At 37.2% G+C, this 57671-nt stretch carries 46 protein-coding genes and 3 pseudogenes (1 of these 49 running past the window's edge); 42 read left to right on the plus strand and 7 right to left on the minus strand.

The annotated features are described in order from the left end of the window. A pseudogene (locus H8S01_RS06115) lies at positions 1-266 on the minus strand (hypothetical protein); the annotation flags it as partial. Between the two features lie 202 nt (positions 267-468). Between H8S01_RS06115 and H8S01_RS06120 the strand changes: the two are divergent. The 20 genes from H8S01_RS06120 (at position 469) to H8S01_RS06215 (ending at position 25189) form a co-directional block, all read left to right on the plus strand. Then, positions 469-696 carry a helix-turn-helix transcriptional regulator gene (locus tag H8S01_RS06120; protein ID WP_021865818.1) on the plus strand — a complete coding sequence of 76 codons (228 nt, stop codon included), beginning with the start codon at positions 469-471 and terminating at the stop codon, positions 694-696. Then, complete coding sequence (locus tag H8S01_RS06125; RefSeq protein WP_186836558.1) at positions 677-1477, plus strand: DUF3169 family protein; 801 nt, start codon at positions 677-679, stop codon at positions 1475-1477. Before H8S01_RS06120 ends, H8S01_RS06125 begins: the two co-directional genes overlap by 20 nt. Before the next feature lie 33 nt (positions 1478-1510). Continuing rightward, positions 1511-1804, plus strand: coding sequence for a hypothetical protein (locus tag H8S01_RS06130; RefSeq protein WP_186836559.1), 294 nt, complete (start codon positions 1511-1513; stop codon positions 1802-1804). A gap of 254 nt (positions 1805-2058) precedes the next feature. Then, the gene (locus H8S01_RS06135) at positions 2059-2355 is read left to right on the plus strand and encodes a metal-sensing transcriptional repressor (protein WP_021865821.1); all 297 of its coding nucleotides are present in this window, start codon (positions 2059-2061) and stop codon (positions 2353-2355) included. Between the two features lie 62 nt (positions 2356-2417). Beyond that, positions 2418-4994, plus strand: a complete 2577-nt coding sequence (locus tag H8S01_RS06140) for a heavy metal translocating P-type ATPase (protein ID WP_186836560.1) — start codon at positions 2418-2420, stop codon at positions 4992-4994. Between the two features lie 70 nt (positions 4995-5064). Further along, positions 5065-5592: a nitroreductase gene (locus tag H8S01_RS06145; RefSeq protein ID WP_021865823.1), complete on the plus strand. Its 528-nt coding sequence runs from the start codon at positions 5065-5067 to the stop codon at positions 5590-5592. Positions 5593-5754: 162 nt separating this feature from the next. Then, positions 5755-6939 carry a pyridoxal phosphate-dependent aminotransferase gene (locus H8S01_RS06150; protein WP_186836561.1) on the plus strand — a complete coding sequence of 395 codons (1185 nt, stop codon included), beginning with the start codon at positions 5755-5757 and terminating at the stop codon, positions 6937-6939. Positions 6940-7040: 101 nt separating this feature from the next. Continuing rightward, positions 7041-9170 carry an ABC transporter ATP-binding protein gene (locus H8S01_RS06155; protein WP_186836562.1) on the plus strand — a complete coding sequence of 710 codons (2130 nt, stop codon included), beginning with the start codon at positions 7041-7043 and terminating at the stop codon, positions 9168-9170. Between the two features lie 2 nt (positions 9171-9172). After that, positions 9173-11026, plus strand: coding sequence for an ABC transporter ATP-binding protein (locus H8S01_RS06160; RefSeq protein ID WP_021865826.1), 1854 nt, complete (start codon positions 9173-9175; stop codon positions 11024-11026). Positions 11027-11215: 189 nt separating this feature from the next. Continuing rightward, a complete protein-coding gene (locus H8S01_RS06165) occupies positions 11216-11479 on the plus strand; it encodes a PqqD family protein (protein WP_186836563.1) in 264 nt (87 codons plus the stop codon). A gap of 17 nt (positions 11480-11496) precedes the next feature. Further along, on the plus strand, positions 11497-13716 hold the full coding sequence (locus H8S01_RS06170) for an NAD-dependent epimerase/dehydratase family protein (protein WP_186836564.1): 2220 nt from the start codon (positions 11497-11499) through the stop codon (positions 13714-13716). Beyond that, on the plus strand, positions 13706-14521 hold the full coding sequence (locus H8S01_RS06175; protein WP_186836565.1) for a hypothetical protein: 816 nt from the start codon (positions 13706-13708) through the stop codon (positions 14519-14521). The genes H8S01_RS06170 and H8S01_RS06175 overlap by 11 nt, the downstream gene beginning before the upstream one ends. A 43-nt stretch (positions 14522-14564) precedes the next feature. After that, positions 14565-16940 carry a hypothetical protein gene (locus tag H8S01_RS06180; protein WP_186836566.1) on the plus strand — a complete coding sequence of 792 codons (2376 nt, stop codon included), beginning with the start codon at positions 14565-14567 and terminating at the stop codon, positions 16938-16940. A 16-nt stretch (positions 16941-16956) separates the two neighbouring features. Next, complete coding sequence (locus tag H8S01_RS06185; protein ID WP_186836567.1) at positions 16957-18780, plus strand: DUF2194 domain-containing protein; 1824 nt, start codon at positions 16957-16959, stop codon at positions 18778-18780. 22 nt (positions 18781-18802) lie between these two features. Beyond that, the gene (gene pelF / locus H8S01_RS06190; protein WP_021865832.1) at positions 18803-20230 is read left to right on the plus strand and encodes a GT4 family glycosyltransferase PelF; all 1428 of its coding nucleotides are present in this window, start codon (positions 18803-18805) and stop codon (positions 20228-20230) included. Positions 20231-20259: 29 nt separating this feature from the next. Then, positions 20260-21720 (plus strand): exopolysaccharide Pel transporter PelG, encoded by a 1461-nt coding sequence (gene pelG / locus H8S01_RS06195; RefSeq protein ID WP_186836568.1) that lies wholly within the window; start codon positions 20260-20262, stop codon positions 21718-21720. Continuing rightward, positions 21720-22100, plus strand: a complete 381-nt coding sequence (locus tag H8S01_RS06200; RefSeq protein ID WP_021865834.1) for a DUF2304 domain-containing protein — start codon at positions 21720-21722, stop codon at positions 22098-22100. Before pelG ends, H8S01_RS06200 begins: the two co-directional genes overlap by 1 nt. Beyond that, positions 22097-23302, plus strand: a complete 1206-nt coding sequence (locus H8S01_RS06205; protein WP_186836569.1) for a glycosyltransferase — start codon at positions 22097-22099, stop codon at positions 23300-23302. Before H8S01_RS06200 ends, H8S01_RS06205 begins: the two co-directional genes overlap by 4 nt. 5 nt (positions 23303-23307) lie before the next feature. Beyond that, on the plus strand, positions 23308-24072 hold the full coding sequence (locus H8S01_RS06210; protein ID WP_021865836.1) for a glycosyltransferase family 2 protein: 765 nt from the start codon (positions 23308-23310) through the stop codon (positions 24070-24072). Next, positions 24062-25189 (plus strand): DUF4874 domain-containing protein, encoded by a 1128-nt coding sequence (locus tag H8S01_RS06215; RefSeq protein ID WP_021865837.1) that lies wholly within the window; start codon positions 24062-24064, stop codon positions 25187-25189. Before H8S01_RS06210 ends, H8S01_RS06215 begins: the two co-directional genes overlap by 11 nt. Here the strand turns inward: H8S01_RS06215 and H8S01_RS06220 are convergent. Continuing rightward, the gene (locus tag H8S01_RS06220; protein ID WP_186836571.1) at positions 25165-26682 is read right to left on the minus strand and encodes a DUF4832 domain-containing protein; all 1518 of its coding nucleotides are present in this window, start codon (positions 26680-26682) and stop codon (positions 25165-25167) included. The two genes, H8S01_RS06215 and H8S01_RS06220, sit on opposite strands and share 25 nt — an antisense overlap. A gap of 85 nt (positions 26683-26767) precedes the next feature. Here H8S01_RS06220 and H8S01_RS06225 point away from each other — a divergent pair, with 85 nt between their 5' ends. The 11 genes from H8S01_RS06225 to H8S01_RS06275 all read left to right on the plus strand — a co-directional run bounded on the left by H8S01_RS06225 (position 26768) and on the right by H8S01_RS06275 (position 37819). Further along, positions 26768-28336, plus strand: coding sequence for a lipopolysaccharide biosynthesis protein (locus H8S01_RS06225; protein WP_021865839.1), 1569 nt, complete (start codon positions 26768-26770; stop codon positions 28334-28336). Next, positions 28333-29619 (plus strand): nucleotidyltransferase family protein, encoded by a 1287-nt coding sequence (locus H8S01_RS06230; protein WP_021865840.1) that lies wholly within the window; start codon positions 28333-28335, stop codon positions 29617-29619. The genes H8S01_RS06225 and H8S01_RS06230 overlap by 4 nt, the downstream gene beginning before the upstream one ends. Positions 29620-29729: 110 nt before the next feature. Next, entirely contained in the window at positions 29730-29963 is a 234-nt protein-coding gene (locus H8S01_RS06235; RefSeq protein WP_021865841.1) for a hypothetical protein, read from the plus strand. A 25-nt stretch (positions 29964-29988) separates the two neighbouring features. Further along, on the plus strand, positions 29989-30471 hold the full coding sequence (locus H8S01_RS06240) for a S26 family signal peptidase (protein ID WP_021865842.1): 483 nt from the start codon (positions 29989-29991) through the stop codon (positions 30469-30471). After that, positions 30455-32200 carry a GGDEF domain-containing protein gene (locus H8S01_RS06245; protein ID WP_186836572.1) on the plus strand — a complete coding sequence of 582 codons (1746 nt, stop codon included), beginning with the start codon at positions 30455-30457 and terminating at the stop codon, positions 32198-32200. Before H8S01_RS06240 ends, H8S01_RS06245 begins: the two co-directional genes overlap by 17 nt. Beyond that, the gene (locus H8S01_RS06250) at positions 32193-33122 is read left to right on the plus strand and encodes a ComEC/Rec2 family competence protein (RefSeq protein ID WP_243204244.1); all 930 of its coding nucleotides are present in this window, start codon (positions 32193-32195) and stop codon (positions 33120-33122) included. The genes H8S01_RS06245 and H8S01_RS06250 overlap by 8 nt, the downstream gene beginning before the upstream one ends. A gap of 38 nt (positions 33123-33160) precedes the next feature. After that, positions 33161-34171 (plus strand): energy-coupling factor ABC transporter permease, encoded by a 1011-nt coding sequence (locus H8S01_RS06255; protein WP_186836573.1) that lies wholly within the window; start codon positions 33161-33163, stop codon positions 34169-34171. Further along, positions 34164-34934: a cobalt ECF transporter T component CbiQ gene (gene cbiQ / locus H8S01_RS06260; RefSeq protein ID WP_186836574.1), complete on the plus strand. Its 771-nt coding sequence runs from the start codon at positions 34164-34166 to the stop codon at positions 34932-34934. Before H8S01_RS06255 ends, cbiQ begins: the two co-directional genes overlap by 8 nt. 72 nt (positions 34935-35006) lie before the next feature. After that, positions 35007-35768: an energy-coupling factor ABC transporter ATP-binding protein gene (locus H8S01_RS06265; protein WP_186836575.1), complete on the plus strand. Its 762-nt coding sequence runs from the start codon at positions 35007-35009 to the stop codon at positions 35766-35768. Between the two features lie 42 nt (positions 35769-35810). After that, positions 35811-36410, plus strand: a complete 600-nt coding sequence (locus H8S01_RS06270; protein WP_021865849.1) for an HD domain-containing protein — start codon at positions 35811-35813, stop codon at positions 36408-36410. 35 nt (positions 36411-36445) lie between these two features. Continuing rightward, entirely contained in the window at positions 36446-37819 is a 1374-nt protein-coding gene (locus H8S01_RS06275) for an MATE family efflux transporter (RefSeq protein ID WP_186836576.1), read from the plus strand. Between the two features lie 15 nt (positions 37820-37834). Here the strand turns inward: H8S01_RS06275 and H8S01_RS06280 are convergent, their stop codons facing one another. Beyond that, complete coding sequence (locus H8S01_RS06280) at positions 37835-40444, minus strand: translation factor GTPase family protein (protein ID WP_186836577.1); 2610 nt, start codon at positions 40442-40444, stop codon at positions 37835-37837. A gap of 12 nt (positions 40445-40456) precedes the next feature. Next, positions 40457-42232 carry a diguanylate cyclase domain-containing protein gene (locus tag H8S01_RS06285; protein WP_186836578.1) on the minus strand — a complete coding sequence of 592 codons (1776 nt, stop codon included), beginning with the start codon at positions 42230-42232 and terminating at the stop codon, positions 40457-40459. Positions 42233-42365: 133 nt separating this feature from the next. Here H8S01_RS06285 and H8S01_RS06290 point away from each other — a divergent pair, with 133 nt between their 5' ends. The 5 genes from H8S01_RS06290 to H8S01_RS06310 all read left to right on the plus strand — a co-directional run bounded on the left by H8S01_RS06290 (position 42366) and on the right by H8S01_RS06310 (position 48928). Continuing rightward, positions 42366-43817 (plus strand): family 43 glycosylhydrolase, encoded by a 1452-nt coding sequence (locus tag H8S01_RS06290; protein WP_186836579.1) that lies wholly within the window; start codon positions 42366-42368, stop codon positions 43815-43817. Positions 43818-43990: 173 nt separating this feature from the next. Next, the gene (locus H8S01_RS06295) at positions 43991-44674 is read left to right on the plus strand and encodes a helix-turn-helix transcriptional regulator (RefSeq protein WP_021865811.1); all 684 of its coding nucleotides are present in this window, start codon (positions 43991-43993) and stop codon (positions 44672-44674) included. Between the two features lie 209 nt (positions 44675-44883). Beyond that, positions 44884-46518, plus strand: a complete 1635-nt coding sequence (locus H8S01_RS06300) for a class I adenylate-forming enzyme family protein (RefSeq protein ID WP_021865812.1) — start codon at positions 44884-44886, stop codon at positions 46516-46518. Between the two features lie 95 nt (positions 46519-46613). After that, positions 46614-48341, plus strand: coding sequence for an indolepyruvate ferredoxin oxidoreductase subunit alpha (iorA, locus tag H8S01_RS06305; RefSeq protein ID WP_186836580.1), 1728 nt, complete (start codon positions 46614-46616; stop codon positions 48339-48341). Between the two features lie 11 nt (positions 48342-48352). Continuing rightward, positions 48353-48928, plus strand: a complete 576-nt coding sequence (locus H8S01_RS06310; protein WP_186836581.1) for an indolepyruvate oxidoreductase subunit beta — start codon at positions 48353-48355, stop codon at positions 48926-48928. A 139-nt stretch (positions 48929-49067) separates the two neighbouring features. On the opposite strand, the gene H8S01_RS06315 is transcribed toward H8S01_RS06310, so the two are convergent. Then, positions 49068-50606 carry a sodium:solute symporter family protein gene (locus tag H8S01_RS06315; RefSeq protein WP_186836754.1) on the minus strand — a complete coding sequence of 513 codons (1539 nt, stop codon included), beginning with the start codon at positions 50604-50606 and terminating at the stop codon, positions 49068-49070. 196 nt (positions 50607-50802) lie between these two features. Here H8S01_RS06315 and H8S01_RS06320 point away from each other — a divergent pair, with 196 nt between their 5' ends. From H8S01_RS06320 to pflB, 3 genes are all read left to right on the plus strand, one after another. Next, on the plus strand, positions 50803-52101 hold the full coding sequence (locus H8S01_RS06320; protein WP_243204246.1) for a DNA repair protein: 1299 nt from the start codon (positions 50803-50805) through the stop codon (positions 52099-52101). Beyond that, positions 52091-52285 carry a hypothetical protein gene (locus H8S01_RS06325; protein WP_186836770.1) on the plus strand — a complete coding sequence of 65 codons (195 nt, stop codon included), beginning with the start codon at positions 52091-52093 and terminating at the stop codon, positions 52283-52285. The genes H8S01_RS06320 and H8S01_RS06325 overlap by 11 nt, the downstream gene beginning before the upstream one ends. A 349-nt stretch (positions 52286-52634) precedes the next feature. Beyond that, positions 52635-54887, plus strand: coding sequence for a formate C-acetyltransferase (gene pflB / locus H8S01_RS06330; RefSeq protein ID WP_186836582.1), 2253 nt, complete (start codon positions 52635-52637; stop codon positions 54885-54887). 275 nt (positions 54888-55162) lie between these two features. Here pflB and H8S01_RS14435 read toward each other — a convergent pair. Further along, positions 55163-55354 (minus strand): annotated as a pseudogene (locus H8S01_RS14435) (type II toxin-antitoxin system RelE/ParE family toxin); the annotation flags it as partial. A gap of 70 nt (positions 55355-55424) precedes the next feature. Between H8S01_RS14435 and H8S01_RS14055 the strand changes: the two are divergent. Then, positions 55425-55685 (plus strand): hypothetical protein, encoded by a 261-nt coding sequence (locus H8S01_RS14055; RefSeq protein WP_243204248.1) that lies wholly within the window; start codon positions 55425-55427, stop codon positions 55683-55685. Positions 55686-55716: 31 nt separating this feature from the next. Further along, a pseudogene (locus H8S01_RS14440) lies at positions 55717-55815 on the plus strand (MmcQ/YjbR family DNA-binding protein); the annotation flags it as partial. A gap of 224 nt (positions 55816-56039) precedes the next feature. Here the strand turns inward: H8S01_RS14440 and H8S01_RS06345 are convergent. Further along, positions 56040-56897 carry a helix-turn-helix domain-containing protein gene (locus H8S01_RS06345; protein WP_186836583.1) on the minus strand — a complete coding sequence of 286 codons (858 nt, stop codon included), beginning with the start codon at positions 56895-56897 and terminating at the stop codon, positions 56040-56042. A gap of 217 nt (positions 56898-57114) precedes the next feature. Between H8S01_RS06345 and H8S01_RS06350 the strand changes: the two genes are divergently transcribed. After that, a protein-coding gene (locus H8S01_RS06350; RefSeq protein ID WP_186836584.1) for an MFS transporter crosses the window boundary here: on the plus strand, positions 57115-57671 show its 5' end (the start). 814 nt of this gene lie beyond the right edge of the window; only the first 557 of its 1371 coding nucleotides appear in the window; its start codon is at positions 57115-57117; its stop codon lies off the right edge, out of view.

The raw sequence follows: 57671 nt of genomic DNA on the forward strand, positions 1-57671 counted from the left end.
TAAAACAATCCACGGAGCGGCATGTTTGGATTGAACGTACTCTGATGCTCAAAAAGTGACATCTCACTTCCAAGAATAAAAGATATGTCATTCTTATAAGACATATAGACAATATCTTCAAGAGTAGTAACGGTTAAATCAGATACATCCGTATAGTCAGTACTATTCAACGCATTATACAAAGATAATAAATCCTTAGGATTTTTAAAGATAAACCGAAACAGGGCATCTTTGTGGTTCCGGTTTAGTAATGGTTCATTGGTCAATAAGCAGTCCTCCTTAAAATAATATTTAATATATATTAATAATATAGTAATATTTTAAATATGTCAATAGTATATTTTATAAAATAAAAATAATATGACTGACACTTACTTGACATTTATTGATGACAAGTATATAATACAAAATGACAAAGATAATTGTCAATATACATAAACTTTTTTTATAAAATTTTGGAGGTGTCTTATGATACTGCGAAATCGGTTAAAGGAACGCAGAGCGGCACTTAATGTTAATCAGCAGGAGATGGGTGCGTTGTGTGGCGTATCAAGGCAGACGATAAGCCTTATAGAAAGAGGAGATTATTCACCGTCGGTTACTCTTGCGTTGACAATTGCCAAAGTATGCGGCGTTACAGTTGAAGAGGTATTTTATCTGGAGGAGGAAGAAAATAATGGAGAATCAGGAAATTAAAGAAGCTAACAGGAAAGCTATGCCTATGTTTATATTATTGGTAATTGCAGGGGCGGCAGCCGGTGGTATAATGGGATTTGTAATTGCAAAATATGGATTGCATGGATTTTCAGAAAATATTGAACGTGTGGCAGACGTATTTTCAACATTTGTTGCACCATGGATGATGTTTACAATAGCGGTTTTTGTTCCGTTAATATTAAGCCCTTATTATATGAAAACTAAAAAAATGCTTTTGTCATGGGATGGTGAAGATGAAGAAATATCAGATGGCATAGAGAAAAGATTGTCGGTTATTATCTGGGTTACGAGTTGTGGACTTATTATTTCATATTTTCTTATTGGGGCAGTGTATTCAAAAGGTTTAGAAATATTTGATAATAATAAAGGCGGAATTTTACCGTTTAGCGTAGGTGTTGTAGCATTTATGGCTATTCTGGTTGAAGCTGTTATTTTTCAGCAGAAATGTGTGGATTTAGCTAAAATTATGAATCCCGAGAAAAAAGCATCTGTGTATGATATGAGATTTCAGAAAAAATGGATTGAAAGCTGTGATGAGGCCGAGAAAATTATAGTTGGAAAATGTGCATTTAAAGCATACAGCGTGACTAATAGCGTATGTTACGTATTGGAGATTGTTCTTGTTATTTGTGCACTTGCATTTGGAACGGGTTTTTTACCGGCACTCGTTGTATGTATAATATGGCTGGTAAATACATCTGTATATTGTAGGGAATCTATGAAATATTCAAAAGCAGGTAATAAGATAAATTATGTATAGTAAATCATAACAAAAGACAAGGAGAACAATAATATGACAGTATATCAGAGAGTTGTAATTATCGCAGCTGTCTGCCTTTGTATAGGTGGCATTATGATGTTATTGGATGTTCCGTTTATGACAAAAGGCATGAAACAAAAGTATACAGATGAATCTGTAAAATCATATTATAAAAAAGCCGGGGTATGTTACGTTATAATGGCAGTGGGTGCCGTTTTGGAATCTGTTGCAAAATCCGGAACAGTGCTGTATGATGCCGGCTGGGTATTATTTATAGCCGGTGTTATTATTCCTATGTTTTTATCAAAGGGTTTACAGAGTAAATAAAGGGTGATTTTATACATTACGTGCAGCATAATCTGTGTGCGACACAGGCAAAAATAAGAAAAGAATTAAAGCTTGATAAAAATACACCTTGACATATCTGATGCCGGGGGTGTATTATTTTGCTCACAAAGATACCATACAGGGGTATGCTATACCTGGCGTTGCTTGTATGATTTTCTATGAAGTGCATTATATACATTGTTATAAGATGTACGGTCACATAACAGAATTATATAGAAAGGCAGGTAAATGAATTGGAAGAATGTGAACATTGCAGACATAAAGAACGTTCTGATAAAGAATACAGGGATTTAATTAACAGATTAAGCAGAATAGAAGGACAGATAAGAGGAATTAAGGGAATGGTTGAAAAAGGTGCATATTGCCCGGATATTCTTATTCAGGTGTCGGCAGTTAATGCAGCACTTAACAGTTTTAACAAAGTTCTGCTTGCAAACCATATAAAATCCTGTGTTACTACAGATATTAGAGCCGGTAAGGAAGAGACTGTAGATGAACTTGTCACAGTGCTTCAGAAGCTTATGAAATAAGAAAATCAGCTTAGCATAATAATAATTTTGTTAACTAAAAAACAGGCAGGTGATATTTAATTATGAAACAGTATATAGTTACGGGAATGAGCTGTGCAGCGTGTAGCAGCCGTGTTGAGAAAGCTGTGTCAAAAGTAGAAGGAGTAGAGAACTGCTCGGTAAGCCTTCTTACCAATTCAATGGGAGTTGAAGGTACGGCAAGTGATGAAGCGGTAATAAAAGCTGTTGAAGATGCGGGATACGGAGCATCTTTAAAAACATCACATACGGCGTTGGATAAAAGTGGAACATCACAGAAGAGCGGTTCGCAGGGAATGTATGCGTCACAGGATGATATGTTAAAAGACAGGGTGACACCTGTATTGAAAAAGAGACTTATAACATCTGTAGGATTTCTTATAGTGCTTATGTATATTTCAATGGGACATATGATGTGGGGCTGGCCGCTTCCGTCGATTCTTGAAGGCAACCATGTTGCAATGGGACTTATACAGATGCTTCTTACAATAATTATTATGGTTATTAACCAGAAGTTTTTTATAAGCGGATTTAGGGGTCTTTTGCATAAAGCACCTAACATGGATACGCTTGTTGCACTAGGTTCGGGTGCGGCGTTTGTATACAGCACATATGCATTGTTTGCTATGACAGATGCACAAGTACGCATGGATATGGACGGCGTAATGCACTACATGCATGAATTTTATTTTGAATCAGCGGCTATGATTCTTACACTTATAACAGTCGGAAAGATGCTTGAAGCCCATTCAAAAGGAAAGACAACAGATGCGATAAAAAGCCTTATGAAGCTTGCACCCAAAACAGCTAATATAATACGTGACGGCAGTGAGTTAAATGTTCCCGTTGAAAATGTAAAAAAAGGTGATATATTTATTGTAAGACCAGGGGAAAATATACCTGTAGACGGTATTGTTGTCGAGGGAAGCAGTGCGGTAAACGAAGCAGCACTTACAGGTGAAAGCATACCTGTTGACAAGTCGGCGGGGGATAATGTTTCTGCGGCAACACTCAACCAGTCAGGATTTTTAAAGTGCGAAGCGTCAAGAGTCGGTGAAGATACAACACTTTCACAGATAATACAGATGGTAAGTGATGCAGCGGCAACAAAAGCTCCAATTGCGAAGATAGCCGACAGGGTATCAGGCGTATTTGTTCCTGCTGTAATAACGATAGCCTTGATAACAATAGCGGTATGGCTTATTGCAGGTCAGTCTGTCGGATTTGCACTTGCAAGAGGAATATCAGTTCTTGTAATAAGCTGTCCGTGTGCTCTTGGGCTTGCAACACCTGTTGCAATTATGGTCGGTAACGGAATGGGTGCAAAAAACGGCATGATGTTTAAGACTGCGTCATCTCTTGAGGAAACAGGAAAGATTGATATAGTCGCACTTGATAAGACAGGAACTATAACGAGCGGTGAGCCTAAGGTTACAGATATAATATGTGCCGATGGCTTTGGAAAAAATGATTTGCTTGAAAATGCCTACTCTATTGAAATGCTCTCAGAGCATCCGCTTGCAAAAGCAGTTACAGGATATGTAAAAGACAATAAGAGAGATATTTTTAACAAAAAATACAATATTACGGAATTTCAGGCACTTGCAGGTAACGGATTATCAGGCATAAACGGTGAAGATAAGATTACAGGCGGAAGTCTCAAATTTATGAGCAACACAGTAAATGTGCCTAAGGAAATGGATAAAAAAGCACAGGAACTTGCAGAGCAGGGAAAAACACCGCTTTTGTTTGCTAAGAATGATAAACTTCTCGGAATTATAGCTGTTGCCGATGTTATAAAAGAAGAAAGCGGTCAGGCTGTAAAAGAACTTCACGACATGGGCGTAAGAGTTGTGATGCTTACGGGAGATAATGAAAGAACCGCCAAAGCAATAGGAAGACAGGCTGGTGTCGATGAAGTTATAGCGGGAGTTCTTCCTGATGGAAAAGAAGCTGTTATAAGAAAACTTAAAGAAAGCGGCAAGGTTGCAATGGTTGGTGACGGAATCAACGATGCACCCGCTCTTACAAGAGCGGACATAGGTATTGCAATCGGTGCGGGAACTGACATAGCCATAGATGCGGCTGATATAGTTCTTATGAAGAGCCGTCTCACAGACGTTTCTGCGGCAATAAGATTAAGCCGTGCAACATTAAGAAATATCCACGAAAATTTATTCTGGGCATTCTTTTACAATATAATCGGAATACCGCTTGCGGCCGGTGTATGGATTCCATTATTCGGATGGACATTAAATCCGATGTTTGGTGCTGCAGCAATGAGTCTTTCAAGCTTCTGCGTTGTAACAAATGCATTGAGACTGAATCTTTTCAAGGTATATGATGCTTCACATGACAGAAAACGTGTAAAAAAGCATGATAATAATAAAAACAGTAAAGGAGAAAAAAATATGGAAAAGACACTTAATATCGAAGGAATGATGTGCGGACACTGCGAGGCAAGAGTAAAGAAAGCTCTTGAAGCACTTGCACAGGTAGATGAGGCTGTAGTAAGCCATGAGAGTGGTACGGCAGTAGTAAAGCTTAATGTTGATGTTGACAATGCTGTTCTTAAAGAAGCTGTTGAGGCACAGGACTACAAAGTTACAGGAATCAACTAAATCATAAATAATTATAAAATTGCAAAAATATCAGAAATCACAAAAAATATTGGAAGGCAGGTAAAGACAGATGAACGAAATCATAGAAAACATGAAGACAAGAAGAAGTATAAGAAAATTTAAGTCAGATGCACTTCCTCAAGATGTGCTTGACAGAATTCTTGAAGCCGGAACATATGCCCCGACAGGAATGGCAGCACAGTCCCCTGTTATAATTGCGGTTACAAACAAAGAGCTCAGGGATAAGTTATCTGCTATGAATGCAAAGATTATGGGAAAACCTGAAGATTTTGACCCGTTTTACAATGCACCAGTTGTTCTTGTTGTGCTTGCGGATAAAAGCAGGCCGACACACGTTTATGACGGAAGCCTTGTGATGGGAAATCTTATGCTTGCGGCACATTCAGAGGGAATCGGAAGCTGCTGGATTCATCGTGCAAAGGAAACATTTGAAAGCGAAGAGGGAAAGAATATCCTTAAAGAGCTTGGAATTACAGGTGATTATGAGGGCATAGGAAACTGTGTACTCGGTTATGCGGATGGTGATGAACCTAAGGCTCACCCGATTAAGGACAATTATGTATACTATGTAAAGTAAATATTGATAGAAATATCAAAAAAGTAAATATTGAATCTTTCCCCAAATGTAGTAATATAAGATTGAATTTTATGGAAAGGGGCTGCCGCTATAATGATTAATTTTGAACGATTAATTTACATACGGCAGCCCTTTTTAAGAAAGGTATTAACAGGTATATTAATGAGAGAATTAAGTCAGAGAACATCACAATTTACGGATTCAGTAATAAGAAGAATGACAAGAGTTGCCAATAAGTACGGTGCAGTTAATTTATCACAGGGATTTCCTGATTTCGACCCGCCAGAAGCCATTACAGACAGGCTGGCAGAGGTTGCAGGCGAAGGTCCTCACCAGTATGCACTCACATGGGGAGCAAAGAATTTCAGGGATGCACTTGCGGCAAAACAGGAGCATTTTTCGGGAATGAAAATAGATGCAGAAAGTGAAATAGTAGTTACATGTGGAAGCACAGAAGCTATGATGGCAGCAATGATGTCGGTTGTAAATCCGGGAGATAAAGTTATCATTTTTTCGCCTTTTTATGAAAATTATGGTGCTGATACAATACTTTCGGGAGCAGAGCCGGTTTACGTTCCTTTAGTACCGCCTGAATTTAAGTTTGATGCTAATGTACTTGAAGATGCATTTAAAACAGGAGCAAAAGCACTTATTTTGTGTAACCCTTCAAATCCCTGCGGCAAAGTATTTACAGAGGAAGAACTTAAAATTATATCAGAACTTGCAATAAAATATGATACATATGTTATAACAGATGAAGTATATGAGCATATTATTTATGAACCGAATAAACATACATATATTTCAACGCTTCCGGGAATGAGAGAGAGAACAATTATATGTAATTCGCTTTCAAAAACCTATTCAATTACGGGCTGGAGGCTTGGATATGTTATTGCAAATCCACAGATTGCAGACAGAGTAAAGAAAGTGCATGATTTCCTTACAGTAGGAGCTGCAGCACCGCTTATGGAGGCGGCAGTTACTGGTTTGAAATTCGGTGATGACTATTATAAAGAACTTCAGAACCATTATACACATATGAAAAATCTGTTCTGTGACGGTTTAAAAACTCTCGGACTTACATTTAGTGAGCCGCAGGGAGCTTATTACGTACTTATGGATGTTTCAGAATTTGGTGTAAAGGATGATGTGAAATTCTGTGAGTGGATGACACAGCATGTCGGAGTTGCGGCAGTTCCGGGTTCTAGCTTTTTCAGGGAAGATATCCATTCACTTGTAAGATTTCATTTTGCAAAGAAAGACAATACGTTAAATGCGGCTCTTGATAATCTTTCATCATTAAGAAAAAAATGTGCTGATGCACAAAATGTCATTTGGAGATAATAATTTTTATATTTTTTTAAGAAAAACTCATATTAATTTTCTTTATATTCGTACCCCATAGTGGTAATATCTAGAAATGCAATTGGAAAAGGAGAGAGACTATGGGCAGAATATTTAAAAATCTTGTACCATACTGGAAGTCTGTAATTATGATACTGGTACTTCTTGTACTGCAGGCGTTTTGTGATTTGTCACTTCCACAGTACACATCGGATATTATTGATGTAGGAATCCAGAATAAAGGTGTCGGACATGTTATGCCGGAGGCCGTAACAGAGAATGAATATAATCTGGCACAGCTTTTTATGACAGACAGTGAAAAGACAATCTGGCAGGAAAGTTATGACAGTGATAATGGTATTTACAGATGCAATGTAAAGAGCGAAAAGAAACTGTCATCTTATGATGATGAACTTGTTTTACCGCTTATAATTAATAATCAGATGGCAGATGAAGAAAAACAGAAGCTTCTTGCTATGTCACAGGCAGGAATGTTAAGCGATGAAATGGTTTCACAGATCAGGGAAAAAGCTGAAGAAACAGTTGATACGATGGGTTCTACACTTGTAAAGTCAATGGGAATCGCATATGCAGTAAAGCAGGATACTAATGCTGGAATTGATATGGATGCATTGCAGACAAAGTATCTGTTGGGTTCAGGAGCCAAGATGATAGCGATGGCACTTCTTGTTGCACTTACTACAGTTCTTGTTGGACTTGTAGCTTCAAGAGTAGCAGCCGGAATCGGACGTGATTTGCGTGGCAGTGTATACAAGAATGTAATGAATTTTTCAAATGCAGAGATGGATAAATTCTCGACAGCATCTCTTATAACGCGAACAACTAATGATATACAGCAGGTACAGCTTGTGACTGTTCTTATGCTTCGTATGGTTTTATATGCACCTATACTCGGTGTAGGCGGTATTTTTAAGGTGATGCAGACAGGTGCAGGCATGGAATGGATTATAGCACTTGCGGTGCTTATAATAATCGGAATTGTAATGGTACTTATGGTAGTTGCAATGCCTAAATTCAAACTTATGCAGAAGCTTGTTGATAATGTCAATCTCGTATCAAGAGAAATTCTTACAGGTCTTTCTGTAATACGTGCATTCGGACGTGAAAAGAAAGAAGAGGAGCGTTTTGATGATGCTAATAAGGCACTCACTAAGACAATGCTTTTTACAAACCGTGTAATGACATTTATGATGCCTCTTATGACATTTATCATGTACGGAATTAATGTACTTATCATATGGGTAGCTGCACACAAGATTGACAGCGGAAGCATGCAGGTGGGTGCCATGACAGCATTTATCACATATGCAATGCAGATTGTAATGTCTTTCCTGATGCTTACAATGATGTCAATTATGCTTCCGAGAGCAGCAGTTTCAGCTAACAGAATAGATGAAGTTTTAAATGAAAAATCATCTATAAGAGACCCTGAAAATCCTGAAAGACTTGAAGAACACAAAGGTGTTGTAAGCTTTAACCATGTGTCATTCAGATATCCTAACGCTGATGCAGATGTTCTTTCAGATATTGATTTTGTAGCAAAACCGGGAGAGACAACAGCTATTGTCGGAAGTACAGGATGTGGCAAGTCAACACTTATCAATCTTATACCGCGTCTGTATGATGCAACACAGGGAAGTGTCCTGGTTGATGGACATGATGTTAAGAATATAACAATGGAAGATTTAAGAAGCGAAATCGGTTATGTGCCTCAGAAGGGTGTACTTTTCTCAGGGACTATAGCATCAAATTTAAGATATGGTAAATATGATGCAACTGATGCACAGATTGAGGAGGCAGCTTCAATAGCTCAGGCAACAGAATTTATAGACAGCAAGAGTGCAAAATATGACAGTCCTATTGCACAGGGCGGTACTAACGTGTCAGGCGGCCAGAAGCAGAGACTCTCTATTGCGAGAGCCATTGCAAAGGATCCTAAGATATATATCTTTGATGACAGTTTTTCTGCACTTGATTTAAAGACAGATGCAGCATTAAGAAAAGCCTTATCATCAAAAGTTAAGGACAGCACTGTTATTATAGTTGCACAGCGAATCAGCACAATACTTCATGCTGACCAGATTCTTGTAATGGATGAAGGCAGAATTGTAGGTAAAGGTACACATGGAGAACTTATGAATTCATGTGATGTATATCAGCAGATAGCACGTTCACAGATGTCAGCAAAAGAGCTTGGAGAGGAGGCATAATCATGGAAGATAATAAAGATTTCAAGACGCCTCCGAGACGAGGCAGAATGGGCGGACCTAGAGGCATGGGAATGGCACCTGAAAAGGCAAAAGACTTTAAGGGTTCAATTTCAAAACTTATGTCATATATTGGAAGATATAAGATAGGAATATTTGCGGTAATGTTATTTGCTGCAGTTGCAACAGTATTTAATGTAATAGGCCCTAAGATTCTCGGTAAGGCCACAACAGCACTTTCAGAGGGACTTATGCGTAAAATAGCAGGTACGGGCGGAATGGATTTTAACTATATTGGAAAAATTCTTATAATTGTGCTTTGTCTTTATCTTGTAAGTGTCATTTTCAGTTTTTGTCAGGGCTGGATTATGACGGGAATCACACAGAAAGTATGCTATAGACTTCGTAAGGAAATATCAGAGAAAATCAACCGTATGCCTATGAAGTATTTCGAGAGCAGAACATACGGTGAGGTTCTTTCGAGAATAACAAACGATGTAGATACGCTCGGACAGGGACTTAACCAGAGTATAACAACGATAATTACATCGGTTGCCACACTTGTAGGTGTATTCATAATGATGATGAGTATTTCTCCGCTTATGACAATTATTGCTGTAATTATACTTCCTGTATCTGCAGGACTTATATCATTCGTTGTCAAACGTTCACAGAAGTATTTTAAGACACAGCAGGAGTATCTTGGACATATCAATGGTCAGGTAGAAGAAACATACGGCGGACATCTTGTTGTTAAGTCATTTAACAAAGAAAAAGACATGGTAAAGCAGTTTGATGAGACTAACAACGTGTTGTACAAATCAGCCTGGAAATCACAGTTCTTCTCAGGAATGATGCAGCCCATCATGGCATTTGTCGGCAACCTTGGATATGCAGGTGTAGCATTGAGTGGTGGATTTCTTGCCATAAAGGGAACTATAACAATCGGTGATATTCAGGCATTTATCCAATATGTTAAGAATTTTTCGCAGCCTATAACACAGATTGCACAGGTTATCAATCAGGTACAGTCAATGGCAGCCGCTTCTGAGAGAGTATTTGAATTCTTAGGAGAAGAAGAGGAAGACCAGTTTGCAGCTAATCCTGTAAAGTTAGATACAATAAGGGGTGAAGTAGAGTTCAGACATGTGCATTTCGGATACCGGGAGGATCAGACAATTATCAATGACTTTTCTGCAAAGGTAAAACCGGGACAAAAGATTGCGATTGTAGGCCCTACGGGAGCCGGAAAGACAACTATAGTTAAGCTTCTTATGAGATTCTATGACGTTGGCTCAGGTGAAATTCTTGTGGATGGTCATAATGTAAAAGATTTCAATAGAAGAGATTTAAGAGAAGCATTCGGAATGGTACTTCAGGATACATGGCTTTATAAAGATACTATTATGGAAAATATACGTTATGGACGTCTTGATGCAACAGATGAGGAAGTTATTGAAGCAGCGAAAGCCGCTCATGCAAATCATTTCATAGAAACACTTCCGGGTGGTTATAACATGGAGCTTAACGAGGATGCAAGCAATGTATCACAGGGACAGAAACAGCTTCTTACAATTGCAAGAGCAATTCTTGCTGACAATCCGATACTTATTCTTGATGAAGCTACATCTTCAGTTGATACAAGAACTGAACAGCAGATACAGAAAGCTATGGACAACCTTATGAAAGGCAGAACAAGTTTTGTTATTGCACACAGACTTTCAACGATAAAAGATGCGGATTTGATTCTTGTTATGAAAGACGGCGATATTGTCGAGCATGGAAATCACGAAGAATTGCTGAAGAAAGGTGGATTTTACGCTGACCTTTACAATTCACAGTTTGAAGAGGCTTGTTAATTACGAGATTTGTCAGGTTATAGTGTAAATACAGATATTATATATAGACACCGTCATGGTCAACAGTCAGTTAAACTGTTGATTGCGGCGGTGTTTTGTAATATAATAAAATAATTAGAAATATTTGGGAATTATGTAATAAAATTTGCTATAAGGGATTAATATAGCTAAAGGGGTATTGTTATATTTATGAGAGAAGCAAAATACAAAATGTTTTACGCTGCCGGGAATTACTGGATTATGTCATGTGATTCATCAGATGAACAGTATATGACACCAATAATTATTAATGAAACCGGGGCAGTGATATGGAAATATCTGAGTGAATGTAATTCATTAAATGAGACTGCACAGAGGTTATCAGACTTATATGGGATAACAATAGAAGACGCTAAAGCAGATGTTTCTTTATTTACGGATAGTTTAAGAAAATATGGAATTAAATATATTTAACAGGCTGGTATGGAATTATGAGAGTATTGATAGTTGGAGCATTTGGAACTGTTACATCAGCGATAATCCGTAAGTTTGGTAAAGAAGGTGCAAGAATATATGCACTGACGGGTGGGAAAAATTCTGAGAACAGGTACAAAAAAGTATATGAACAGTATGATTTTTCGTATGATAATAATTGCATAAAAGAAGTGTTTGAGAGTGTAAATCCTGATGTAACAATATTTACAGGAGCATTTGATTCTAATTTTGAATGGAGCAGTGGCTATAGTGAGATGGTGAAGTTCGGTGCCGGATTGTATAACTGCCTGAATGCTTTTTCATTTTTGAATCATGGCCGCTTTATATTTTTATCATCAAATGAGGTTAATGGCTTTGATGAAAGTACATATAAAGAGATATTACATTCACAAAGACCGCTTGAATCTGGAGCAATACGTACTTATGCCAGAGTGTATAAGGCAAGTGCATTGAAGAATGGTGAAGATATATGCAGTAATTACCGTAAGACAACAGGCTCGGATGTAATAGCATTGAGAATAGAAGAACTTTCATTTGAAACGAAAAAGCCTGAAGAAGCTGTAGATACATGTACACGTATGTGCAGTGAACTATTGAGAGAAAACAGTATAACGAAAGAATCAGAAAAATATTCGCCTATTTATATTACAGATGTGGTCGAAGCCTTGTATAAGCTTGTTAATAAGGATTTGTTGAAGTATGGTTTATACAGAATTCATTCAGACAGTTCGATTACACAGAATGAACTTGCTGAACTTATTAATACGTCATTTGATACACAGGTTTCAATAAAAGAAAATATATCTGATATAAGTAGTAATGATGATATACATGACATGTCAGAAGAAATTGAAGTAAAAATATTTAAAGATGCAAAATCATGTGCACAGCAGATTATAAAAAATATAAAGAATAATAGATCTGTATTTGCATCGGGAAGTACAGTTACTGAAAAATTCTCAAAAAGAATAGCACAATATTTTAAAGGAATGCTGGTTGCACTGATTCCTTTTATTGAAAATATGGTGATTTTCATTCCTTTCTTTATGATTAACAACAGAACGACCGGAAGCACATATTTTGCAAGACTTGACTGTTATCTTATATATGTTCTTATATTTGCCATGGTTTATGGTCAGCAGCAGGCATTATTTTCATCTATACTGGCAGTATGCGGCTACTTTTTCAGACAGATGTATTCAAGAACCGGATTTGAAATCATGCTTGATTATAATACGTATGTATGGATTGCACAGCTTGTTATATTGGGACTTAGTGTAGGATATCTGCGTGACCAGCTCAATTCGCTTAAAGCTGATAAAGAAGATGAAGTTGGATATCTTGACAGTCGTCTTAAAGACATTGAGGACATTAACATAATCAATGCAAAGTTAAAAGATGAACTTGAGACACAGGTTATTAACCAGAGTGATAGTCTTGGAAAGATATTTGAAATAACATCAACACTTGATAAAGATGAGCCGGAGGAAGTATTTTTCCATGCTGCAGAAGTTGTTTCAAAACTTATGGATTGTAAAGAGGTTGCAATATATAACGTATCCAACAGAAATTTTGCAAGACTTATGGCATTTACATCACATAATGCCAAGAAACTGGGTAATTCAATTGAATATACAAAATATACTGAAATGTATGAAACATTAAAGCGGGGAGATGTGTATATTAACAGAAAACTTGAAAAAGATTATCCGCTTATGGCAGCAGCAATTATGGCAGAGGAAAGCATAAGTTCTATTGTAATGCTGTGGGATATATCGTGGGAGCAGATGAATCTTGCACAGTCAAACAGGCTGCGTGTTGTAAGTTACATGATTCAGAATGCGGTTCTTAAAGCTAACAGATATATAGAAATGATTGAAAATGAAAGATATGTTGAGGGAACAAGACTTCTTGAAACGCAGGCATTTAAGAAACTTCTGGATGCTTTTACCAATGCAAGAAAAAGAGGACTTGCAGATTGTTCAATTATAAAAATTAATCCGGGCACAAAGGATGTTAAAGAAGCAAGTATTGATTTGCAGAAAAATTTCCGTAATTCGGATTATCTTGGAAGTCTTGATGATGGTTATCTTTATGTGCTTCTTGCAAATACAAATAATGCTGATGCAGGTTTTGTTACAGGAAGAATAAAGGATGCCGGATATTCGTATGAGATGATAGATGGTGATGTTGACGGAGGAGCATATGGAGATTGATAAGATTTTGTCTGTGACACTTATAATACTGGCAATTCCGGTTACAATCTCAGTGGTTGTTCTTCTGGCAAGGCTTTTAAAAGTTATATTTTTTCATGGAGAAGTTAATCTCGAAGATGTAATTTTCAGTAAAGAAAGAATTCGTCAGGTAGATAAGAGCAATATGGAACAGGAGCGGAATATTGTTTCAATTCAGGAAGCTGTGGCAGTAAGTAATTATAAGAGCCAGCGTGAACTTATGATGAATATTTTAAGAAAAGATACAAGTCAGTCGCTCGGTTCAATTTCTTATGCACTTAACAGCGAAGACACAGAAACATCACATTATGCGGCGACAGCTTTAAGAGATGAACTGGGTGATTTCAGAAGTAATGTCCTCAAACTTTACAAGAATGTAAAAAAAGGTGAGAAAGCTGAGCCATCGCAGCTCTGCGAGTTCATTGAAAAAACATATGGAATGATTTGTCAGGATGTGTTTCTGCCTACAGAAAAAAGGCAGTATACCGATATGATAGATGAGATTATGAAAATTATGCTCGCAGATTATAAGGATGATATAAAGCCACAATATTATGAGTGGATTGTGCGATGCATGATTGAAAATGATAATAAAGAGAGTGCAAAAGAGTGGTGTGAACTGGCAGATAAAAATCTTCAAGGACTTCTTACGCCATACAAGTGTTATCTTAGATATTATTATTATTGCGATGATGGCACAGATTTTATAAAAACAATAGATGAGCTGAAAAATACCGATATACCTATAGATAATGATACACTTGAAATATTCAGAATGTTTGGATGATATGCAATTAGATTAATACCGGAATGGAGAAACTGATATGTCTGTGACAAACGTAGTACAGTCAATATGGATACTGATTTTATATTCTTTAATGACAGTATTCATGCCGGCTGTTGTTATGCACAAAAGAATAGCAAAGAGGCGTTTATGTGAAAAATTTCTGATATGCGTTGTTGCCGGTAATTTTTATATTGTAAATGTTGTTTTTATTCTGCAATTTCTTCATGTTTCAAATCGTTTTACACTTTTTTGTGCAACATTTGTGGCTGCATTTGTCTATATGATTTTGAGAAACCGAACAAAATCAAGACAAATTCTTATAAAAATTGTTGATATAATGAGCAGATTAGCGAGAAATACAATGGGAAGACGTACGTTTTTTTCAAAGTGCGGCAATCATATAAAATCAGCATTAAAAAAACTTATTATAAAGATAAAAAATTATTTAAAATGCTACGGATGGGAGACATTCCTTACTTTATGCCTTTGTGCGGTTGTATGTGTGATATATGGTTCAAATGGCATTATAAATTATGGATATACGGCTTCCGATACGCCGGTTCACAATTATTGGATAAATGCAATGTCTGATAATAACGTGTTTGTTGCCGGTGTTTATCCGCATGGCTTTCATTGTATTATATATTACATGCATGCTGTATTCGGAATAGATACATATGTATTATTAAGATTATTTACAGTGACAAGTGCATTATATATTCATCTTGCATTATTTGCTTTCTGCAAGGGAGTGTGCAGAGGAGCATATTCAGCATATGCGGCAGTATTCATATTTGCGGCGGTCAATCTGTTAAATAAAGACTGTATTATCAGATATACAAACAATCTTCCGCAGGAATACGGAATGATATTTATACTTCCTACAGTATATTTTATATTTGAATTTTTTAAGCATCAGAAAATGTGTCCAAAAAAAATAAAGATAAAAGAAACTGCACTTATAGTTGAGGGTGAACTTGCAGCAGAAGACCTTATATATGCGGCAGTAAGTTTCTCACTTACAATTGCTGTACATTTTTATGGAACAATGATTGCCGGCATATTCTGTATAGGAATAGTATTTGGATTTCTTATAAGGATTGTCCAGCCAAGATTTATGGCAAGAATTATCGCAGCATTTACTCTTGGAGTGATACTTGGAGTTCTTCCGCTTGCAACGGCTGTTATAATGGGAAAACCGATGCAGGGTTCAATCGGATGGGGACTCAGTGTGATTTCCGGTAATAAGACGACGACAGGTATCAATATAGATACATCAGGGCAGAATTCTTCAGGTACATCATCAGGCGGACAGTCATCAGATTCTGCTGATTTTGGCCAACAGGGGGAGGTACAGGGTGATGCTGCATATAATGATGAGGATGGACAGAATGGCCCACAGTCTGTTAAAAAACAGTCTTTTGCCGACAAATTAAAGCAAAAGGCCGGTGTGGTATATTATAAATTTGCAGACCTTTTTGGCAGGGCGTACAGGAATCTTAATAATGATATAGAAGCTGCCGTGTTTCCGCATGGAGGAGACTTTTATCTCGGATTTGTATTTATAAGCTGTGCAATTCTTATAATATTTGGCATAATTTTTGGAATAAGCAGGGATTATGATTATGGCGGAAGAATAATTACAGTCGCATTTTCAATAATATTTATACATATGATGTTTATTGCAGGCGTATTTGGGCTGCCAAAGCTTATGGACCAGAACAGAACAAGAATATATATGACATATTCGCTGGCTGTTCTTGTTGCACTTGACTTTGATATCGTGCCATATATAATTTCAAGATTTATAAATTTGAAAACATTGTATAATACAATATCCCTTGCCATATGCGTTGTGGCTGTAATAAGAGTGGTTGATGTGTATGGACTTCGTGAACCTATTGTATATTCCAAAATCGGCATGCTTGAGTCAAATGGTGCTGTAGAGTGTCTTAGCAATATTATAAAGGAAAATAAAGCCAGAACATGGACGATACTTTCAGCTAATGATGAACTGAGAATGATGGATAAACATGGTTATCATTATGAGACTCTGGATTTGTTAAAAGACATGAAAAAAAATCCTGATAAACGTATTACGATTCCAACAAAATATTTATATATATATGTTGAAAAAACACCTTTAAACTATTCTGTGGCATATGATAAGAGTGGACAGAAGGTTTCAAGGGAAGGGGCGGCAACACCACTCCCACAATATGGTGGAATTGTTTCTTATACGGGAAGATACCGCTGGGTTGTAATGTCCAAGATGTATTATTGGGCACAGGAACTTCAGAAATTGTTCCCTGAGGATGTGAGCGTATATTATGAGGATGATGATTTTATCTGTTACAAATTAGTACAGAATACATCAAATCTTTATAACCTTAACATTGATTATGAGTATAGAAATTAGGTGGAGAGGATAAGGCATGAAAAACAGGATGTTGTCCAAAAGAGTATATTTTACAGTTAGTTCACTGATGATGCTGGTTCTTTTTATGTTCCAGTTTTCAGGCATTATAAGAAAAAAGTACAATAATTTTGACGAAAATAAATATGCTGTTTCAGAAAAAAATGATTTGAACAATAATAATGTGTTTACAGTTTTGACAGATGAAGATAAGGTCGTTAAAAGCATCAGCGGATATATTGTATACATTGGAGATATTAATACAAAGACAGGAAATACAGTATACGAGTGGTGTAATTATACTAAGAGGAATCTCCTTGTATACAAAACAGTCTCACAATATCACAGATATAATGAGAAATATCCCGATGCCGTTCTTATAGATTCAGATTATGTAAACATTGACAGTGATATAGATACATTTTCTCTTCTGACTGATTATGGAATTAATCTTGTATTCTGTACACTTCCATCTTATTCCGCAATCAGTGGAAACCAGCGTTTTGAGCAGTTGTGCGGAATAAGTCCGCACAGAGAATCTGTCAATGCTTCCGGATTAAAGCTTTACAGTGGCTTTTTATTTGGAGGTGAGGCATGGTATACGAAAGAGAATGATCCTGACGGAAAATTCCAGAATATGAAACTTACAATGCCATGGTATAACACAAGCAATGCGACAAAGACATACATGTCTGCTGTGGTTGAATCAGAGGATGGAAGTAAGATTGATAATGAAGACCAGCCTGCGGTTATCTGGCGAAAGAGCCATGATCATGCATATGTATTCTGTATTAACGGAGACTATATAAAAGATATATCGGGGATAGGAATCCTTACTGCAATAATGTCAGAATCAAAGGATTTAGATATATATCCGGTAGTTGATTCACAGTCGGTAATAGTAAATAATTTTCCGATGTTTTCATTTGAAAATGATGATGCCGTAGAGAAATATTATCTCAGAAATACAAGTTCGCTTCTTGAAAATGTAATATGGCCTGATATATCTAATCTGGCAGAGTCAACAGGTGCGAGGTTTACATTTATGGCGGCACCACAGATTAATTATTCGGACAACAATTTTGTTTCTGTACGTGAAATGGACTATTTTTTCAGGCTTTTCTCGGAGATAAGTTCGGAGGCGGGACTTACAACTACAAGAGATGATGCAACATCCATTGATGAAAAACTGACGGCAGATGCCGGCATTTTTTCAAATTATTTATCAAATTATAAATTTACATCCATAATTGCAAGGAAAGATGAGCTTGAAAATGTATTATCATCGAAAAACAGCCTTATAGATGATGTAAATACGATAGTTACTGATTCACAGGATTATGGTGGTACAAAATTATTTTCGTATGTAAATGATAATGTGATTAATGTTGAGTGTCCTGTGACAAGTGATAAGTATACATATTCAGATGATTTCAGACAGAGATGTTTTCAGACGGCACTTGCATATACCAATATAGAATTTAATATGACAGGTGTATGTAATCCGGATGATGAAAAAGAGTTGTGGAATGAAGAGATAAAGTTAAAGTCCACGGCACTTACTTCATATATGAAAAATTCAAAGATGTTTACTAAATGCAGTATTTCACAGGCAGATAAACGTATACGTGAATTTATGGCGGCAGATTATTCATATAAACAAAACAGCTCATATGTAAGTCTTGATATAACAGGTGCTCAGGATACGGCACGTTTTATTGTAAGGCTGCGTACAGGGGAAGTTGAAAATGTATCGGGAGCTGTGTGTACGAAAGTTGAAAAGGGTGTATATCTTATTACAGCACAATCTAAGCATGTTGAAATGACAATTAAGACAGAATAGTGTGCAAAGCAGGAGGGTAAGGATGAGAATATGTATTGTTGCTGAAGGCTGCTATCCTTATGTGGTAGGTGGTGTTTCAAGCTGGATAAACAATTTAATAAGGTCATTTCCACAGCATGAATTTATAATGCTTGCAGTTATTTCTGACAGGAGTGTTAGTGGCAAATTCAAATATAATCTTCCGGATAATCTGACAGAGGTACATGAGGTATACTTAAATGATACCGAATGGGTAAACAGGACAAGAAAAAATTACAAAAATGCCAGATTATCAGCAAAAAATAAAGAGGCACTAAATTCACTCCTTATCGGTACTGACACAGACTGGGAGACGCTTACGAGACTTTTACAGAATCCAAAGCTTTCGCTTGATGCACTTCTTATGGGACCTGACTTTCTCGATGCTGTTGTAAAAAGTTATGAGTTAAAACATGGCGAAATCATATTTTCGGATTTTTTATGGACTATGCGTTCAATGTATCTTCCGCTTTTTCTTGCAATGCATTCAGATATTCCTAAGGCAGATATTTTTCATTGTGTTGCTACAGGATACTCAGGTGTTCTTGGCTCAATGGCAAAAATACTTTACCCCGGAAGCAGACTTATTGTTTCAGAACACGGAATATATACAAGAGAGCGTGAGGAAGAAGTTATAAAGGCATCATGGATAGCCGGAATATACAAGGATTTATGGATAGACCAGTTTAAGAAAATGTCTCTGTTTGCATACGATAAGGCTGACCGGGTTACATCGCTTTATGGTACAGCGAGAAGACTTCAGATAGAACTTGGCTGCCCTGAGGAAAAAATTATGATTACTCCAAACGGAATAGACCAGGAAAGGTTTAAAGATATTCCGATGAAAGAACCGGATGACGAATATATCAATGTCGGTGCAGTGCTTCGAGTTACGCCGATTAAAGATGTAAAGACTATGATAATGGCATTTGGTTATGCAAAAAATAACAATCCAAAGCTGAAATTGTGGATTATGGGTCCTACAGATGAGGATGAAGATTATGCAAAAGAATGTTTTGACCTTGTTGAAGATATGCAGATAAAAGATATAATATTTACAGGAAGAATCAATACATCGGAATATATAGGAAAGATGGATTTTACAATCCTTACAAGTATCAGTGAAGGCCAGCCGCTTACAATTCTTGAGGGTTATGCGGCACATAAGCCGGCAATAGCAACAGATGTCGGTAACTGCCGCGGACTTATATATGGAGAAGATGACCCATACGGTCCATCAGGAATAGTAACCCACATTATGAATGTTGAGGAAATCAAGGAGGCAATATTATTTCTTGCTAACAATCCTGAGACTTGTAAAGAATATGGTGAAAATGGATATAAACGCCTTATAAGACGCTATACGATTGTTGATATGAAAAATACATATGATGGCATATATACTGAGTTATCAAAGAATATGACGGATTAAAATGGATGTAAATATCAGGAGGTGAGAGAATGGCAGGAATAGGAATCAAATTAAATAAATTCTTTGATAAAGGTACAGTTACAGGCTATCTTGCAGGTTCGGGTTACAGTGTTGTAACGACAATAGCACCTATGCTGCTTGTTATAGCTGATATCCTTGCTATGCAGAAGATTCTTGGTTATTCAGATGCGGCATATGGCAGCAGGCAGCTTTTTCAGGCTACAATTCTTTATATATTTGTATTTGCACTTCTTGCATCTGCTCCGCTCAATGCCGTGCTTTCAAGATATGTTTCAGATGTAATCTTTAATGAGACATATTCTGATATAATGGCGGCATTTCATCTTGGTTTGTGGATTAGTATGGCGATAGATGCAATTATGGTTGTTCCGTTTGCAATTCATGAATATATTGTTGGAGGGGTGGATATTGTCTATGTAGTGACATCAGTGTGCTGTTTTATAGCACTTTCGCTTGTATTTTACACAATGCTTTATCTGTCACTGTGTAAAGATTACGGAAAAATATCACTTTTCTATTTTATAGGAATGGCAATAACATTAGGTATTTCATATATATTTGTAAAAAAATTCAATATGGAAATAACGTATTCCATGCTTCTTGCAATGATGATAGGATTTATTATAATTGCATCGCTTGGATATGCACTTTTGAGGCAGTATTTTACACAGAACAGTAAGAATTATAAAGATGTGTTACAATATATAGTGAGGTTCAGAAAGCTTATATATGCAAATACACTTTACACAGTCGGACTTTTTATACACAATTTTGTATTCTGGACGACAGATTTAAGAACGGTTATTGTAAAATCATTCGTTTATGCACAGGCTTATGATTTTGCGGCATGTATTGCGATGTTTACAAATATGTCCGCGAGCGTCATATTTATTGCACTTATGGAAATGCACTTTAATGCACGATATAAACAGTATTCTGAGGCCGTAATCGGTGGACGTTTATCTGACATACGAAAGACAAAATCGAGAATGTTCCGTCTGCTGGCAGATGAGATAATGGACCTTGCAAGAATACAGTTTATAATCTCCACAGCAGTATTTCTTATATGCCTCGTTGTACTTGGAAGGATGGGCTATTCCGGAACAGTAATACAGCTTTACCCATGCCTTTGTGCAGGATATTTTATATTATATCTTATGTATGCGGCATTTCTGTTTTTGTATTTTTTTAATGACCTTGACGGTGCCGTGTATACAGGACTTATATTCTGTATAATTACATTGGTTGGAAGCCTTATAAGCAGGCATTTTGATACATTGTGGTATGGAACCGGGCTTGTAGCGGGAGCATTTACAGGCTGGACATATGCGTATTTCAGGCTTTCGTGGCTTGAATCACACCTTCATATTCATATTTTCTGCAACGGAAGCATATTGAAGATGTCACATGGAAAAAGACCTGCAGGTAAAGTATATACAAAATCAGAGATGGTCGAGGAGAGTAAATAATGGGAACAGTTATATTGCGTATAGGAATTATCATATTGGGAGTATTTCTTTTATCAGTTACATTTTCCAATTATGTAAGGGGAAAACTTCGGGAAAAAGCCACATTTCTGTGGGGAATACTTGCAATTGCAATGATTTTGTCAGGTGCGGTGCCTGTATTATCAGGCTGGAGTAAAAGATTCAATGATGTGATATACATTGCACCATTTGTTATAATTATAGTATTTGTATGTATTATGTTTTATATAACAAAAGAAATTTCGGTTTTGAGAAGAAAAAATCAGGAGCTGGCAATGCATGTTTCTTTATTGAATCAGGAGAATGAGAGAATTCTTAAAGAATTAACATCTATTACCGGAAAAGATAAAAGTGAACTATGAAAAAGAAAATCTTATTTGTAATAAACACGCTTGGAAGAGCCGGTGCAGAGATGGCGATGACGGCACTTATGAATAAGCTTGATGAATCACAGTATGAGATATCACTTTATGTAATGCTTGCACAGGGTGAGCTTATAAAAGATATTCCACCGTATGTGCATGTGATTAATAAAAATTTCTGCGATAAGTCAGTTTTGTCATCACAGGGTAAAAAAAATCTCAACAGACTTATTTTAAAAAAAATTTTTGCACATGGTTCGATTTTTAAAAATATATTTTACGTTATATCAGTTCTGTTTTCGATGATAAAAAAGCATAGAATACAGCCTGATAAGCTTCTTTGGCGTGTAATATCAGATGGAAGTGATGTGACTGGTGAAGAATTTGACTTAGCTGTTGCATATATAGAGGGAGCATCGGCATATTATGTTCATGACCATGTAAAAGCAAAGAAAAAAGTTGGATTTATACATATTGATTACAGTAAGGCCGGTTATACAAGAAAGACAGATAAAAATTGTTATGATGATTTCGACCGCATATTTACTGTGTCTGATGAAGTAAAAGAATGTTTTATTTCAGTATATCCCGAACTTGAAGAAAAGACAAAAGTGTTTCATAATATAATAGATGAAGAAAAGATTATAAGTAAATCATCAGAGAAAATGAAATATAAAATGTCAGACAAAGGTATTCGTCTGCTTACTGTCGGAAGGCTTACATATCAAAAGGGGTATGATGTTGCGGTATATGCTTTGAAAGAGCTTGTAAACCATGGATTTGATGTGAATTGGTATATACTTGGTGACGGCCCTGAATATCAGACGCTTGCAGCTCTTGCGGTAAAAGAAGGTGTTGACAGTCGTTTTCATCTTCTGGGAGCCGTTGACAATCCTTATCCATATTACAAGGCAGCAGACATATACGTACATGCTACACGTTTTGAAGGCAAAAGCATTGCAATCCAGGAGGCACAGGTTCTTGGCTGTGCAATTATAGCTTCAGACTGCAGCGGCAACAGAGAGCAGATTAACGATGGTGTTGACGGAATTCTTTGCGGATTCACACCGGCAGGAATTGCCGATGGAATAGAAAAATTAATTACAAATCCTGCACTTGCCACAAAATTCAGAATGGCATCGGCAGAAAAACAGATAAATCATCTGGAAGAACTTCAAAATATATACGGGATGATGAGGTGAATGGCGTGAAAGAGGTATTAATTATTATTCCTGCCTATAATGAAGAAAAAAATATTAATAAAGTGCTTGATAAGCTTGAAGAGCCTGAAATTACAGAAATAGCTGATATTCTTGTAATGAATGATGCCTCTTCAGATAATACAAACTGGATTGTAAAGCAACGTAATCATGCTGTTGTAACACATATATTTAATCTTGGATACGGCAGTGCGTTGCAGCTTGGATATAAATATGCGATAAGACGAAATTACAAGTATGTAATTCAGATGGACGCAGACGGACAGCATGATGTATGTAATATACTTAATATATATAAGGCTTTAAAGACTAAGTATAACGATTCGTATCCTGATATTGTGCTTGGCTCCCGTTATTTAAAGGATAGTTCGCCTTATAAGACATCGTGTTTAAAAGAGCTGGCATATTCAATATTCCGTACATTTATTAAGATGTCAACAGGAAAAACTATTATGGACCCTACAACGGGGCTTCAGGGACTTAGCTGGCGTGCGGTACTTTATTATTCAAAATATGGTAATTTTGACGAGCGTTATCCCGATGCCAATATGATTACAGGAATGATACTTAAAGGCTATAATGTGGTGGAGATTCCGGCTGTAATGCACAGCAGGGAATTTGGAAAAAGCATGCATTCGGGACTTAAACCTATATGGTATATGTGTCACATGACATTAAGTCTCATTGCTGTGGTAGTGCGTCAGCACAAAGAAAAGAGACGTATGGAAAGACAGAAGAAACATGAACAATAAAAAACTGGAAAAGTATGGACTGTCGCTTCTTTGCACGGAATATAACCCATCAAGAGGCTGGTATAATATATTTCCGTTTAGACTGAAAAAGGATTACGATTTTGAAGAGCTGAAATGGAGCCTGAAAAAGAATGAGGGAATAGTTCTTGCAAGAATCTGCATAGGTGATTTCAAGGACAGGGAACTTGACGAAAAAGCAATCGGGCAGATTAATGATATTCTTGAATTTTTTAAAAAATATGACAGGGAAGTAATACTTCGTTTTGTATATGACGAGGATGGAAAAGGTCTTGAAAATGAGCCTGATTCGATAAATCTCGTAAAACGGCATATATCACAGATTGGAGAAGCTGTTCTTGCATTTAAAAGCAATATTCTTACAATGCAGGGAGCGTTAATCGGAAGCTGGGGCGAGATGCACACATCGAGATATGCAGATATAATGAGTATAAGAATCCTTATGGCAGCAATGTATGAGGCGGTAAAAGGTGCAATTCCGCTTGCAGTAAGAACGCCGGCACAGCATGCGGCACTAGATGACAATACAGCGAAAATAACAGGATTTTTTAACGATGCACTTATGGCATCACAGACGGATTTTGGTACGTTTTCATCAGACAGTGATAAAAGAGACGAAGAGTACAGATATGTTGACGAATGTCTGAAAAATGGCGTATTGTGTGGTGGAGAAGCAGTAAATGACAATGTATATAACGATGGTGCCAATGCACAGGAATATCTCAGAAAACTTCATGTTACATATCTTAACAGCCAGTATGACGATAAAGTTTTAAATAAGTGGAAAGACTGCGGAATATATGAAAAAATAAGCCGCAGTCTTGGATATTGTATTAATATTGAAAGTATAAAAACAACATTTACAGGTAAAATAAATTTTACAATTAAAAATATCGGCTATGCGTCACTGAAGCAGAATTTCTGTCTTGTAATAAGTTGCGGTGACAAAGATTTCACATCGGATGTAATCCGTGGGCTTGAACCGGGACAATCTGTAAATGTCAGATTTGATAAAAAAGCTGTTACAAATGGTGGAACACTTTTTATAAAAAGGCTTAACGATAATAAACGGATTCAGATTTTTAACGAACCGATATAATATCCATAATCATTGTAAGAAGCGTCATTGGCGAATTTTATGATTTCGCCAGATATTTTATCGCGGACTACAAGATAAATGCTGTAGTTATTTACTTTTGTTATATTTCCTGCTTTTTTAATCTGCAGCAGAGGAACAGATATATCCAGATTTATTTCATTACCCGGTGTCCATGTGGATGCTGGGTATTTTTCTGTCAGATTTTCGCTGTAGACGATGTCCGTGTTGTCCGCCGCAGCACTGTAAGAATCTGTCGGAGCGGCAGAGTTGTCGTCTTTTATTATAAAAAGTTCGACATCAAAATCTTTGTAAGACGGAGCAAATCCCTCATTTTTGAGTGTTATTTGAAGTGAACCGCCAAAAGCATTATTTTTGTGCTCAAATGATGATGACAGCAGACAATATCTGTAACCAAGACGTGTTGTTACATAATCGTATGCGGACATGCCATTGTATACAGAATCACCGTCGGGGTCAGTGTAAGTCTGTTTTTTCCATTTATTAATTACAGCAAGGTCGTGTGCATTGTTAAGATACGAAACATGCATTGATGCGAGGTCTTTTGCAGCATTGTCTATGTCGTTATATTTATTGTCAAGAACCACTTCGCCGCCGTTTGGAACCAAAAGACACAGTTCATCCTGAAATGCTATTTCCTGGCTGCGGTTTCCTTTTTTATCATATTCCTCATCGGAAAAATGATAATTTTCAGGACCATATGTTCCAACATCAATATAGGAACCGAGCATGCCATCATTAAAAAGTCCCATTCTTATTCTGTGACCGTCCGATTTCAGCTTTGATATGTCAGCAGTTTTAAATATAGTGCGTAAATGCTGAGGAGTTCTTACGGAAAGGTAAATGTCGTCATCAATGAGACTGTCTAAGAGCAGTGCAAGTTCAGTCATGCTGTTGGTGTCCATATAATGTGAGCTGTGCATTTCTGCAAACGAACCGACAAAAATTCCCTGCATGATATAGATAGAATTTTTGTGGCTGTTTACAATATCAGAAGTCTGTCTCATGTGAAGTTTGACGGTTTCAATGCTGTCTGGTTCTGTCTGCATCGCCTTTCCATCCCAGTCGTATAAAAAACGCAGAATAACAGCATGCGGGCTTTCACCCCACATTGTAAATATTCTGTCAATCTGGGCGAGAGCGTTGTCAGATAATTCTGTGTTATTAAAATTTTTGAGATTGATTTCAAGAAGAACAAGCCTTGTTGAACCGCTTTTTTGTATATAGTCCTGTGTGCGTTTGTCAAAAGTATCGGCACAAGCATCACTTATCGTATATCCAAACATATCATACCAGCCGCAATAAGGATTATTAAGTATATCATTTGCAGGAGCGAAACCGGATGATGTGTATGAAATACTGCTGTTATAAAAGTGAAGGGCAAAGCATATGAGAGCCGAAAAAACAGCAGCAACAGTAAAAATTGCCGCAATAATGCGGATAAGATAATTTTTTTTAGTCCTATAAGTTTTCATGCTTCATATTATAGCATTAAGGTGCTATCAATGCTATAATTAAAAAAATTATTTTCAATCTGAGCACAGAAACGAGGATTTTTCAATGGAAACAAAGAGCCGTACACAATATTCTGCCTACAATACGACAGTAGGACTCATATCGAGATTTATGGCAATTATTATGGGATATGTTGTTCGTATAGTATTTACACATATGCTGTCGGAAAATTATGTGGGTGTCAACGGACTTTTTACTGATATTCTGAATGTGTTATCACTTTCTGAAATGGGAATAGAGACAGCTATTTCATTTGCTTTATATAAACCGATTGCAGAAAATGACATAGAAAAACAAAAGTCGATTATGAATATATATAAATGGTTTTACAGAGCAGTTGCTTGCTTTGTGCTGTTTGCCGGACTTCTTGTAATACCTTTTATGGGTGTGCTTATAAAGAATAAGCCGGATATAGAAAATCTTACATATATTTATGTTCTTTATCTTATAAATTCGGCAGCATCATATCTGCTTATTTACAAAAAGACACTGCTTGACGCACATCAGCTGAAATATATCGGCGTTGTTGCAAAGACATTTTCATGGGTGATTCAGGATATTTTTCAGATTGCGATACTTATTCTTACAAAAAATTTCATTTTGTATCTTTATGTATACATTGCGGCGACAGTACTTTCCAATATTTACATTTCAAAAAAGACAGATAAGCTGTTTCCGTATGTGAACGACAAAGATGTGCAAAAACTTGATACGCAGACAAAATCAGATATTATAAAAAATGTTAAAGCCATGATGATGCATCAGGTCGGTAATGTAATCGTCAATAATACAGATAATCTGCTTATTTCGGGATTTGTTGGGATTGCAAGTGTAGGTAAGTATTCCAATTATTATCTTCTTATTGGTTCGATAAGACATGTTATGAGTGATGCTATTGACGGAATTACGGCAAGTGTCGGTAATCTTGGAGTTACAGAGGATTCATCGAGGGTAAAAAAGATATTTAATGCAGCCGCATTTTTTAACCACTGGGTGTTTGCATATGCTGCAGTCTGCCTTTTTGAACTCTTAAATCCTTTTGTTGAATTAAGTTTTGGTGCAAAATATCTTTTTGAAACGAACGTTGTACTTATTCTGTGTATCAATTTTTATATATATGGAATAACAAAAACAGGCAAGATTTTCCATAATTCGCTGGGTCTTTTCTGGTATGACAGATATAAAGCAGTCATAGAAGCAGTAATTAATCTTATTGCATCTCTGATACTTGTGCATAATTTCGGTGTTTTTGGAATATTTATGGGAACACTGATAAGCACGGTGCTCACAACTTTGTGGGTAGAACCTTTTGTTATATACAAGTATCATTTTAAAGAGGGTGTTACAGGATATTACCTGTGTATGGCATGGTACTTTGTACAGACGGCTTTTGCATGGGCAGTGGCTCATTTTGCATGTGTCAGAATTGAAAAAATATCAGGAATTGCCGGATGCATACCGCAGATAGCGTTGAGACTCGTAATAGTAACTGTTGTTATGAACGGAATATTTTTGATTATTAACATAAATAACAAAAATTTCAGGTTTCTTCTTGCAAAGTTTTTTAGTATTATAAAAGTAGGAAAATCCGGGAAAAATGGAGTGCGTAGATGAACAGACAGAGTGATGTGATTGAAAATTGGGAATATGGGCTTCTTACATTGCTTAATAATGCCCTAAATCTGCCTGTATCTGAAAAAAATGATGCTATTGAAGTAAAAAGCATTATTGAAGATGTAAGTAGAAAACTCGATTCAGATTCTATACAGAAATTTAATGAATATAGTGAAGATGAATGGAATAAGATTATCAAGACGGCAGACGGCCACGGGGTTCTGCCGTTAATAGCAGATGAGTTATATTTTATGGATTGCGTGCCTGATAATATTAAGATTAAGGCGGTTGCAAAAGCAAAAAAAATTGTTATCCAGAACAGCCGTCTTTCATACCTGACTAATGAGTATATGAGCATTTTAAATGATGCCGGAATTACGGCAGTGCTTTTAAAAGGTGCCGGAACGGCTGCATATTATCCGGTAAAGAGTCTTAGAAAATCAGGTGATATTGATATACTCATTCCTGATAAGCTGCAGTTTGATAAAGCCGTAAGTGTGCTTGAACTGCATGGCGTGGTTATAATGGGGGAACAGCATGCATGGCATCATGTTGAAATGCATAATGAGAACGGCGTAATAATAGAACTTCACAGGGCACTGGCAGAACAGTTCGATGATGACGATGTGAATAAAAAGATTGAGCAGTATACTGAAGAAATGTCAGTTCATAATATTTTAAAAAATATTGATGGAATGAATATAGTATGTCCTGAGATGGCATGGGAAGCATTAAGTCTTGCCATTCATATGCTGCACCATTTTGTGAGAGCAGGGTTCGGACTCAAACTTTTGTGTGACTGGGTTGTATTCTGGAATAGCGAACATGATGAAAGTCAGAAAAATACATTTTATTCAATGATAAGCAGCATTGGAATAACAGGTTTTGTTAAAGCTGTCAATATAATCTGTATAAAGTATCTTGGAATGAAAAAAGAAAATGTTTTTTTTATGATACAGGATGAAAAAACAGAAGTTAATACCGATATATTCCTTAAAGATATTATCGAGGCACAGGAATTTGGCAGTACCAAAGATGAAAGAATGGTTGTGCTTCGTGGCAGCAGGTTTGCAGACTATGTAAGAGAGTTCCATCATCAGATGAAACTTAACAATCCCGATAAGAAAGATAATAAGCTGTTGTGGCCTTATCTCTGGGTTAAAACATTTGCAGTTTTTGTAAGAAATAACAGGACTGTAAGGAAAACAACAATACGCAGTGTACTAAAAAGTGCAGGTGCAAGAAGCAGGGTTGCATATGATATGAAACTGTTTAAAAAATAGTACCCTAAAGTCAGTGGTTATGCGGACTTTAGGGTTGACAGCCGCGATTTATAAGCATTATAATATGGGAAAATAGTAATGCTTTGATTTATGAATGGAGGAGTTTTATTATGTTGAAGTATGAAAAACCGGTTGTAGAGTCAACAGAAGACGTTGCTGAGAGCGTATACATGGCAAGCGGAGATGTAAAGACAGGTGTCTGTCCTTACGGAAGAGAGTTTGCTAATGCCGGAGCTGATATATGTCAGATTTGCTCAAAGACAGATGGAGCACAGACTTCAGGAAGTGCTTTCAGAGCAGATTATAAGGGATGTCCTTACGGAGTTGCTGAACAGGTTGATTAATTTAAGAGACGAAAGAATATAATATATGGATTATAAGCAGATTGATGAACATAGTGCTGTAATCAGGACATTAAAGGAAAATGACATAAAAATCAAACCTAAGGGATACAGTATGTATCCCTTATTTGTTCCCGGAAGGGATTATGCGGTTATTACCCATATTGAACCTGATAAGCTCAAAAAAGGTGATGTTGTTTTATACAGAAGACATGATAATACAGGAATTCTTGTATTACACAGAGTATGCAGAATAGATAAAAATGGATTCTATATGGTTGGAGATAACCAGAGTGAGATTGAGGGACCATTAGAAAAAGAATGTATTCACGGAAAGCTTATTGCTGTTGAAAGAAACGGCAGAATGTTTTCTGTGAATAATATTGTATATAGATTTATTTCGTATGTGTGGCTTTTATTAAGACCGGTGCGTATGCCAGTTGCCAAGTCAGCAGCAGCAGTAAAACGCTGTATTAAAAAAATGGTGAAAAGAAATGGAAAAGAACAATAGTTTTATAAAAACAATTGGTGGAAAAATATTTGCAGTGCTTGCTATTGCGGCTGCAATTTTCTGTCTTGCTGCATTGTATGTGATTACCGGTGTCAACGCAGGGGTTAACAATGATAAGAATATAATTCTTGATGACGGGTGGAGTGTTATATATAATGGTGAATCATATAACGATGTCAATCTGAATAACTTCAGGCTTACAAAGACAATGGGAAAAGGTGACAAAGTTGTTTTATATACGTCAATACCTAAAAATTTTAAGTATGACACGCCTGTTATAAAGATACCTACAACATCATCGGTATTAAAAGTATCTGTCAACGGAAAGCTTGTGTATACATATGGCGAAGACAGATATGCAGAAAATAAGCTGGTAGGAAGCGGTTGGCATTATATTCCTGTCAAGAAGACAGATGCAGGAAAAAATATAAGAATTATTATTACATCTACTGAAGATGCGACATTTTCATCTATAGATGCACCTGTTCTTATGGAATATTCGGATGTTTTCCAACAGATGATGATAAAGAACCGTGTTCCATATGTATCTGCAGTTTCATTGATTTTATTTGGTGCACTTATAATGGCACTTGCCGGAATAATGATGATAAAAAGAACAGGAATGTCAAGACTTTTCTGGATAGGAGCCCTGTCTGTGACAGTTGGTACATGGACTGCATGCAATTATAGACTTACGCAGCTTTTTAATATACCATTGCCTGTTACAACAACGCTTGAGTATATTAATCTTGTTTTAGGGGCGTTGTCTGCTGCAATGTATTTTAAAGATAATGTATATGAATTAAAAGATACATTTATGATAAATCTTTATAAAATATTTGTTGGATGTTTGTCAGTATTTATAGTTGTATCATTTACACTGCAATTTGCCAATTTATATCATCTGCCGTCACTTCTTGAAGTTATTCATGTTTTTATTGTGCTTGAAGTAATTTATATGATGGTTCTTATGATAAAAGTATTAAAATCGGGTACATCTTCAGGAAAAGTCCTTTTTATAGGTTTTTGCATAGTAATTGCATTTATATTTATTGATGTAGTACGTTATATGGTAAAAACATATACCGGAGTGCAGATTTTCAGTGGCTTCAGTATGTCAGCAGCAGGAATGCTTATATTTGTTGTTGTAATGATTATGAATTTCAGTATAGATGTAATACATAATATGAACGAGGCAAAGGAACAGGAAGTTCTTTACAGAATGGCATATATGGATGATCTGACGAAGATATCCAACCGTCGTTACTGTGAGAAAGTAATGGAAGAGTTGTCATCTAACAATGAAAATTTTGGGATATTCAGTTTTGACCTTAATAATCTTAAAAAAATTAATGATAATATGGGACATACTTATGGTGATGATTTAATATCCGGTTTTGCACGTATTTTAAAAGAGACTTTTGAAAAAGAAGCAGTAGTTGGAAGAATGGGCGGGGACGAATTTATTGTGATAATCCGTTCAGATGATGGCAGAATTGACTACGAGACTTTCAGAAAAAAACTTCAACATGTAATTGACGAGTATAATCATAAAGAAAGCAGATTTAAGTATAGTGTTGCGTGTGGATATGCAGACAGCACAGAGGCAGGAGATAATAATGGAAATGTAGATGCCCGCCAGATATATTCCATGGCTGATGACAGGATGTATGTTCATAAAAGAAAAATCAAAGAAAAAATGAAACAGGAAAAATCACATAATGAGTAGGAATTACAGGAAAAATTACAGAAAAAAAGCATCATTAAAACACAGAATAATTGAGCTGGTGATACTTCTTGTCATTATGATAGCTGTAAGTGCGGCAGGTGCCATATATGACAGGTATCAGAATGAAAATAAAGTAATGCCTGACGGACAGATGACAGTGCATTTTATTGATGTAGGACAGGGAGATTCTATACTTATACAATGTGGAACACATGCGATGCTTATTGACGCCGGGGATAACAGCTGTGGTACGAAAGTTCAGGCTTATCTTGAAAACAAAGGAGTAGCAAAGCTTGATTATGTTATAGGCACACATCCTGACAGCGACCATATAGGAGGTCTTGATGTAATTATTTACAAGTTTGATTGCGAAAATGTCATGATGCCCGATTGTGAAAAAAGGACTAATACGTACAGAGATGTAATTTCGGCAATGAAAGAAAAAAATTATATAAATACATTGCCAGAAGTTGGGAAAAAGTATAATCTTGGAGATGCTGAATTTACTATACTTGCACCTTCAAAAAAGTATGAAGATGCAAATAATAATTCAATCAGTATAATACTTCAGTATGGAGACAGAAGATTTCTTTTTACAGGTGATGCCGAAGAAGAGGAAGAGCAGGATATTGTAAATGCCGGTATTTCAATAGATTGTGATGTCTATAAGGCAGGACATCACGGCAGCAGAACGTCTTCATCAGAAGAACTGCTCAATGCTGCAAGTCCGGCATTTGCAGTCATAAGCTGTGGAGAGGGCAACAGTTACGGACATCCGCATGCCAGAACTTTAAATGAATTCAGACAAAGAGGAATTCAGGTGTTCAGGACAGATGAGCAGGGTACAATAGAGGCTGTTACAGATGGTGTGACTATCAAGTGGAACTGCTCACCGTCTGAGACATGGAAAACCGGAAATTAAAACAAAAACAAAAATAAAAACAAAGGAGAATATTTATTATGCATATGGCAGATGCACTTGTATCTCCGGCAGTTGCAGGAACTATGTATGCGGTTTCTGCGGCAGCGGCAGGATACTCAATTTATAAGGTGAAAAAAGAGGATGATGCATCAAAGATTCCTGTTATGGGAGTCATGGGAGCATTCGTATTTGCAGCACAGATGATTAATTTTACAATACCTGGAACAGGCTCTTCAGGACATTTGTGCGGTGGTATGCTTTTATCGGCATTATTAGGTCCATACGCTGGATTTCTTACAATGATAGGCGTTTTATTTGTGCAGTGTCTTATGTTTGCTGACGGAGGACTGCTGGCACTTGGATGTAATATCTGGAACATGGCATTTTACGGATGTTTTATAGGTTCGATTCTGATATGGAAATTTATAATGAAAAACGGTGTTTCAAAGAAAAAGATTACGATTGCTTCAATACTGGGCTGTGTTATAACATTGCAGCTCGGTGCGTTTTCTGTGACGCTTGAAACACTTGCATCAGGAATAACAAAACTTTCATTTGGAGCATTTGTTTCAGTAATGCAGCCGATACATCTTGCAATCGGGCTCGTAGAGGGAATTATAACGGCATGTGTACTTGTATTTGTATATGAGGCAAGACCTGAACTTTTATGGGGAATTGGCGGCAGCAGCGAAAAGTTAAAGAACAGATTCAGTCTTAAAAAGACCGTTGCCATACTTGCAGCAGCGGCTGTAGTTATAGCCGGTGGATTGTCTCTTGCTGCATCACAGTATCCGGATGGTCTTGAGTGGTCAATTGAAAAACTTACAGGAGATACAGAACTTGAATCTGATGGTGAAATATATGATAAAGCATCACAGGTTCAGGATACTACAGCAGTTCTTCCTGATTATTCATTCAAAGATTCAGATAGTGCAGCCGGTACAAGCGTTTCAGGTATTGCAGGGGCATTGATGGTTGTTGCTGTGTGTACGGCAGGATGTTTTATATTCAGATTTTTTAAAAACAAAAAGGTAAAGATAAGTGAATGATTTAAAACGTACATCAGACCGGATGAGACGGCTTGAAGTTACGGCACAAAAAAAGGGATGGCTTAATGATATACATCCGACATCAAAGCTTTTCGTGACGCTTGCTTGTATTATTCTGGTAATTTCAATAAATCAATACAATCTTCCGGGGCTGCTGGGTATGTGTATATACCCGGTGGTCCTGTTTGTGATTGGAGAAATATCAATAAAAGAATTTTTATACAGATTGAGGATAATACTTCCGCTTGTATGTCTTGTTGGTATATTTAATCCGGTTTTTGATAAAAGACCAATGTTTTATATAGGGAGTGTCTGCGTCACATATGGAGTGATTTCTATGATTACACTTATGTTAAAGGGTGTTCTTACGATATCGGCAGCATATCTTCTTGCATCAACAACGCCGATAGAAAAGATATGTGCCGCTTTAAGGCATCTTCATTTTCCGAAAATGATTGTGACGGTAATCCTTCTGATATACAGATACATGTCGCTTCTTATGTCTGAAGCTTCCAGGATGACACAGGCATATATGCTTCGTGCACCGGGACATAAGGGAATACATATAAAGGCATGGGGTTCATTTGCGGGAAATCTTCTCATAAGGAGCATAGACAAGGCAAAAACAGTTTATGACAGTATGATTCTGAGAGGATTTGACGGAGAAATAAACTACACAGGATATAAAAAAATGAGTGTAAATGACTATGTATATATGATGGCATGGTTTGTAGTTTTGCTGGTAATTCGTACTTTTATGTGATAGTATATCAGACGTAATATATCATGTGAATAAACAGTTTGTTACTAAATGAAAGACCAAATGGTGTTATATATGAAAATTAATAATCAGAATTATGGAATAGAGGTAAAGAATTTATCATTTTCTTATGAAAATGATGGCGGATATTCGGGTATGGCACTGCAAAACGTGAATTTTACGGCTGATTTCGGTGAATGCGTCGGTATTATAGGTGCGAACGGAGCAGGAAAATCCACATTTTTAAAAATACTTGTCGGTCTGCTTGGTGGCTATACAGGAGATGTGAATATTGGCGGACTTGAGATTAATAAAAAAAATCTTTCAGATATAAGACGTATTGAAGGTTATGTTTTTCAGGATTCTGACAGTCAGCTTTTTATGTCAACAGTATATGAAGATGTTGCATTTGCCCCTGTTAATTATGGGCTTTCCGAAGAAGAGACAAAACAGAGAGTGACAGATGCATTAAAAATGATGGGGATAGAAGAACTGCGTGACAGGCATACGTTCAGGCTGTCCGGGGGACAGAAAAAACTTGCGGCAATTGCAACAATTCTTTCAATGACGCCGGAAATTATATTACTTGATGAGCCGACGATTGCACTTGACCCGAGAAACAGAAAAAATCTTATAGGACTCATTAATTCATTTTCACAGCTTCGTGTAATAGCATCGCATGACCTTGACATGATTATGGATACATGCAGCAGAGTTGTGCTTATGAATAACGGAAAAATTATAAGAGAGGGCAGCACAGTTGAGATACTTAATGACAGAGAACTTCTGGAATCAAACGGACTGGAGCTTCCGCTTAGTTTATCGGGACACAGGTAATAGTTTGTCAATACAGATATGAGATAGTAGGAGAAAATCATTATGGAAAATGAAAGATTAAAAAAACAGCTTGAATTTTGCCGTGAAATTGACAAGGAAAAATTTATCGGAAGACAGACATATAAGTCAGATGCACAGACAAAAGAAAACGATGCCGAGCATGCATGGCATATGGCTGTCATGACAGTTCTTTTAAGTGAGTATGCTAATGAAAAAATAGATGTGCTGAAAACGGTTACAATGCTTCTGATTCATGATATTGTTGAAATAGATGCAGGTGACACATATGCATATGATGAAGAGGGCAAAAAGACGCAGAGAGAGAGAGAAGTAAAAGCGGCAGACAGGATTTTCGGAATACTGCCTGATGACCAGCGTGACAACTTCAGGAATCTCTGGGAGGAGTTTGAGAAAGGTGAGACACCTGAAGCAAAATTTGCACACACAATGGATAACTTCCAGCCGGCAATGTTAAATGACCTCACGGAAGGAAAAAGCTGGGTTGAAAAAGGTGTGCATTTAAGCCAGATTCTTGAAAGAAATAAGAATACGGCGGCGGGCTCAAAAGAAATATGGGATTATGCATATAAAAATATTTTTGAAAAAAATGTTGAGGCGGGAAAGATAAAAAAAGATAATTAAGTTTAATAGGTTATATGTGAAAGGAATGAAATACAATGTTAAATAAATCAGGTGCAAAGTCTTATCAGATGGATATGTGTACGGGTTCTATTTTAAAAAAAATGCTGATATTTTCGTTGCCTCTTATGGCATCAAGTATGCTTCAGTTATTATTTAATGCGGCTGATATAATAGTTGTAGGAAGATTTGCGGGCGATAATGCACTTGCGGCAGTAGGTTCTAATACGGCACTTATTAACCTTCTGACCAATTTTTTTATGGGACTTTCTATTGGTGCTAATGTTTTAGTGGCAAGGTATTTCGGAGCAAAAAATGATAAAGATTTGTCGGAGACAGTACATACTGCAATGATGTTAAGTATATACAGTGGCATTATTCTTACAATAATCGGTGTCTTATGTGCAAAACAGATTCTCATATGGATGCAGACACCAGAGGCTGTACTCGGACTTGCAACGGTATATTTAAGAATATATTTCCTTGGTATGACAGCTACGATGATATACAATTTCGGCAGTGCTATACTTAGGGCTGTAGGTGATACGAAGAGGCCGCTTTACTATCTTTTCGCTGCGGGTATAGTAAATGTTATTTTAAATCTTATATTTGTAATAGGTTTTAAATTAAGCGTAATGGGTGTTGCGATTGCAACTGTAATTTCGCAGTGTATATCTGCATTTTTAATATTAAAATGCATGGTACATGAAAGCGGAAGCATCAGACTTGATTTGAGAAATCTTGGTATTAATAAAGAGAAGTTTATAAAAATTGTACAGATTGGACTTCCGGCAAGCCTTCAGGGTGTTATTTTTTCACTTTCCAATGTTGTTATACAGTCTTCGGTTAATTCATTTGGAGAAATTACGGTTGCCGGTAATTCGGCGGCAGCCAATATAGAAGGTTTTGTCTATGTAGCGATGAATTCGCTGTATCAGGCAGCTATTTCATTTACAGGACAAAATGTAGGAGCCGGAAAATATGAAAGAGTAAACCGTATATTGTATACAGCAGAGGCATGTGTAATTGTTGTAGGTCTTGTTCTGGGAAATGGTGCACTGTTTTTTGGAAGGCAGCTGCTTTCAATTTATACGGAAAACCCTGCCGTTATTGATACCGGTATGAAGAGAATGAATGTTATTGCAAGAACATATGCACTCTGCGGCATGATGGATGTAATGGTTGGTTCACTCAGGGGACTTGGATATTCTGTAATGCCGATGATTGTGTCACTTATAGGTGCATGTGGATTGAGACTTTTGTGGATATTTACATTTTTCAGAATGGAGCAGTTCCATACTGTTACATCGTTGTACCTTACATATACATGGAGCTGGATTATTACGTTATCAGCACATGTTATATGCTGGATAATTGTCCGCCGAAAGCTCGGCAGACAATGGAACAGCTGATATTAGATAGTAACATTAATAAGTTCTGTTGAGATATTCTTCACGGATGTGATTTTCCATATCCCTGACTTCCTGCTGGAACTCGCGGGCAGAAACGAGGTGGCAGCCCTGACCGATTATGATAATCTGCTCTAATCCGTCAGATGTTGCCACGCGTACATAGTCTTTTTTGCCATGTCTGTGTGCAAAACTTTCTATGTAATGGTCTGCGGTTTCAGCTTCTTTTGTAAATACAACATGGATGTTATGGTAATCAGTCATTTCTGTGTCATGTCCCTGAACACGGTATGCATCAAATACAGCAATCAGGTTACATTTTGTCATTGCCTGATAGTTACAGAGTATATCAAGGAGACGGCCTCTTGCACTGTCAAGATTAATGGCTGCAAGTTCTTTTAATTCATCCCATGCAAATATAATATTATATCCGTCCACAAGAAGGTACGATTCACCTTGATTTTGTGGTGTTTCAGTGCCTTTATAGACATATTTTACCGTGGAATCGGTTTTTTTAGCACCCGTCCTGTGCAATTTATCATTGTCACCGCGGCTGTTAGAGTAGTAGGTCTGCTTTAAAATAGCATCAATTTCATCGGTTCCTAAAGGTTCGTCCGATACAGTACGGCTTGATGCACGGCTGTTAAGTACGGCTGATGAATTGGCTGCACCTGCATTGAGTCCGCGTTTTCTTAATTCAAGAACACTGTCTAAGTGCATATGTGAAAATACGTCATTCCATTCAATGACTGTGCCTGAGCCGTGAGAACAGAATACTGATGAAGACGGATTTAATGTATCCCGTTCAGCATCATAACCGAAATTTTCAATTACTTCTTCTGTGTTATGGCATGGGTAATAACCATCCATTCTATATGAAAGCCTGCCAAGCCCTTTGGTATACGATGCAACTTCAGTCTGGTAATCAGAAAGACAGGCAGCAGGAATAGTGCCTGTTATAACTGAAAGAGAAACGTCTGTCTCATCTGACAATGCAAACTTTGCATTCATTCTGTCTAAATCAGTCATTGCTCGTCCGATATTTTCAGCAGGAACTTTTAATGTGAAGTTAAAATATGGTTCAAGAAGAACTGATTCTGCCTGCATCAGACCCTGCCTTACCGCACGATATGTAGCCTGCCTGAAATCACCACCTTCAGTATGCTTAGGATGTGCTCTTCCGCTGACAAGAGTTATTGTGACATCTGTGAGAGGAGACCCCGTAAGAACTCCTACAGGTGCTTTTTCATATAGATGCGTCATTATGAGACGCTGCCAGTTTTTATCAAGCACATCTTCAGAGCAGTCTGCTTTATATAATATTCCGCTGCCTTTTTCGCCGGGTTCAATTATGAGGTGAACTTCCGCATAGTGTCTTAAAGGTTCAAAATGACCGACCCCTTCAACAGTGTTTTTAATTGTTTCTTTGTACACAATGCTGCCTGATGTGAATCCAACTTCGATTCCAAAACGGTCTTTTATAAGATTTTGCAGTATTTCAATCTGCACGGCACCCATAATCTGGACATGAATCTGTTTTAAAAGCTCATTCCATACAATGTGAAGCTGTGGTTCTTCTTCTTCAAGCATTTTTAATTTTGGAAGTATTAAAAGTGCGTCTGTTCCTTCGGGAAGAACAAGCTGATAAGTCATTACAGGTTCTAGCATAGGAATTTCGCTTTCAGTGTCAGAACCGACAGACTGACCGGCATAAGCGGAATCAAACCCGGTTACGGCACATATTCCTCCGGCAGGAACTTCATTTACTGTTGTATATTTTTCACCGGAATATATTCTTATCTGATTAATTTTTTCATCCGGTGTAATCTGCATGCGGGAGGTGAGAGTTCCACCTGTGATTTTCATGTATGCAAGGCGTGTGCCTTGTGGGTCACGGGCAATCTTGTATACTTTTGCCCCAAATTTATCCGGATATGACGGATAGTTCATATATGTATTTAATCCATCAATAAATTCATCAATTCCTGTAAGTTTTAATGCTGAACCAAAAAAGCAAGGAAAAACCTGTCTTTTTTCAATGCATGTTTTTAGGAGAGCAGTGTCAAGCGTATTATTTTCAAGAAAATGGTTGAGAAGTTCTTCATTGCATAAAGAAAGTTCCTCCATGTCAATTGCATCTTGAATACTGAAGTCAATTATTGCATCAGAAAGCTGATTTTTAAGCTGTTCAAGTATTCTTTGCTTATTGACACCGGACTGGTCTGTTTTATTTACAAAAATAAACACAGGAATTTTATATCTTGCAAGAAGCCTCCAGAGGGTTTCGGTGTGGCTCTGGATTCCATCGGCACCGCTGATTACGAGGATTGCATAGTCGAGAACCTGGAGTGTTCTTTCCATTTCAGCAGAAAAATCAACATGTCCTGGGGTGTCAAGAAGCGTGATACGAGCTTTTTCAAGCTCCACAACAGCCTGCTTTGAAAATATCGTAATTCCGCGGGCACGTTCCTGCTTATTGGTATCCAAAAAGGCATCACGTGTATCAACGCGTCCAAGTTTGCGGATAGTACCTGTTTTGTAGAGAAGAGCCTCGGAAAGAGTTGTTTTTCCGGCATCGACATGTGCAAGCATGCCAATATTTATGTTTGGTTTATTTAAGTCCCCCATATATTGATCTCCTTAGTTAAGACATTTTCTGACTAAATCGTGGTCGATTATAAATACATAAAAAATATTACCATAATGACGGCTGTTTATAAGTCTTCCATGGTCAAGAACAGGAATGACAGTGCCATCTTTTCGTTTAAGGGAAAATGACAGATAATCATTGTTGTCATTCTCAAGTGCGTTAATCTGCTTCCATATATTTTCTTCGACTGCTTCGCGTTCATCTTCTTTGATGATATTTCGGAAGCTGCGGCCTGTATAGTCAATTAATTCATCAAAATTGCTGCAGCCTGTGAGATTTAACATTTCTTTATTAGCAAAAAGAATAGAATCATCTTTTTTGTCAGCTTTGTATATTATAAAAGCACCCGGAAGATTTTTTGAAATATCGCTTAAGGCAAATCCAAGTGGTGTGCGTATTTTTTTGTTCATATTCGGATTAAATTCCAGACATTCATGTTTGCCTTTAATTTTTACGTTATATAAGGCAGTATCAGCATCAATAAGCAGCTGTTCTACAGAGCCGTCGTCAGGATTGTATTGTGCGTATCCAACGGAAATATTAAAGCTTTGTGTCTGGTTGCTAGCTATAAAAGAACGAGGCATATCCGTGAAAGCCTCTATTTGTGCTTTTGCATCTTTACATGTGCAGTTTTTCAGGATGATACAGAATTCATCACCACCACTACGACACAGAATTGAATTTTTAGGAAAAGAACTTCTTATTGTGTCGGCGAGAATGCATAATGCTTTATCTCCGGTTGAATGTCCAAAAAGGTCATTAATGAATTTAAAATCATCTATATCAAGTGCAATACAGACACAATGTTCATTACTATGTTTTTTCATATATTTTGTTAAATGTTCCTGAAATCCATTGCGGTTAAGAAGTCCCGTGAGATTGTCAGTAGATGAAAGGTTCTGCAGTATGATTCCATTGGCCTGAAGCACCATAAGTGCATATGTGAGACCTGTAAGGAGAAAAAGGATAATAAATCCCCCAATAAATACTGTTGTTGTTTGACTGTCTGCATGCCAGCCGTCTTTAGGTGTAACTTCAAGTTTCCATGAACAGCCACCTAATTCAAACTGATATGTAACAGGGCTTATAAATTCTTCACAATTGCTGTAAATTTCCGTAAATTCACCGGTAAGAGGTGATAAAGTTTTTGAGAGGCGGTAATAGTATCCGAAATCTTCAAGTGCATTTACCGAATCTGAAAAGATTTCCGGCACACGGATAATTGATATAGTAAATCCCCAGAAATATTTATCACCAGATTCATTTTCAAGATAGACAGGATTTCTTATGGTAATGCCGACATCACCCTGTTTAAGCTGGAAGGGTCCCTGCATAACGGTTATATTATTATCTCTTCCATAGCGTGCTATTTCACCACGGGAAGGGTCATTGATTAAGTCAATTTTGCCGGTATCATTACCTTTTTCAGGGTAAATATCTGTTACAACACCACCTGGTGCAAGCTGTATGCTCTGAATAGAATCGGTCATCATATTTTCGGCAACTTTTTCAAAGTGTTCAATCTGTCCATTTTCACTTATAATAATCTGTTCAAGTGACTTGGTGATTGTTATTCCATTATTAAGGTCAGCAATCATGCGGTCAGCGTAACTTACGGCATTCAGGGCTGCCTTATCCCTTACCCGTTCCTGGTTTGTATAGCTTATTTTATATATAACTACACACAGAACTCCTGTGCCGAAAAGAAAGACGAGCAGTGGAATTATAAGTTTGTATTTTAATGCTTTTAATTTTGGATAATTCATTGTGTAACTCCTGGTATGTGAAATGTCTGTAATCAGGTAATATAATCGTCTGCATTATAACATGTTTTATTTGACTAGTAAAATAAAATTTAGTACATTTGTACCAGATTGAAATGATTAAAGGAGACCAAATATGAATAAAAAAAATAATAAACAGATATTTAATCCGTATCTGCCATCTTATGAATATATTCCGGATGGCGAGCCACATATTTTTGGTGACAGGCTTTATATATACGGAAGCCATGACAGATTTGGCGGCAGCGACTATTGTGAAAATGATTATGTATGCTGGTCAGCACCGGTTGATGATTTGTCTGACTGGCATTTTGAAGGTGAGATTTATAATAGAAAACAGCATCCATATAGGGAGGAGAGAATGCTTCTTTTTGCACCTGATGTTGTGAAAGGTGCGGATGGAAGATTTTATCTTTATTATTCTATGGCACATTCGTCAAGAATGTCTGTTGCTGTGTGTAATACTCCGGCAGGACATTATGAATATTATGGTGATGTAAAAACTTCAGACGGTCGTATATATGGAATTGACAAAGGTGACATGCTGCAGTTTGACCCTGGGGTATTTGCAGATGATGATGGAAATGTATATCTATATTCCGGTTTTTGTCCGAATAAGACGGAAGATGAGCATGGACGTATTATGGCAGGAGCACATGTATGCAGACTTAGTGATGATATGATTACAATGAAAGATCTGCCACACGTAATATTTCCAAGAGATTTTAAATGTCCTGAGGAAGCTGGATTTTTTGAAGCTTCGTCAATGAGAAAATTTGGCAGAAAATATTATTTTATATATTCTGCCAGAGCAAACGGACTGCATTATTGTATAAGTGATTATCCTGACAGGGATTTTGTGTATGGAGGCAGGCTGCATGCATCGTCAGATGTCGGATTAAGAGGATACACTCCGTCTGATACTGCATATCCAAACGGTAATACGCATGGAAGCATAATACAGCTCAATGAAAGTTTTTATATATTTGACCACAGATTTACCAATGCATGTTCATATTGCCGTCAGGGGGTAGCTGAAAAGATTGAGATGGATGAAAATGGCTTTTTTAAAGCAGCAGAAGCTACAAGCTGCGGACTTAACGGCGGTCCGCTTGACGGTGAAGGAACGTATCCTTCATATATAGTATGTTTTCTTAAAAATATAAAACTTGAAAAGGATGCATCAAAAGAGGAAAGACTGTCAAAAAATGCATATGTCACGCAGGACGGCGGTGACAGAGAGAGCGGTGAAGATGCCTATATTGCCAATATGCAGGATGGATGTATGGCAGGATTTAAGTATTTTAATATGAAAAAAGGGCATAATAAAATAGCAATTTCAGTGAGAGGAAATGCAGTAGGAACTATAAAAATTACAACGGATTCGGATTATTCGGGTAAGAATATTGAGGATTATCCGATAGCCGGACAGGCATTGCTTTCAATTGAATCACATGACTGGAAAGAAACAGTTGTTGATATAGATATTGAAACGGGCATAAACCCGGTGTATTTTATTTTTGAAGGTAGAGGAAAATTTGATATAAAAAATTTTACAATTATTTAAAATATATAATAATGATTAATAAAATTTAAAAAATAATATTTATATTTCACAAAACATAAAAACAAACTATAAATATCAAAATATAAAGATTTAGACCTATGTGGGCAATGACTATATGGACTTAATATTTATCTATACATATGAAATGTAACGTAAAAGTGCGGAGGATAAATATGGTTGCTTACAAGGACGTTTTAAAAAGGCTTGTAATGTATAGAAAATCTATGGGTCTGATGCAGACAGATATTGCAGAAAAGTTTGGGCTTATGCAGGAGCAATATTCTTATATTGAAAACGGTGGAATTATAATAAGTGGACAGATACTTATGAATTTTTCGGAAATCGGATTTGATTTGGATGAGTTGATAGCCGGTAAAAAGTATGTTTATCATACAAAGGACCTGGATAAGACTTTAGCGAATATAGATACTGAAACACATAGGAATTTTGCTTTGAAGCTGCTGGCTGATATTATTGTAAGCAAATACAGCGGCACAGTTTCAAAAATGAGGGACGAAGATGCGAATAATATGAAAATGCTTCAGTCACTTGCAAATGACTGGAATGGATTTTCAATGACATGCTTTGTCAGGGATAAAATGAATACATCACAGATAGCCATGGCTGAAAAGTTGGGACTTGGAATCAAGAAATATCGTGATATTGAAAAAGAAAAGATATATCCTGATGCAGAGACACTTGTAAGTCTTTATAATATGTCAGAATATCGTCCCACGTTATTTATGAATCTTCAGGATAGAAAGATTCAGATTATTAAAAGCGTGTGGTGTATATTTCCGGCTGAAGACAAACGTAAGATGTTAAATTATGTATCTGATTCTATGAATATTTTATAAATTCTTTTGAAATGTAATTTTGTGAAAAAATTGGTGAAATTGCTGAACAAGGCTTGCATTTAGTGTGCGAGCCTTGTTTTTATTTACAAAAAATGGTATTCTTATCTAAGGTTTTGCGTCAGCGGTTTGACGTATAAAAGTATGCAGTGAAAAAGCAGGAAGAGGCAGAGCCTAATATATGCAGAGAAGATGAAAGGGGATTTTTTACAATGCCAGTAATGGAATATCTTGAAAGAAATGCAAGATTATATCCCGACGAGGTAGCTTTGGTAGAGCTTAATCCGGATGAGAATGATACAAGAAGGATGACCTGGAAAGAATATGCTCTTATACAGCCTACAAGATTCGAGCCGTATAGAAGAGAGATTACATGGAGTGTATTTAATGAAAAGGCAAACCGTTTTGCTAATATGCTTCTTGGAAGGGGAATAAAGAAAGGTGATAAGGTAGCAATACTTATGTATAACTGCCTTGAGTGGCTGCCTGTATATTTTGGGGTATTAAAGACAGGTGCGATTGCTGTTCCTTTTAATTTCAGATATGATTCAGATGAAATTTTATATTGTGCAAAGCTTGCAGAGGTAGATGTGATTGTGTTCGGTTCTGAATTCATAGGAAGAATGGAAGTCAATGCAGATGTTTTAAGCAAGGGAAGACTTCTTATATATGTTGGGGATAATTGTCCAAGTTTTGCGGAAAGTTATAGGGAGCTTGTCGCTGACTGTTCAAGCAAATCTCCTGATATTGAAATTACAGATGATGATTTTGGTGCAATATATTTTTCGTCTGGAACAACGGGATTTCCAAAGGCGATACTTCATAAACACAGAAGCTTAACACAGGCGGCACAGATGGAGCAGAAGCATCATTCAACAGGAAGAGATGATACATTTTTATGTATTCCTCCGCTTTATCATACCGGTGCGAAGTTTCACTGGATGGGAAGCCTTGTTGCAGGAAGTAAGGCGGTTCTTCTTAAAGGAACAAAGCCGGAGACCATACTTTCTGCTATTTCAAATGAGCACTGCACAATAGTATGGCTTCTGGTGCCATGGGCACAGGATATTCTTGATGCTCTTGACAGAGGCGATATTAAGCTGTCTGATTATAAACTTGACCAGTGGAGGCTTATGCACATAGGAGCACAGCCGGTTCCACCTTCGCTTATCAAGAGATGGAAAGAATATTTTCCAAACCACCAGTACGATACGAATTATGGCTTGTCAGAGTCAACAGGTCCGGGCTGCGTTCATCTCGGAGTTGAAAATATTGATAAAGTCGGGGCAATCGGTGTTCCGGGTTACAGATGGGAATGTAAGATTGTTGATGAAAATGATAATGAAGTTGCACAGGGCGGGGTCGGTGAACTTTGTGTCAAAGGTCCGGGTGTGATGACATGTTATTATAACGATGAAAAGTCAACAAGTGAAGTGCTAAAGGATGGCTGGCTGTATACAGGTGATATGGCTATGCAGGATGAACAGGGATTTTACTATCTTGTTGACAGAAAGAAAGATGTTATCGTAAGCGGTGGTGAAAATATTTATCCGGTTCAGATAGAAGATTTCTTACGCCGTCATGACAAAATAAAGGACGTTGCTGTAATCGGTCTTTCAGACAGAAGACTTGGTGAGAAGACAGCGGCAATCATAGAAATCAAGGATGGCATGGTCTGTTCAAAAGAAGAAATTGAAGAATTCTGCCATGCACTTCCAAGATATAAGCGTCCTAAAGAGATTATTTTTGCTGATATACCAAGAAATGCAACAGGAAAGATTGAAAAACCAAAGCTTCGTAAGATTTACGGTGCCGACAATCTTGTTGCAAAAGAAAATCAGATATAAAAATATACAGGTCATATGACCGCAAAAACAAGGAGGACAAATCCTCTCCTCATCAAAGGATTCGGATTTTTGCTCCGCAAAAACAAGGAGGATTTATGAAAGAGTTAATGCTTGGCAATAAAGCCGTTGCAAGGGGGCTTTACGAGGCAGGCTGTATGGTTGTTTCAAGTTATCCGGGAACACCCAGTACAGAGATTACAGAAGAAACAGCAAAATATGATGAAGTGTACTGCGAATGGGCTCCGAATGAAAAGGTGGCTCTTGAAGCTGCACACGGAGCGACTATAGGCGGACGAAGAAGTGCATGTGCAATGAAACATGTAGGTCTTAATGTAGCTGCTGACCCGCTTTTTACAATATCATATCAGGGTGTCAACGCAGGTCTTGTAATATGCGTTGCAGATGACCCGGGGATGCATTCTTCACAGAATGAACAGGATTCCAGACATTATGCAAAGGCAGCAAAAGTGCCTATGCTTGAGCCTTCAGATTCACAGGAAGCACTTGAATTTACAAAGAAGGCATTTGAATTATCAGAAAAATACAACACACCTGTATTTATCAAGATGTGTACAAGAGTTTCACATTCACAGAGTGTCGTCGAGACAGGAGTGCGTGTTGTGCCTGAGCAGGTACCTTATGTAAAGGACCCGGCAAAGGTCATGATGACATTAAATTCAAGAAATGCACATGTAAGAGTTGAACAGCGTACAAAAGACCTTATTGCTCTTGCCGAAAACTGTGATTTTAACAGAGTTGAATATGGTGATAAAAAGCTTGGAATTATCACATCATCAACATCATATCAGTATGCGAGGGAGTGTTTTGGTGAAAATGCAAGCATTTTAAAGCTTGGAATGATTTATCCGCTTCCTGAAAAGCTTATACTTGATTTCGCAGCTTCTGTAGATGAGGTTATCGTTCTTGAGGAGCTTGACCCGTTTATTGAGGAACATTGTAAACAGCTTGGCATAAAAGTAAAGGGAAAAGATACATTTCCTATATGTGGAGAATTCTCACAGAATCTTGTCAGAAAGTGTATGGGAATGGAAGTTCCGGAAAGCTTACATATAGATGACGAAATTCCGCCAAGACCTCCTGTTATGTGTGCAGGATGCCCACACAGAGGAGTTTTCTATACATTAAAGAAAAATAACTGCATGGTTTATGGTGATATCGGATGTTATACACTCGGTGCTGTTGCACCTCTTAATGCTATGGATTTAAATGTCTGTATGGGTGCATCATGTTCAGGACTTCATGGATTTAATAAGGCAATGGGCAAAGAAGGTGAAAAGAGAAGCGTCGGCGTTATTGGCGATTCAACATTTATACATTCAGGAATTACAGGAATTACAGATATTGCATACAACATGAGTAATTCAACAGTTATTATTCTTGATAATTCAATTACCGGCATGACCGGACACCAGCAGAATCCTACGACTGGTAAAAATCTCCGTGGTGAGCCGGCAGGAAAGGTTAATCTTGAAGCACTTTGCCGTGCTATCGGATTTAACAGGGTTCGTGTTGTAGACCCATATAACCTTGAAGAGGTAGATACTGTATTGAAAGAGGAACTTGAGGCAGATGAACCATCAATTATCATAAGCCGCCGTCCGTGCGTAATGATAAAAGGAACTGTTCACAAACCGCCTCTCAAAGTTGATTCTGATAAATGCGTCGGATGTAAATCATGCATGCGTATTGGATGTCCTGCAATTTCTGTAAGAGATAAAAAAGCAAAGATTGACCCTACACTCTGCATTGGCTGTAAGGTATGTACACAGATGTGTAAATTTGATGCATTGAAAGCAGAATAAGGAGGGTTGATATGGATACAAAGAATATTATGATAGTAGGTGTCGGCGGACAGGGAACACTGCTGGCAAGTAAAATGTTAGGTTTTGTTCTCTTACAGCAGGGATATGACGTAAAGGTATCGGAAGTTCACGGAATGAGCCAGCGAGGCGGAAGCGTTGTAACATACGTAAGATATGGTAAAAAAGTATACTCACCTGTAATTGATAAGGGAGAGGCAGATGTTATCATTTCATTTGAAAAACTTGAAGCTGCAAGATGGCTTGAATTTCTCAAAAAAGACGGAACAATTATAACAAATACTCAGGAAGTAGAGCCAATGCCTGTAATAACGGGTGCGGCTGCATATCCTGAAAATCTTATCGAGAAAATGCAGGCAGCAGGTGCAAAGGTTGATGCAAAAGATTTTCTTTTAATCGCACAGGAGGCCGGTTCCGCAAAAGCTGTAAATATAGCACTCATGGGAAGATTATCAACATATTTTCCTGAGATAAGCGATGAACAGTGGCAGGATGCTATTGAAAAAATAGTACCTCCGAAATTCCTTGATTTGAACAGAAAGGCATTTGAAGCTGGAAGAAACGCATAATTAAATTAAATAAAAATGCTCCGTTTAGGATAACAGTTAAGCTGTGAATCCCGAACGGAGCATTTTGTTTAGTGATTTATATTTAGGGTTATAGGACAGCGAGCCAAAACGATGCTTACATTCAAAACAATATTTACCTTTAGTCGCCGAGAGCAGTTTTTTGCTCAACGGTTGTCTTTTTGTCATAGCATTTAAAAGCTGATTCCACAAGCTCTTTGTCTGGCTTTGGTGTGAACAGGCTGACTACAGGAACAATTACAAGTCCGGCAAGCATTGCAATAGCACCGCAGTTGATAGGTGACTGCATAATTGTCGGAAATGAGCTCCTGAAGAAAATATTTGCAATCATAAGAACTGAACTGAATATGAAACATACCCAGCATGAAGCCTTTGTGACACGCTTTGAATATAATGAGTACATAAAAGGTGCAAGGAACGAACCGGCGAGTGCACCCCATGAAACACCCATAAGCTGTGCAATAAATGTAATTGAGCTCTTATATTGTATAAGTGCAAGAATTGATGAAATTGCAATAAATACAACGACAAGAATTCTTATTGATAAAACCTGTTTTTTATCGCTCATATCTTTAATAAAATTATCTTTTAAGAAGTCGATAGTAAGTGTTGAACTTGATGCAATTACAAGTGATGAAAGCGTAGACATTGACGCTGACAAAACGAGAATAACAACAAGTGCGATAAGCATAGGACTTAATCCTGAAAGCATTGTCGGAATAATTGAGTCATATCCGTTGGCAGCAACATCAATTTCATCTGAGAAAAGACGTCCAAATCCACCGAGAAAATAACTGCCTCCGGCAACAACAAGTGCAAATATAGTTGAAATAATTGTACCTTTTTTGATGGATTTTTCATCTTTTATTGCGTAAAACTTCTGAACCATCTGTGGAAGTCCCCATGTACCGAGTGATGTAAGTATTACGACAAATAAAAGATTGAGAGGGTCAGGTCCGAAAAATGAAGCAAATATTCCCGGTGTATCTGTTACAGCAGGGTCACTCACTTTTGCAAGACCATCAAGTGCCGCCATAAATCCGCCTTTACTGTTAAGAACGGCAGCTATTACGGTTGCAATGCCAAAAAGCATTATTATTCCCTGAATGAAATCGTTAATAGCTGTTGCCATATATCCGCCTGCAATTACGTAGATAGCTGTAAGAACTGCCATGAGTATAATACAGACTGAATAATCAATGTTAAATGCCATTCCGAAAAGTCTTGAAAGACCATTATAAAGAGATGCTGTATAAGGAATGAGAAAAATGAATATAATTACGGATGCACCGATTTTTAACGCACTGCTTCCGAATCGTTCTCCGAAAAACTGCGGCATTGTTGCAGAATTCAGATGCTGGCTCATAATTCTTGTTCGTCGTCCGAGAACAACCCATGCCAGAAGTGAACCTATAATTGCATTGCCGATGCCTGCCCATGTTGCAGAAATGCCATATTTCCATCCGAACTGGCCAGCATATCCTACGAATACGACAGCAGAAAAATAAGAAGTTCCGTAGGCAAAAGCTGTAAGCCACGGACCAACCGAACGGCCGCCAAGTACGAATCCGTTGACATCAGTTGCATGTTTGCGGCAGTAAAGACCGATTCCAATCATGACCGCAAAATAGATAATCAAAATTAATAGTTTCATAAAAATCCTCCTGTGTTTCTTTTGAATTTACCCCTTTAAAGTTCAACGCTTTAAACAACTAAAATTTTATCATGTTTTTATTATTTTATCAACAAAAATATGACGTTGTTTTTGCATATAAAAAATAAAAAAACAGTACATACATTCGATTTTTTGTTGTATAATATTTTTATGAAAAAAAATTATGGTATATGGGAATAATATGAAAGGAAACAATGGTATGGGCAGCAGGATATATGTATGTATAGATTTAAAATCATTTTATGCATCGGTTGAGTGTGTTGAGCGTGGTCTTGATACAATGACAACTAATCTTGTTGTTGCTGACCCGGACAGAAGTGAGAAAACAATATGTCTTGCTGTGTCGCCTGCGATGAAAGCTCTTGGCGTGAAGAACAGATGCCGTGTGTTTGAGATTCCCAAAGGTATTGATTATATTATGGCACAGCCGAGAATGCAGCTTTATATTGATTATTCGGCAAAGATATATGGCATTTATCTGAAGTACATTTCAAAAGAGGATATACATGTATATTCTATAGATGAAGTTTTTATGGATGTAACAGAGTATCTTTCTTTATATGGAATGACTGCGAAAGAACTGGGCATACGTATTATGCAGGATATATTTGATACAGTGGGAATTAGGGCAACGTGCGGCATAGGTACTAATCTTTATCTTGCAAAGATTGCACTTGATATAACTGCGAAACATGCGAAAGATTTTATCAGTGAACTTGATGAGGAAAGTTATAAGAGGACGCTGTGGCATCACAGACCACTCACAGATTTCTGGAGAGTGGGGCATGGACTTGCCGGAAGACTTGCACAGGCAGGGATATATGATATGGCACAGATTGCAGAGGCAGATGAGCAGATCCTGTATGATATGATTGGCATTGATGCTGAACTTCTCATTGACCACGCATGGGGGATAGAACCGGTTACTATTGCGGATATTAAGAAATATAAGCCGAGAAGCAGCAGCATAACGAGCGGTCAGGTTCTTGCAAGGGATTATGAACATGAGGAGGGAAGGCTTATCGTCAAGGAAATGGCTGACGGAATGTGTCTTCAGCTTGTTGAGCAGGGAATGGTTACGGATTCGGTGACAATCTATATAAATTATTCAAAAGAATATAGTGCAGCCGCAGGAGTGCCGCAGTCCGTGCGTGGTTCAATTATGCTTCCGTCAGCGACAAGTTCATCTAAAAAGATGCTTCCGTTTATTTCAAAGCTTTATGATGAGGTTAAGGATAAAAATATTCCTGTGCGTAAAATCAATCTTATATTTAACAGGCTGACAGATGAAGCCTACAGACAGGTTGGGCTGTTTGATGACGATACAGATGGTGACAGGGAAAATAAATTACAGCATGCAGTGCTTGATTTGAAGAAGAAGTATGGCAGAGATGCGGTATTGAAAGGCATGAATCTTGAAAAGGGTGCAACTGCAATAGAAAGAAATCATCAGATTGGGGGACACAGAAGTGGTAATTAGAAAAAGTACAGTAAATAATACAAGAAAAAAGATGCCGGTCGAAGAACGTGCCAAGCAGTTTATGCCATTTTCAGCACTGAAAGGTCTTGATGAAGCACTTCGTGAACAGGAAATTATTGCCGAAGAAAGTGTAAAAACGGAGACTGTAAAAGAGGATGATATATGTCAGACTGAAGATAATTAAGTAGAGGTGCATTTTTGACAGCTTCAGTTAATTATGTGAATAATATGTGCATTTTGTACAGATAAAAGTACAAAATAACCGCATAAATTCAAGGATTGTACTAAATTCAATAATATGAAAATTACTCTTGATTTTACATTGTTAAAATGTTAGTATGCTCTTGTCAGTAATTGTTACTTATTTATCAAAGTTGTTACAAACGCATTTTTGTCACAGAAGAATATCTTAATTAAAATCAATGCATGGCATTTAGAATAAGATATTTTGTTGATTATAATAGCTGACAGCATTTTTTATAATGCGGATTGTATACAGTGTACAAAATTAAAACAAGGAGGAACAAGGAACAATGGTACAGATGGATCAGTGGAACGGTTTCAAAGGTAGACTTTGGAAGGAAGAAATCAATGTAAGAGATTTCATCCAGAATAACTACAAGCCATATGACGGAGATGAAAGTTTCCTGGAAGGCCCAACAGAGGCAACAAATAAGCTTTGGGGCAGATTACAGGAGTTACAGAAGGAAGAAAGAGCTAAGGGCGGCGTACTTGACATGGAAACAGAAGTAGTTGCAGGTCTTACAGCTTACGGTCCTGGATATATAGATGAGTCTATGAAAGACCTTGAACAGATTGTAGGTCTTCAGACAGATAAGCCATTAAAGAGAGCATTTATGCCTTATGGTGGTATCAAGATGGCAGAGGAATCATGCAAGAACTATGGTTACGAGCCAAATCCTGAATTACACAAGATTTTTACAGAATATCATAAGACACATAACCAGGGTGTTTTCGATGCTTACACACCAGAGATGAGAAAGGCTCGTCACAGCCACATCATCACAGGTCTTCCAGATACTTATGGTCGTGGTCGTATCGTAGGTGACTACAGAAGAGTTGCTCTTTATGGTATTGATTTCCTTATGGAAGAGAAGAAGAAAGATCATGCTAACTGCGGATGCGGTACAATGACAGATGACGTTATTCGTTTAAGAGAAGAGCTTTCTGATCAGTACAAGGCACTTGCAGGTATGAAGAAGATGGCAGAAAGCTATGGCTATGATATTTCTAAGCCAGCTACAAATGCAAAGGAAGCTTGCCAGTGGTTATACTTTGGTTACCTTGCAGCTATCAAGACTCAGAATGGTGCAGCTATGTCAGTTGGACGTGTTTCTACATTCCTTGATATCTATATTCAGAGAGACCTTGATAACGGCGTTATCACAGAGAAAGAAGCTCAGGAACTTATCGACCATATGGTTATGAAGTTCAGAATGGTTAAATTCGCAAGAATTACATCATACAACGAATTATTCTCAGGTGATCCAACATGGGCTACACTTGAAGTAGGTGGTACAGGTATCGACGGACGTTCAATGGTTACAAAGAACGACTACAGATTCCTTCATACACTTGAAAACATGGGACCTTCACCAGAACCAAACCTTACAGTTCTTTACTCATCAAGACTTCCTGAGAACTTCAAGAAGTATGCAGCAAAGATTTCTGTTGATACATCTTCAATCCAGTATGAGAATGATGATGTTATGAAGGTTACATGGGGCGATGATTATTCAATCTGCTGCTGTGTATCTGCTACACAGACAGGTAAGGAAATGCAGTTCTTCGGAGCTAGAGCAAACCTTGCTAAGTGCTTACTTTACGCTATCAATGGTGGTGTTGATGTTAAGAACAGAGAACAGGTTGGTCCTGCTTACAAGCCTATCACATCTGAATATCTTGAGTATGATGAAGTTGTTGAAAAGTTTGACGCTATGATGGATTGGTTAGCTGACCTTTATGTTAATACACTTAACCTTATCCAGTATATGCATGATAAGTATTACTATGAAGCAGCTGAGATGGCTCTTATCGATACAGATGTTAAGAGAACATTCGCTACAGGTATTGCCGGATTCTCACATGTTGTTGACTCACTTTCAGCTATTAAGTATGCAAAGGTTAAGACAGTACGTGACGAAACAGGTATTGTTGTAGATTACAAGATTGAGGGAGATTTCCCTAAGTATGGTAATGATGATGACAGAGCTGATGATATCGCTGTATGGCTTCTTAAGACATTCCTTGAGAAGATTAAGAAGAGACATACTTACAGAGATTCAGAGCCTACAACATCAATCCTTACAATTACTTCAAACGTAGTTTACGGTAAATATACAGGAGCTATGCCAGATGGTCGTCCAGCAGGCACACCACTTTCTCCTGGTGCTAACCCAAGCTACGGTGCAGAGCAGAATGGTCTTCTTGCATCTCTTAACTCACTTACAAAGCTTCCATACGAATGGGCACTTGATGGTATTTCAAATACACAGACAATGAACCCAGACGCATTAGGACACAACGAAGATGAAAGAGTTGCTAACCTTGTAAACGTTATGGATGGTTACTTCGATCAGGGTGCTCATCACCTTAACGTAAACGTATTCGGTAAGGATAAGCTTATCGATGCTATGGAACATCCTGAAAAACCTGAATATGCTAACTTCACAATCCGTGTATCAGGTTACGCTGTTAAGTTCATCGACCTTACAAAGGAACAGCAGATGGATGTTATCAGCAGAACATTCCACGACAGAATGTAATCAGAGTGCTTGAAAATGCCGAAAATACAGTGTTTATGCGACTTTGAGAGATTACCAAGTTATCATAAATTGGTGTAAAATCTTATATAAATGGTGTAGTAAATGGCGTAGTAATTTTAAATAGGATTTAAGTACAAAGATAAATAAAATTCAGAGAAGAGAGATATACAGAAATGTATGTCTCTCTTTTTTGGTATTCAAAAATCGTAAAAAATAGGGACACTAGACTAAATATAGGCAATGCACTAAAAAGGAATCTGCATAAAACAGATTCCTTAAACAAGTGGAAGACCCTGTCGAAGAATGGAAGTCCAGTTACTTTTCTGATAGAGAAAACGGACGATGATTACAGTCTGTTTTCCTTCGTCAACCGTATAAAAGATAAGGTAATTATTGATTATCACAAAACGAATGCTCCAGCTTGCCAGTACCGGATCATCTACAAGACGGAACTCCTGTGGCAGGTCAGTTCTTCGTAGGCTTCAATGCTCATAACAGCAAGATCGCCTTTTTATAATGCCGGAGTTTTCCGTAACTGTGACACCTTATGAGAGGGAAGGCAGTAACATCAAGGGACTTGCCCATATATATGCTGATGATATATATTATGTGAATAGAAAAGAGTATGTTGATTGGGCAATTAAAGCACTTACAGTCGTTCGAAGCGTATGGTGCACGTTTTCAGGTGAAGGGGAGAGCGAATGGAGAGAATCGGTTCATAAAGAATTTATAAAAGCAGGAATAACTCCTAAAGATTATTTGGATTTTGTATGTAGTAAGAATCTTAAGGATAAGTAGTATTTTACACATAAGCAGAAAAATAAAAATAATTCTTCTGGATGGGACAGTCCAGGAGGCGGAGATATTAGATTTTCTTGATATGAGTTATGATTTGACGGATGGGCGAATCGAGGAAAGTATTGACTGATATTTAAAAATGATAAAATCCTCTTGTGAAGAAAGTTGCATAAAAGCTAAGTATGTTTTCAATAAAGTTGTGGAATTTGTTTCTCATGAAAGTTCATCTCCTTTCTGTTTACGCTGTCATTATAAAACACAAAGAGGGATATTACTTGCCAAAATAAAAAAATAAATAGACAAAAATTGCAATGGGCAGAGAGTATGTAAATATTCTCTGTCCGTTGCAGTTTATTATATATTTTTGCGGTATTCTGAGGGAGATATGCCTTTTATCTTTTTGAACATGCGGCTGAAATATAAAGAATTATCATAGCCAACAATTTGTGCAATTTCGTTTATGTTATATTCCGTATTCAAGAGCAGCGCTTCTGCATTGCAAATGCGTTTTTGTAAAATGAATTGCATTGGTGTAGAACCAACATAAAGTTTGAAATTGCGTATAAACCAGCTTGTACTTACATGTGTTTTTTTAGCGTATTCTTCAATGCTGATTGATTCACTGTAATGTTCATTGAAATAGGCAATAGCCATGTCAATAGCTTCTGTAGCACGGGAATTATCTATCCTTATGCTGTTATTAAAGTGTCGCTGCAGTTTTATAAAAATTTGTCTTAAATACATTTCAAGCATTTCCTGATAACTATCATTACACATCTGTAATTCATTTATCATTGCACGAAAAAGATTCTGATAGGAGGAACCAGAACCACAGTAAAATACCTTTTTGCTATCGGTCAATCCATAAGAGCGTAATATATTTGTTACATCGCTACCTGTAAAATGAACCCAGTAGACTTCTGTCTGATCTTCGGCATAATATTCATATTTTTGAGCCTCCTTTGGACGATATAAAACCATATGTCCGGCATGAACAATAGTTTCTTCTTCACTATTAGGACCAAAATGAAAATGGGCTTTTCCGGCAGCAATATAAATCAACTGGAAATCAAGTCTGCCTCGAGGTCTCCAGGTAGGTAGTTTAGGGCGTGTGTAGAGCTTATATGTTCCACACATAGTTACAACAAGCGGCTTGGATTTATCTTTTCTATCAATCGTTGAGTGATTGAGATATGCATTATTTGTGTACATGTGTGCCTCCTTGTATTGAAATATAAAAAAACATATGTTAAAAATGACTAAAAATCTATCCAATATAATACTTATGTTCATTAATTTTATCATTTTGTGCATATTTTGTCCAATTTATGATATGTCATTTTTGGCTTATTTTTTATATACTGACCATAATAAAGTTGTGGGACAAAACGAGGCAAAAGAATAGGTATTTGTGGAAGGAGAAATTCTCATGGAAGAAAAAACATACCTGAAATGGTATAACAAAGTAGGTTACGGAACGGGAGATATTGCAGGAAATGTAGTATATGCTTTTTTATCATCATTTGTCATGATTTACCTGACAAATACAGTTGGGTTAAATTCGGGCATAGTAGGTACATTGATAGCAGTATCAAAATTATTTGATGGAGTTACGGATATATTTTTCGGTACAATGATAGACCATACAAAGAGTAAGATGGGGAAAGCAAGACCGTGGATGTTCTATGGATTTTTTGGCTGTGCCATCACGTTGTTTGGTGTATTTGCAATTCCTACAAGTCTTGGAAAAACAGCTCAGTATGCATGGTTTTTTATAGCATATACATTGCTTAATGCTGTATTTTATACTGCTAATAATATTGCGTATGCAGCGTTGACATCACTGGTAACAAAAAACAGTAAAGAGCGTGTTCAGATGGGTTCTTTCCGTTTCATGTTCTCATTTGGTACAAATCTAGTCATCCAGTCTGTTACTGTTGGTGCAGTAGAAATGTTTGGTGGCGGTGCAACTGCATGGAGAACTAT

Source organism: Lachnospira hominis (ex Liu et al. 2021), from assembly GCF_014287955.1.
Taxonomy (GTDB): Bacteria; Bacillota; Clostridia; order Lachnospirales; family Lachnospiraceae; genus Lachnospira; species Lachnospira hominis.

What these genes read in the sequence shown, in the direction of transcription:
- H8S01_RS06225 (WP_021865839.1), top strand. Translation starts at nt 26,768, where the DNA reads ATGGAAACAAAGAGCCGTACACAATATTCTGCCTACAATACGACAGTA.
- H8S01_RS06120 (WP_021865818.1), top strand. Translation starts at nt 469, where the DNA reads ATGATACTGCGAAATCGGTTAAAGGAACGCAGAGCGGCACTTAATGTT.
- H8S01_RS06300 (WP_021865812.1), top strand. Translation starts at nt 44,884, where the DNA reads ATGCCAGTAATGGAATATCTTGAAAGAAATGCAAGATTATATCCCGAC.
- H8S01_RS06130 (WP_186836559.1), top strand. Translation starts at nt 1,511, where the DNA reads ATGACAGTATATCAGAGAGTTGTAATTATCGCAGCTGTCTGCCTTTGT.
- H8S01_RS06280 (WP_186836577.1), bottom strand. Translation starts at nt 40,444, where the DNA reads ATGGGGGACTTAAATAAACCAAACATAAATATTGGCATGCTTGCACAT.
- H8S01_RS06215 (WP_021865837.1), top strand. Translation starts at nt 24,062, where the DNA reads ATGAACAATAAAAAACTGGAAAAGTATGGACTGTCGCTTCTTTGCACG.
- pelF (WP_021865832.1), top strand. Translation starts at nt 18,803, where the DNA reads ATGAGAATATGTATTGTTGCTGAAGGCTGCTATCCTTATGTGGTAGGT.
- H8S01_RS06245 (WP_186836572.1), top strand. Translation starts at nt 30,455, where the DNA reads ATGGAAAAGAACAATAGTTTTATAAAAACAATTGGTGGAAAAATATTT.
- H8S01_RS06290 (WP_186836579.1), top strand. Translation starts at nt 42,366, where the DNA reads ATGAATAAAAAAAATAATAAACAGATATTTAATCCGTATCTGCCATCT.
- H8S01_RS06250 (WP_243204244.1), top strand. Translation starts at nt 32,193, where the DNA reads ATGAGTAGGAATTACAGGAAAAATTACAGAAAAAAAGCATCATTAAAA.
- H8S01_RS06125 (WP_186836558.1), top strand. Translation starts at nt 677, where the DNA reads ATGGAGAATCAGGAAATTAAAGAAGCTAACAGGAAAGCTATGCCTATG.
- iorA (WP_186836580.1), top strand. Translation starts at nt 46,614, where the DNA reads ATGAAAGAGTTAATGCTTGGCAATAAAGCCGTTGCAAGGGGGCTTTAC.
- H8S01_RS06205 (WP_186836569.1), top strand. Translation starts at nt 22,097, where the DNA reads ATGAAAAAGAAAATCTTATTTGTAATAAACACGCTTGGAAGAGCCGGT.
- H8S01_RS06320 (WP_243204246.1), top strand. Translation starts at nt 50,803, where the DNA reads ATGAAAGGAAACAATGGTATGGGCAGCAGGATATATGTATGTATAGAT.
- H8S01_RS06160 (WP_021865826.1), top strand. Translation starts at nt 9,173, where the DNA reads ATGGAAGATAATAAAGATTTCAAGACGCCTCCGAGACGAGGCAGAATG.
- H8S01_RS06165 (WP_186836563.1), top strand. Translation starts at nt 11,216, where the DNA reads ATGAGAGAAGCAAAATACAAAATGTTTTACGCTGCCGGGAATTACTGG.
- H8S01_RS06265 (WP_186836575.1), top strand. Translation starts at nt 35,007, where the DNA reads ATGAAAATTAATAATCAGAATTATGGAATAGAGGTAAAGAATTTATCA.
- H8S01_RS06270 (WP_021865849.1), top strand. Translation starts at nt 35,811, where the DNA reads ATGGAAAATGAAAGATTAAAAAAACAGCTTGAATTTTGCCGTGAAATT.
- H8S01_RS06345 (WP_186836583.1), bottom strand. Translation starts at nt 56,897, where the DNA reads ATGTACACAAATAATGCATATCTCAATCACTCAACGATTGATAGAAAA.
- pelG (WP_186836568.1), top strand. Translation starts at nt 20,260, where the DNA reads ATGGCAGGAATAGGAATCAAATTAAATAAATTCTTTGATAAAGGTACA.
- H8S01_RS06235 (WP_021865841.1), top strand. Translation starts at nt 29,730, where the DNA reads ATGTTGAAGTATGAAAAACCGGTTGTAGAGTCAACAGAAGACGTTGCT.
- H8S01_RS06275 (WP_186836576.1), top strand. Translation starts at nt 36,446, where the DNA reads ATGTTAAATAAATCAGGTGCAAAGTCTTATCAGATGGATATGTGTACG.
- H8S01_RS06185 (WP_186836567.1), top strand. Translation starts at nt 16,957, where the DNA reads ATGAAAAACAGGATGTTGTCCAAAAGAGTATATTTTACAGTTAGTTCA.
- H8S01_RS06295 (WP_021865811.1), top strand. Translation starts at nt 43,991, where the DNA reads ATGGTTGCTTACAAGGACGTTTTAAAAAGGCTTGTAATGTATAGAAAA.
- pflB (WP_186836582.1), top strand. Translation starts at nt 52,635, where the DNA reads ATGGTACAGATGGATCAGTGGAACGGTTTCAAAGGTAGACTTTGGAAG.
- H8S01_RS06150 (WP_186836561.1), top strand. Translation starts at nt 5,755, where the DNA reads ATGAGAGAATTAAGTCAGAGAACATCACAATTTACGGATTCAGTAATA.
- H8S01_RS06310 (WP_186836581.1), top strand. Translation starts at nt 48,353, where the DNA reads ATGGATACAAAGAATATTATGATAGTAGGTGTCGGCGGACAGGGAACA.
- H8S01_RS06285 (WP_186836578.1), bottom strand. Translation starts at nt 42,232, where the DNA reads ATGAATTATCCAAAATTAAAAGCATTAAAATACAAACTTATAATTCCA.
- H8S01_RS06240 (WP_021865842.1), top strand. Translation starts at nt 29,989, where the DNA reads ATGGATTATAAGCAGATTGATGAACATAGTGCTGTAATCAGGACATTA.
- H8S01_RS06155 (WP_186836562.1), top strand. Translation starts at nt 7,041, where the DNA reads ATGGGCAGAATATTTAAAAATCTTGTACCATACTGGAAGTCTGTAATT.
- H8S01_RS06140 (WP_186836560.1), top strand. Translation starts at nt 2,418, where the DNA reads ATGAAACAGTATATAGTTACGGGAATGAGCTGTGCAGCGTGTAGCAGC.
- H8S01_RS06145 (WP_021865823.1), top strand. Translation starts at nt 5,065, where the DNA reads ATGAACGAAATCATAGAAAACATGAAGACAAGAAGAAGTATAAGAAAA.
- H8S01_RS06220 (WP_186836571.1), bottom strand. Translation starts at nt 26,682, where the DNA reads ATGAAAACTTATAGGACTAAAAAAAATTATCTTATCCGCATTATTGCG.
- H8S01_RS06175 (WP_186836565.1), top strand. Translation starts at nt 13,706, where the DNA reads ATGGAGATTGATAAGATTTTGTCTGTGACACTTATAATACTGGCAATT.
- H8S01_RS06170 (WP_186836564.1), top strand. Translation starts at nt 11,497, where the DNA reads ATGAGAGTATTGATAGTTGGAGCATTTGGAACTGTTACATCAGCGATA.
- H8S01_RS06200 (WP_021865834.1), top strand. Translation starts at nt 21,720, where the DNA reads ATGGGAACAGTTATATTGCGTATAGGAATTATCATATTGGGAGTATTT.
- H8S01_RS06230 (WP_021865840.1), top strand. Translation starts at nt 28,333, where the DNA reads ATGAACAGACAGAGTGATGTGATTGAAAATTGGGAATATGGGCTTCTT.
- H8S01_RS06255 (WP_186836573.1), top strand. Translation starts at nt 33,161, where the DNA reads ATGCATATGGCAGATGCACTTGTATCTCCGGCAGTTGCAGGAACTATG.